The following is a 57671-nucleotide window of genomic DNA, read 5'->3' on the forward strand; positions in this document are numbered from 1 at the left end:
GGGGGAGAGAAGGGGCATGGGGGGGGTGGCGGCCCGGATTGATTCGATCAGGGATTCGGTCCCGGTCCCGAGGCCAGTGCCGATCCGGGCCAGGTCGAGCACGACGAGCTTGCGGATTCCCAGCCCGACGGCGCGGCGAGCCAGCTCCAGCGGGTCATCGGTGCCCCAGGAATCGGTCGGGTCGACCAGGGGGCGGCCTTCCCTCAGGTCGAGGCCGAAGCAGACGCGGTCGGGGCCGGCTTCCTCGACGATGGCGGCCAGGACCTCGGGGCCGGCGACCGTCTCCAGCCCCACGATCACGGTGTCGACCCCGGCGGCCAGCAGGGGGGGGGCGTCGTCGGGGGTGCGGACCCCGGCGTCGACCCAGGGGGAGACGCCCTGCGCGGCCAGCTCGGAGAGCAATTCCAGGTGGGGGGGATGGCCCTCGATGGCGTCCAGGTCGGCGACGTACAATGCGGGAGGTGCCGGGAACCCGGCCGAGGCCAGCAGGTCGCGGAACCGGCGGGCCCAGGCCAGGGGATTGCAGCCTTCCGGGGTGCCCCGGAGCAGCCCGTAGCGGTCGCGTTCGCCGGCAATCCCGGCGACGGCCAGGCCGGACTTGAGGTCGAGGACAGGGATGACCCGCATGGGATCGGGGGGCTCCGACGGGGGATCGGGTCGGGGGCGGTCGGTCCTGATCCACGAGTTCGTCACCGGCGGCGGCCTGGCGGGGCGGGATCTGCCCGAGACGCTGGCCGCCGAGGGCCGAGCCATGCGAGACGCCCTGGCGGGCGACTTCGCCGCCGTCCCGGGCGTCCGCGTGACGATGACGATCGACGACCGGCTGCCGGCCAGACCGGGCTCCTGGGAGGTCGTCCGGGTTGGGCCCGGTCAGGAACCAGACGAGTTCGCCCGGTTGGCGGCCGAGGCCGATTATACCCTCGTCGTCGCGCCCGAGTCCGGGGGAATCCTCTTCGATCGGGCGAGAATCCTGGAACGTCTCGGCGCCCGATCGCTCGGCTCGAGATCCGGGGCGATCGCCGGGGCGGGCAACAAGCTAATGGCCTTTGATCGGTTTCGGAGGGGGGGCGTCCGGACTCCCTGGACCCGGGCCGTCGTCCCGGAGGACGGCTGGCCGAGGAGGATCACCTTTCCGGTGGCGGAGCTGTCTCGCGTTTGCCGGTTCGTCGAGGGCCCCGGGCCGATGGCGGGGCTCTCCCCGGTCCAGGGAGTCGGGCTGGAGCTCGAGCACCCGGCCGTGATCAAGCCGGTCGACGGCGCCGGCTCGGCCCATACGCACCTGCTGACGGGCCTGGCGGACTGGCCCGACCCCGGCTGGCGGCCCGAGGTCGCGATCCTTCAGCCGTGGGTCGAGGGGGTCCCCAAGAGCCTCTCGATGATCGTCTCGCCCGGGGGGAGGCCGCATGTGATCGGGGTTTCGAGCCAGCGGGCGGCGGTCGATCGCGGCCGGATCTCCTACCGGGGGGGGGCTGCCCCCCTCCCCTTCGGCGAGGGGGAGTTGCGCATGGCGTCCCGGGTCGTCCGAGCGATTCCAGGCCTGATGGGGTGGGTCGGTATCGATTTCGTCGACGACGGCCGGTCGGAACCGATCGTGCTGGAGGTGAACCCGAGGCCGACCACCTCGCTGGTCGCCTTCGTCTCCCTGCTGGGCCCGGGGACCCTGGCTGGGGCCTGGCTCAGTCTGCTCGACGGCAGCCGGCGGTCGCTGCCGGAGGGCTTCTTCGGGCCGATCCGAGCGCGGATCGGCCGGCCGATCGGCTTCGACGCCGATGGGACGCTCGACCCCGACCAGGAGGGAATCGGATCATGAGCCCTGGAGACGGCCTCCCCCTCTGGCTGGGACTGGACATCGGCGGCGCGAATATCAAGGCGGCGCACTCCAACGGTCGGGCGATCTCCATCCCCTTCGAGCTTTGGAAACGGCCTTCGGACCTGCGGGAGATGCTCTGCCGAGCGGCCGGGCTGTTGCCCGCGGCCGATCACCTGGCCGTGACGATGACGGCCGAGCTGTGCGACTGCTTCGCCACGAAGGCCGAGGGCGTCTCGGCGATCCTCGGGGCCGTCTCGGAGGCGTTCCCCGGCCGGCCGGTCGCCGTCTGGGGGACCGAGGGGAGGTTCCTGTCGGTCGAGGAGGCGATCCGGCGCCCCGAGCTGCCCGCGGCGGCCAACTGGCTGGCCCTGGCGACGCTCGCCGCTCGCCTCCTGCCCGAGGGGCCCGGAATCCTCATCGACATCGGCTCGACCACCACCGACCTGATCCCCCTGAAGGACGGCCTCCCCGCGGCGAGGGGCCGCACCGACACCCGGCGCCTCCAGACCGGCGAGCTGGTCTACGCGGGGGTCCGGCGCACCCCGCTGATGGCCCTGGCCGCCGAGCTCCCCCACCGAGGAGAGCCGACCGCCCTAACCGCCGAGTTGTTCGCCGCGACCCTGGACGTCTACCTGACGCTTGGAGACATCCCCCCCGACCCCACCAACGACTCGACCCCCGACGGCGGCCCGGCCACCGTCGAGGCGGCCCGAGACCGGCTGGCGCGGATGGTCGCGGCCGACCGAGACTCCTTCTCCGCCGAGGACGCGGTCGCGCTGGCCCGAGCCGCGGACGAGGCACTGATGGCCAGGTTGCTCGCCGCCGCGAATCGCGCCTGCCGGGCGGCCGTTGGCCCCCCGGCCGGGGCTGTGGTCAGCGGTTCCGGCTCCTTCCTCGCCCGCCGGCTCGCCTCCCGATTGCTGCCTCCCGGCTCCCCGGTCCGGTCGCTCGATGACGCCTGGGGCCCGCTGGCCTCGCAGGCCGGCTGCGCCTATGCGATCGTCGTTCTCGCTGCCGAGCAGGAACCCTCGCTGCCCTGACCCCCGAGGCAAACCGGGGGCCGTGCCCATCCTTCGAGCACTCCCCGGCGGAGACCGAACGAGCCTGGGGATGAGGCCCGGTCGGCTTGATGGGGCCCGGGGCGGCCGGCGCCGCTCCCCGGAGGACCTGATGGCACACACCGGATTGGCTCGGATCGCCGATAGTCTTGGTGAGGGATGTCACGCCCCCAGCCGCTCCGAGGCGGGAATCCGCGGCCTCCCGCGATTCCCAGCAGCGTTCGGGTTGGGGAAAACTCAAGAGGAGCGCAGGTCATGCGCGAGGCAAGTCAAACCGTTCTGGTTGGCATAATCCTGATCGGGGCGAGCCTGGCGATCGTCCCCGGGAAGGCCCGGGGCCAGTCGCTTGGCATGCGCCGATCCCTCGGCGGCTACGGGGCGGCCGCCTTGCCGTCGGCCTATGGCCAGCGAGGCGGTCCGATGATCCCCTACGCCGGCGGCCAGGGGGGCTTCATCCCGTACCAGAGCCTGGAGTCTCCCCTGGCCGGCTCGGGGATGGCGATGCGGCCCCAGCGGATCGAGGTGACAACGATCGGAGGGGCGGGCATGATGGGGCCTCCGATCGGAGGGGCCTCCCGGATGGTCGGCCCCATCCTCTCCGTCCCTTCCGGTGTCCGTCGCGTGATGGTCCCGCGGTCGAGGCCGGTGGGGCGGGGAGCGATTGGCCCGGGGCTCGGCTCGCCGTTCCGACGCCCTCCGATCCTGATGGGGGGCGGGATGTGAGCCGCGTCGGGGGGCCGGCGGACCGGCCCCCGTCGGCCCCCTCAACCGGCCTCGGGAGGGTCGGCTCGCCCGGTTCCGACCGGGGAGGGAACGATCCGCTCGTCGGGGTCGGGGCTACCCGGAAGGGCGGGGGGAGCCGGCACCTCATCGGTCGGGAGCGGAGTGGTCGAGTCGCCGAGGATGGGCGGGTGATCGTTGAGCCGCATGCCCACGGCCCGCTCCAGCGAGGCAAGGGTCTGCCCCAGGAGCGATTCGAACTGGGCCACCTGCAGCTCGATCTGCAGCACCTCGCGCCAGGCGGTGATGAGCGTCAGGAAGTCGATGCTGCCGGTCTGATAGTCGGCCGAGGCGACATCCAATGCCTGGCGGGCCCGGGGAAGGATGCTGTCGAGATACAGGTCGAGCGTCTCTCGTTGCGCGATCGCCTGGGCCAGCAGCTCCCTGACTTGCCGGTAGGTGCTGTCGCGCTCGGCCTCGTAGAGCTTCGCGTCGGCGGCGGCCCGGGCCTTCGCCTCGGCGACCGCCGCGTCGAGCTTGCCTCGGTAGACCGGCAAGTTGAAGCCGACGAACATGCCGATGTTGTCGTTCCCGGTGGCGACCCCTGAGAGGGCACCGTCGGTGGAGAGCAGGCCGTAGTTGACGCCAAGCGTGACGTTGGGATAGGAGCGCTTGCGGGCGAGCTCCACCGCCGTCTCGTCGCGGGCGACGGCCGCCAGCCGCCCCCGCAGCTCGGGCCGGGCGGCGACGGCCAGCTGATAGAGCCGGTCGATCTGGCCCGGGACGTCGTCGATCGGGGCCTCGGGCAGGGTGGCCAGCTCGGCCTCGGGGCTGAGGTGGAGCTGCTGGGCCAGGGCGGCCCGGGCGATGGCGATTCCCTGCCGGGTCGTCACCAGTTCGCGGTCCAGGTCGGTGAGCATCACCTCGGCCATCAGGACGTCTTGCTGGCTGGTCTGGCCGGTCTCGTACCGCGAGCGGGCGATTTCGAGGAAGTACTCAACCAGTTCCCGGTTCTCCGACAGGATGCGCTCGGACCGCTCGTTGAAGTGGAGGTCGTAGTAGCTGCGCTTGACGGCCTCGACGGTGTCGAGCTGAGCGGCCGCCAGCTCGGCCAGGGCGACCTGCACGTCCTGCTCGGCGGCCAGGCCGCGCAACGCCAGGGTCCCGAACCAGGGGAACTGCTGGGCGACCAGCAGGTTCCAGGGCATGAAGCCGGAGGCCGTCTGCAGGCCGTTCGACGAGCCGGGGTAGATCGTGTTCGAGACGACCGGGTCGTCCAGCGCCGTGACCTGAGGGATGCGGTGCCGCAGCGCCAGGACGTTGAGCCGGGCGGCCTGGACCATGCGATTCTCGGCCAGGGCGCGTCGGATGCAGGCCTCGAGCGGCTGCGGCCCTTCCAGCTCGGGAGGGGCGAAGACCGGATCGATCGCCGAGGCCAGCGGTCCGTCGGGTCGGAGCGGGGGCGACGGGGAGGGGGCGCTGTGCGTGCGGGCGAGGGCGGTGTGCGCGGACTGAGTGACCTCGGCCCCTTCGGGCCGAACCGCCGGCTGCGTGCAGCCAGCCCCCCCAAGCAGCAGGGCCAGCGTCGCGGAGGCGGGCCACGATTTCCTCTCCATCCTGTCCTCCCGGCTCGAATCGCCCTCGGTGCGCACGATCCACGCCCGAGGGGGATACCCCTCGCGATGAGCCCTCCCGTTAGATCGGCCTCACCCGTTCTGTCGCTTTTGCCGATTTTCCCGGGTCCGGCCGATCCCCTCGAACCCTTGGCCGTCCGCTCGGGAGGGATCCGAGCGGTCGGGAGACCGGCCGCGTCGACGGGTGCTCGAGCAGCCGTCCGGTGGTTCGAGCCGGCCTCGACCGCCGGTCGTCGCCCTGACGAGGGGGATCGCCCGGGCCGGCGTTGGGCGTGCCCGAACGCATCGCGATCGCCGATCGACCCTGGAGCGAGGTGTCACCAGACTCCATCACCAGTCGCGCGGCTTGATGCCCTCGGCCAGCCCCCGGGAGACCTCGGTGTCTCGCCAGTGCCAGAGGCGGGCGTGGTCGCGGTCGGCATTGGTCGGGGAGCGGAACCAGGAGGTCGGATAGGAGAGGAATCCAACCGTCTGCAAGGTGATCGACCAGGCCGCCGTCAGTGCGAAGGCGGCCAGCAGCGCCCGGCTCGACCGGAGGGCGCGTTCCAGCCCGAGGCCGAGGGCGACGGCGAAGATCGGCCCGGCGTCGATCCAGAACCGGGGGCCGAAGCAGTGGCCTCCCCACCAGCAGGAGTACTTGGCGAGCATCAGCAGGTTCGGCACCAGCGCCCAGAGCAGCCAGCGCTCGGGGGAGGTTCGCGGTAGCCGGCCGTGTCGGACGCTCGCGGGGAGCAAGGCGATTGCCAGAGCGATCCAGGGGGAGTAGACGAGCAGACCGTGGCTCGGGCTGAACAGCGTCCCGGCGAGACCCGGGCCGATCGAGCCGGTCCAGGTCCCCTCAGTGCCGTGGGCCCAGGGGTGGGTTTCCTCCAGGTCGGCGTAGCCGCCGTACGGGGTATCGAAGAACCAGACGTTGTACGAGAGCCAGGCGGCGGCGATTGTGACGGCCGGCAGGTGGAAAGCCCATCGGCCTCGGCGGTCGAGGTTCGCCAGCGCCCAGAGCGACAGCGCCACGGCGAACACCGCGTCGATCGGCCGGCAGACGACCATCATCGCGGTGGAGGCGCCGGCCATCGCCAGCCGGGACGGGGAGCCGGTGACGCCGGGGATGCCGTCGGGCCTGCGGAGGAGGACCAGGGCCCCCGCCAGGCAGAGGGCGGCCGAGCCATGCTGCCAGGGGGCCTGGCTGGCGACAGCCCAGTGGTCGGAACCCAGCGCCACGACAACCGCCGCCGGCACCGCCTCGCGGGCCAGGCCCATTCGGGTCAGCAGCATCGCCATGAGCACCGCCCCCAGCCCGGCGACCGCCGCCGAGGCGTTCTTGGCCATCCTCCTGCAACTGGCGAGGGCGCGGAGTCCGTCGGCCTCCCAGGAGGGATCGGCCAGGTCGAGCAGGGCCAGTTGCGGCAGGGTGAACGGAAGGGCGACGATCGGGGCGCCCAGGGGATACCGGGAGACGACGTGGCCGCGAGACTCGGTGGCGAAGCCGGGAATGCGGCCGTCGGGGTCGCGCAGGGCGTCGGCGAAACGGTCGAGCACCGGGCCGTCGCCTCGGAGCAGGGCGACGGGGAGAAGGATGGCCGGGACGACATCGCCGCCGCCAACGAGCCGGCCGTTGCCGATGAACAGCAGGAAGAGCGACAGCCAGAGCAGGAACGAGCGGCCGGGGCCGAGAGAGGACATGGGGCGGCCTCCATCGGGGACGGCCGGGATGCTATCGGGGAGGGCGGGGGGTGTCTAGCAGGGTTCTTCCCCGGAGCCAAGGAGGCCTGGAGACGAAGTGGAATCGGATTCGGAGATGTGTGCGTTTCTTGGTGATTCTGCCTCGTTTCCACGTCGCCTCGGCTCTGCGCGAGGCCCCCAGCTCCCCTCCCCTCCCTCGCGCGATCCGCCTTGGCAAATTCGCGAAGCCTGCTAGGATCGCCGGCAGCCCCATCGCCCGCGACCGCTTGCTTGGCAGGTCGGCCGCGATCCGTCAGGGAGGACGGCATGAAGGCCCTGGCCCTCGTCGACGGCCCCGACCACGTCTGTTGCCGCTACCGCATCCGGCCGTTTGGGCCCGCGCTGGCGAGGGCCGGCTGGGAACTGGCCATCGAAGGGATCGCCCGGGGGACGCTCGCCCGGCGGCGTCAGTTGGGCGGGGCGGGCCGGTACGACTCGGTGATTTTGCAGCGGAAGTTGCTCTCGGGCTGGGAATTCGACCGGCTGAGGGGGGCGGCTCGGCGGCTGGTCTTCGATTTCGACGACGCGGTCTTCTGGCGAGACTCGTTCCATCCGAAGGGCCAGCAGAGCCGATCGCGCTGGGAGCGGTTTGCCCGGACGGTACGGCAGGCCGACGCGGTGATGGCCGGCAATGACTTCCTCGCCGCCCGGGCGCTGCTGGCCGGCGCGAGCGTCGCGGCGGTCTGCCGGATCCCGACCTGCGTCGATCCGTCGGCCTACTCGATCCGGGAGCATGGCGAGGGCGATGCGATCCGGCTGGTGTGGATCGGGTCGTCGAGCACCCTGCGAGGGATGGAGGCCCGACGGTCGCTCTGGGACCGGATCGGCCGGGAGGTGCCGGGGGTGCGGCTGCGGGTCATCTGCGACCGGAAGCCGGAACTGGGAGCGATGCCGGTGGAGTTCGAGCCGTGGTCGGAGCGGACCGAGGCGGCGGCGCTGGCGGGGTGCGACGCGGGGATCGCCTGGATGCCGGACGACTTGTGGAGCCGGGGCAAGTGCGGACTGAAGGTGCTCCAGTACCTGGCGGCCGGGCTGCCGGTGGTGGCGAACCCGGTGGGGGTCCACGCGGAGATGGTGGAACCAGGAGTCTCGGGGTTCCTCCCGGGGTCGGACGAGGCGTGGCTCGACGCCGTCTCCCGGCTGGCGGCCGATGTTTCCTTGCGCCGGCGGATGGGCCGGGAGGCCCGGGCCCGGGTGGAGCGGGAATACGCGGTCGATCGCTGGGAGGAACGAGTGGTGGCGGCGGTCGCGGGCCCATCGGCCACGGCGGCGGCCCGGCCGCATCTCGGGTCGGTGGTCGACGCCGGCGCGATGCCCTCCGGTCGCACCGGGGGGGCGGCGCGATGAGGACAGTCGACCGCTCGGGGCGAGCCTCGCCCTCAAGCCGATTCCTGCCCCTCGAGCCCGAGGGGCCGCCGTTTCGCCCTCCCGGCTGGGAGTGGGTCCAGGACGGCCAGGTGGGCTGGTGGGTCCGGCCGCAGTGGCGGGAGGTCCTGCTGACACCGGGGGGGAGGCTTCGGCTCGACGAGTGGCGGGCGATGGGGATCGTCGAGACGGTGAAATCCGGCCCGCACCGGCAGGTGTACCGGGTCGCCCTGCCGGCCGGGGCGGTCTTCGTGAAGCACTTCCTTGTGCCGACGTGGCGCGAGGTGCTCCGCCAGTGGTTCCGGCGCGGCAAGGGAAGGAACGAGGGGAAGCGCGCCCGCCTGCTGGCGGGCGCGGGAGTGCCGACGATCCGGCCGCTGGCGCTGGGGGAGCGCCGGGTGCGGAAGTTCCTGTTCGACAATTACCTGATCTCGGCCGAGATCCCGAACGCGACGCCGCTCGATCGCTTCCTCCGGGAGGATCTGCCGGCGTTCCCGCCGAGGAGGGCGGCAGTCGTCCGGCACCGCCTGGCTGAGGCCCTGGGAACGCTGACCGGCCGTTTGCACGAGGCGGGCATCCGGCACGACGACTTCCACCCGGGCAATCTGTTGCTGCGGCTTGACGAGGGGGACCGCCCCTGGCTGGCGATGATCGACCTGGACGCCCTGCGGCTCGGCAAGCCGCTGCGGGGGTCGGCGGCGGCTGCGAACCTGGCCAGACTCAATCATGCGTCGCTGCTGCTGGCGACCCGGGCCGACCGGCAGCGCTTCCTGAGGGCGTATGCCAGGGCGAGGGGGGAGGCCATCGGCGACCTGCCTCGGTTCACCCGGCAAGTGGTGGCGCTGACCCGCCGCTGGGCGGAGCGGCTCTGGCGGCGCCGGGCCCGGCGGTGTGTGGGATCGAACCAGGAGTTCCAGGCGATCCGGGGCCGGCGCGGCTGGATCGTCGCGTCGCGGGAGGTCGACCGGCGGGAGGTCGAGGCGATGCTCCAGGCTCCGGACGCGCTGGTCGAGGGGCCGGAGGCGGCCTTGCTGAAACAGTCTCGAACGACCACCGTGGCCGAGCGGACGCTGACGGTGGGCGGCCGGCCGACCCGGGTGATCGCCAAGCGCTTCAATCGGAAGAAGCGGCTGGAGGCGCTGCTGTCGGCCGTGCGGCCGTCTCGGGCCTGGCGGGCCTGGCGGGCGAACCACCACCTGAGGAGCCGGGGGCTCCCGACGCCGGCCGACCTGGCCGTGATCGGCCGGGACGCTCGCTGGGGGCGGTTCCGCCTGCCGCTGGGGCCGACCGAGACGTTCCTGATCACCGAAAAGGCCGATCCGGCGGTCACGCTGGGCGACTATCTCCGCGAGGTGCTGCCGCATCGCCCCCCCGCCGAGCAACTGGCGGCGAGACGACGGCTGGCGGCGGCGCTGGGGGGCTTGGTGCGGGTGCTGCACGCGAGGAGCCTGTCGGACCGGGACCTGAAGGCCTCGAACATCCTGATCGAGGGGGACCCGGACGCGGCCCGACCGTCCCTGAGCCTGATCGACCTGGTCGGCGTCCGGCTGATCAGTCCCCTGCCCCGGAATCGCCGGGTGCAGAACCTGGCCCGGCTGCTGGCGAGCCTGGCGGAGCACCCAGGCTGGTCGCGGTCGGATTCGCTCCGGGTGCTGCGGGCCTACCTGCCGCAGCACGAGGCCGCCGCCGGGCGCTGGAAGGCGACCTGGCGTCGGATTGCGCGGCGGATCGACCGCAAGCGCGCCCGGAATCGTCGGCTCGGCCGACCGCTCTCCTGAATCGGATCCACCTCCCGATCGACCCCGGCGACGAGGGCCGCCCCGATGACGAGACGACCGACGATCGATCGACCGGCCGACCCGAGGACGGGGCGTCGGCCCCCTCGCGCCGGTTTCCTCGCGGTGACGGCGATGCTCGCCCTGTCGGCCGGCTGCGCGACCCTACCGCAGGTGACCACCACGACCGGGGGGGGCGGCCATCCGCTGATCCCGACGCGGTACCAGTCCCAGGTCGGGGCGTTCCGGGTCGCCTCGAACGTTCCGCTGGCGGAGGACGACCCGGCGCTGGCGGCGCTGGCGGGGCTGGAAGGAAGACTGGAGCGAATCCTCGGGATCGACGTGCCGGACGAGGGGACGCCGATCGACGTGTACATCCTGGACGATGAGCACGCCTTCACCACGTTTCTGACCTTCCACCACCCCGAGCTCCCCAGCCGTCGGGCATTCTTCCTGGCCGTTGGCGAGGAGGCGGCGGTCTACACGGCGAGGGGGGAGCACCTGGAGGAGGACCTCCGGCACGAGGCGACGCACGCCCTGCTGCACCGCGCCGGGGGCCGAGTGCCGCTCTGGCTCGACGAGGGCCTGGCCGAGTACTTCGAGGTTGAGCCGGCCGCTCTGCCGGGCGAGGCGGTCGACCGCTTCCGCCGGCTGGCCGCCGCATATCGCCAGGGGTGGCGGCCAGACCTGAGGAGGCTGGAGGCGATCGACGATGTGGCGGAGATGACGCCGACCGACTACCGAGAGTCGTGGGCCTGGGCGGTGCTGCTGCTGCACGGCCCGAGGAGGGAGGCGTTGGTGGACCACCTCAAGTCCCTGCGGGCCGACTCGGGCACGCCCCCCCTGATCTCCGAGACGCTCCGGGACGACCTGGATCGGCTCAACCGGCAGTTCCTCGCCCGGGTGGCCCCGGAGGCCCCGGGGGGAGGGTCGCCGAGCCTGACGAGGCTCCAGAGCCCCTCGGGAGCGGGGGCGCCAAAGTCAAGGCCCGTGGCGGTTCCGGTCGAACCGGGGCGGAGGGTGATCGTCCTGCCGGCGGCGGCTCCGTCCCCGGGGCCGATCGGGAGGCTGAGGGAGGGGATCCGGGGCCTGTTCGGGCGGATCATCCCCTGATCGCGATCGGGAGCCGGTTGATCTTCGCCGCGAGGATGAAGTCGTTTTCCGACAATCCGCCGATGGCGTGGGTGGTCAGCTCGATCGTCACGTGGCGGTAGCCGGAGAGGTGGAGGTCGGGGTGATGGCCGTCCTCCTCGGCCAGCTCGGCGACACGGTTGAGGAACTCCATCGCGGCCTTGAAGTGCTTCGCCGTCCACTCGCGGCGAATCCTCTTGCCGTCGTCGGAGATCACCCAGCCCTCGACCTGCGCGACCAGGTCCCTCGCCTCCTGCGCCGACAGCGGAGGGACGCCGCCCTCACACGGGGCGCACTTCTTCTGGGAGAGTTGCTCGGCGGTGGTGCTCATCGGGAGGTGCCTCCTACGTGAACGGAGCCGCACGATCCGGGGATTGCCCACGCTCGTATTGTATCCGTCGCTCCAAGACGCTCCCAGAAGGGTTCCCGGCGGCCGGGAGAGTCAGTCGGCCCCTTCCGGGTCGACGATCCAGCTCCGAAGGGCGGAGGCGGCGGCGGAGGGGGGCTTCTTGTCGGTGTCTCGGTCGACGAGGCCGTTGGCGGCGCGCATCCGATCGTTGCTGATCGAACCAACGAGGGGGGAAAGGGCGGAGATGACGTCCGATCGGCCGGAGACTCGGGGGGAGAGCAGCAGGAGGGCGTCGTACGGGGGGATGGCGCCGAGGGGGTCGTCGAGGAGGACGAGGTCGAAGGTGTCGATGCGGCCGTCGGTGGTGAAGGCGGAGATGACGTCGACCTGGCCGGAGGCGGCGGCTTGGTACATCAGGGTGGAGTCGAACGTGTCTTCCCGGGCGAAGTCGAGGCCGTAGGAACGTCGGATCGCCTCCCACTCGGGGCGCTCGAAGAACTCGTAGTCGCCGCCAATGGCGAGGTCTCGGGCGTGGGGGACAAGGTCGGCGATGGAGCGAATGCCGAGGGCCTCGGCCTGGTCTCGGCGCATGGCGAGGGCGTAGGCGTTCTCAAATCCGAGGCGGCCGAGCGATCGGATGCCCCGCTCGCTCGCCAGCCAGTCGGTGACTTCGGCAAGCACGGCATCACGGTCGGCAGGGCCGGATCGCCCCATCGCATTGGCCCAGATGGTGCCGGTGTAGTCGACGAAGATGTCGATCTCGCCGCTGGCCAGGGCGTCGAGCCCGAAGTTCGAGCCGAGATTCTCGACGCGGCGGGCGGGGATGCCGGCGTCGGCGAAGGTTTGCTGGAACAGCGAGGCGAGGATGTATTGCTCGGTAAAGGTCTTCGATCCGATCGCCACCGCGTCCTTGCCGGAGGTCCCCCGGGAGGCCGACACCAGCGACGGCGCCACCAGGCCGCCGCCGAAGAGCAGCGCCAGGCCGGCGATCGAGGCGATCGCCAGACGCCGCCGCCGCTCGGCGACGGCGCGCTGCAGACTGCCGATGAGCAGGTCGAGCGTCACGGCCAGGGAGGCGGCGGCCACACAGCCGAAGAGGACGGCAAGCCAGTTCCGCGTCTGCAGACCGCTGAAGATGTAATTGCCCAGCGATCGCTGGCCGACGGGGGTGGCCAGCGTGGCCGTGCCGACGACCCAGACCGTGGCCGTGCGCAGCCCGGCGACGATCACCGGGGCGGCCAGGGGCAGCTCGACGCGGAGGAGCGTCTGCCGGTCGGTCATCCCGAGGCCCCGGGCGGCCTCGGTGAGCGTCGGGTCGACGCCCAGGATGCCGGTGACGGCGTTGCGGACGATTGGCAGCAGGCTGTAGAGCGACAGGGCCAGCACGGCCGGGTACAGCCCGAAGGAGGAGAAGCCGGAGCCGATCAGCCGGGAGGACAGGTCGCTGACCACGGCCAGCAACGGGACCATCAACGCCAGCAGCGCGAGGCTGGGAATGGTCTGGATCACGCCGATGGTGGTCAGGACCGGGGAGCGCAGCGCCGGCTTGCGGGCGATGAGGATCGCCAGAGGGATGCCCGCGACGACACCGATGGCCAGGGCGATGACCGTCAGCTTCACGTGGTGCGAGAGGTTCAGCGGCAGGAGTTCCAGCTGTCGGGCGAGATTCGCGTTCATCGGGCCCCCTTGCCGGCGTCGAGCAGGTCTCCCAGGCGTTCGGCCTGGCGCCGGGGCGTTTCGAGAAGCTGGGCGACGTAGGGGTCGCCCGGCTCGGCGATCAGCTCGGCCGGCTCGCCGAGCCGCACGAGCCGGCCGCCGTTCATGACGGCGATCCGGTCGGCCAGCAGCAGCGACTCGGTGATGTCGTGCGTGACCATCACGGTCGTCAGGCCGAGATCCCGATGGATCTTCTGGTATTCGATCTGGAGGTGGTCCCGGGTGATCGGGTCGAGGGCGCCGAAGGGCTCGTCCATCAGGACGATTCTCGGCCGACCGGCCAGCGCCCGGGCGATGCCGACGCGCTGGCGCTGGCCGCCGGAGAGCTCGGAGGGGGCGCGGTCTCGGTAGACCTCCGGATCGAGGTGGACCAACCGGAGCAACTCGTCGACCCGCTGCTCTCGCTCCTCGGCGGGCCAACCGAGCAGGGTGGGTACGAGGGCGACGTTCTCGGCGACGGAAAGGTGCGGGAAGAGCCCGATCCCCTGGAAGACGTAGCCGATCCGCCGACGGAGCCGGACCTGATCGACCCGGGAGATGTCCTCGCCGTCGACGACGATCGCCCCCGAGCTTGGCGGGATCAGCCCGTTGAGCATCTTCAGGGTGGTCGTCTTCCCGCTGCCCGATTCGCCGAGCAGGACGAGGAACTCGCCGGGACGGACGTCGAGATCGAGGTCGAGCACCGATTGGGTCCGCCCGCCGTCGAAGGACTTCGAGACGGCTCGGGCCGAGATCATGGTCGAGGATTCAGTCACCGGTCTCCCCATGCGGGTCATCGTCGGAGTCGTGCCCCCTCTCGACGGCCCGGATCTGGTCGGCGTCCGCCGCGACGGGCAAGACGGAAAGGCCGCAATGGAAACGGAGATGATCGAGCATTGCGACGTCGAGCAGGTCTTCGACCGAGACGATCAACGCCCCTCCGGAGCTGGACGCCGGGACGACGTCCTCCTCCCGGGCCGGTCGGGCGGGCTGGGCCTCGATCTCCTGGCGGGAGATGACCGGGGCTGAGGGTCGATGACGTCGATGCCGGGCGACTCCGCCCTGCGCCTCGCCATCCCTCCGAAGGACCCTCGGCGAACGGTCGGGGAGTCGGGCGCCGGCGGAGGGCCGATCGACGGCTCTTCCCGGGGAGTGGTGGCACTCGATCCTCCCGACACCCGGACACGTCTCACAGGCCTCCCGGTTCCTCTTGATCGATCTCCGGTTGGATCGTATGGTCTCGGCCGACCTCAAACAAGCCGGGATCGGGCTGCGCGATCGAGCGAGGCAGCCCCGGAATACCCGTTCGGATCGGTGGTGATGCGGAAGATCGACGAGGGAAGGAGTCCTCGCCGGGGGTGGAGGGGGTGCGTTGTCGTGGCGCTGGTCGCCGCCTGTGCCCTGACCCTGGGGATCTCGGGCTGCGCCTCGCTCCGGCGGATGAACATCAACCGCGACCTCCGGCCGTGCGACGACGGCTTCGCGCGGACGGCCGACGGCTGGTGGCTGGGGATCCGGCACTACCGGCCGGTCGAGCCCGACCCAGACAAGCTGCCCGTCGTGCTCTGCCACGGCCTGGGGCTCAATGGCACGTTCTGGACGATTACCCACGACCACTTGCCGTCGCAGCTCGTCGCCCAGGGCTACGAGGTGTTCGTGGTCGACCTGCGCGGCTCGGGGGCCAGTTACCGGGACGGTGGGATCGGCTGGGTCAACGCGGCGCTGAGGCAGACGGTCATCCCGGAGATCGGCAACGACGAGTGGACGATGGACGACCAGGCGCTCTACGACGTGCCGGCGATCCTCGAATACGTCCGGGAGCAGACCGGGGAGGAGCGGGTCAACTGGATCGGCCACAGCCTGGGGGGGATGCTGATGTTCGCCTTCCTGGAGCGGTCGGATCAGGCGCACCGGATCGCCAACTTCGTGGCGATGGGCAGCCCGGCCTGCATTGCCGACTCTCCCGAGGCGGAGAAGATGCTCCGGGCCAACCGCGGGCTGAGGATGCTGATGAAGGCCATCAGCACCGGCCGAATCGCCCGTCCCATGGCGATTGTTCGTCCGCCGGGGCTGGAGAAAATCGATCGCTTTTACTATTCGGCCGACAATGTCGATCCGGAAACGGTGGCCCGCTTCTATGGCTCGACCCTCGAGGATCCAGGTCCCGGAGCCCTTCGGCAAATGGATCGCTACTTGGAGTCGGGGCGGTTAGTCTCGGAGGACGGTTCGATCGACTATTACGAGGGGCTCTCGGAGATCCACACCCCAACGCTGTTCGTGGCCGGCGACGGCGACATCCTGGCCGATCTGCATTCGAAGTGGAAGACCTACCAGGCCCTCGGCAGCGCCGACAAGACCTTCCTCCGCTTCGGCCGGTCCCAGGGGCACGTCGCCGACTACGGCCACTGCGACCTTGTCTGGAGCCGCCACGCCCCGAAGGAGATCTTCCCCGAGGTGATCGACTGGCTCGACCGGCGCCAGAAGGCACCGCTCCCGAGCCCGCAGCGCTAATCGCGATCGCCCCGGGGGGAGCGAGCGAGCGAAGGAGGCCGTCCCCATGTTCCTGGCCGCCGCCGTGCAGATGACCTCGACCTCCGATGCCGAGGCGAACTGGTGCCAGGCGAGGGACCTGATCTCCCGGGCCGCCAGCTACGGGGCCTCGCTGGTGGCGACGCCGGAGAATTCCAATTACCTCGGCCCGGCGGAGGAGAAGGTCCGCCTGGCTGAGCCCATCGGAGGCCCTACCTGCGGGCGATTCGCCGGGCTGGCCCGGGAGCTGGGCATCCATCTGCTGCTCGGCTCGTTCAACGAGCGCCGCGACGATGACCCGGCCCGCTGCCACAATACGAGCGTCCTGTTCGGCCCCGACGGCCAGGTCATCGCGAGTTATCGGAAGATTCACCTGTTCGACGTGGATGTCTCGGAGACGGTCCGCTATCGCGAGTCGGATCGGATCGCGGCCGGGTCGGTGCCGGTCGTGGCGGACTCGCCCGTGGGCCGGCTGGGACTGTCGATCTGCTACGACCTGCGGTTCGGCAACCTGTACCGGAGGCTGGTCCGAGACGGCGCCGAGATCCTGTGCGTGCCCGCCGCGTTCACCCTGACGACCGGCCGGGCGCACTGGGAGGTGCTGGTGCGGGCTCGGGCGATCGAGTGCCAGGCGTTCGTCATCGCTCCGGCCCAGTGCGGCCGGCACGACGACGAGGGCCTGCGCGAGACGTTCGGTCACGCGATGATCGTCGACCCCTGGGGCCAGGTCCTCGCCACTGCCGCCGAGGGGCCGGGCCTCGCCCTGGCGGAGATCGACCTCGATCGGGTGGCCCAGATCCGCCGGGCGATCCCGGTGGCTGAGCACTTCCGCCCGGGGCTCTGACCACTCAGGCGATCGTTCGCCGAACGAGCGGGCCGCCCGCCGAGCGATCGCCGAGGAGGACCTCGCCTCCCTCGAGCCCGTCTTGCTCTCCGGGGTTCCGGTCCTCGGCCGAGATTCTCCGGGGCGAGGCGGTCGGACCTCGCGTCGTCGGATCTCGGCTCCGAGGGGACGGTCTGGGCGAGGACTCGGGGCCGGATCGGCGTCTCGAAGCACCGAGCCCGGCATCCCGGGGGGGATCGGATCGCCCGAGGGAAGGGTGTCGGCCAGCGAGGGTCATCGGGGAGCGATCGGACCGGGAGGGTCGGGGCGATCGGGTCGGATCATCGGGACGTGCGGGCCGGGAGACGGGAGGCTTCAAACGGAGGTGGGCGGCCCCCGGAAGGTTGGCCGATCGGATCCGATGGGGCCGAGGAGGTCGGCCTCGGACGGGAGATGATCCGGGGGCGGGGCCATGCGAACGCCGGCGATCATCGGCCTGGGGGCCGCCTATCTGGTCACGCTGGTCGACCTGACGCTCGTGATCTTTCCGCAGCCGGAGCCCGCGCCGAACCTGGTGCCGATGCGGACGATCTCGGCGTGCTGGGAAGCCGGGGGGTGGTCGGGGGTGATGAACCTGGGGGGGAACCTCGCCCTGCTGGCGCCGATGGGGATGATTGTCGGGCTGATTCGTCCGGGGAGGGGAGGGCCGGCGATGGCCCTGGTCGCGGGGGCGGTGATGAGCCTGGCGATCGAGCTGGCTCAGTTTGCGGGCGGGCACCGGACGGCGGACGTGGACGACGTGCTGTTGAACACGATCGGGGCGATCCTGGGGGCGCTGGCGGTGTCGTCGGCGCGGTGGGCGACATCGGCGCCGGGGGGCTCGCGCCGGGTCTCGGCGTCGCCGTCTCGGTGAGGGCGGCCGGGAAGCGGTCGACGGCGGACAGGCCGAGCCGATAGGATCGGGGATTGCGGATGGCCGGCCCCCGTCTCGTCTCATCTCGTCCCGTCCCGTTCCGGGACGATTGGCCGGCCGAGATGCCTCGCACCCCAACCGGAGGAGGCCCCGGCGAGCCCCGTCGCGTGCCAGCCGAGCCAGACCGGCCCCTGCTGGGAGTGCTGCGCGACGAACTGGGCCTGACCGGCAGCAAGTATGGCTGCGGCGAGGGGCAGTGCGACGCCTGCTCGGTGATCGTCGACAGCATCGCGTGGAGGACGTCCTGGAGGCGGCCGTCGAGGGGTTTGGCTGGGAGGGGGCGACCTCCTCTGAGTCGGGCCGGGGGGTTGGCCTGGCGTGCGGGAGGGAGAAGGGCGGGTTCGTCGCCTCGGTCGCCGAGGTGGCGGTCGACCCGGCGTCGGGCGATGTCGCGGTCGTCCGGGCCGTGACCGCGTTCGAGTGCGGGGCGATCGTCAACCCGATGCACCTGCGCAACCAGGTGGAGGGGGCGGTCGTGCAGGGGATGGGCGGGGCGCTGTTCGAGCGGATCCGGTTCGAGGACGGCCGCATCCTCAGCAACCGCTTCTCCCGATACCGGGTGCCTCGGACGATGGACCTTCCCAAGTTGAAGATCGTGCTGCTCGACCGCCCGGATCTGCCGCCGAGCGGGGCGGGAGAGACGCCAATCGTGGCGATCGCCCCGGCGATCGGCAACGCGATCTTCGCGGCGACGGGGGTCCGCCTCCGGTCGATGCCGATGGTCCCCGACGGTTTGAAGGCGGGCGGGTGAGCGACGGGAGCGGAGCAGGCCTCCACCCCCTCCCCGTTCCCGGGAACGGGGAGGGGGTGGGGGTGGATCGATCACTCCTTGCCGAAGCGGGCGTATTCGAGCATCTGGGCTTCCAGATCCATCGGGTAGGAGATGGCGACATCGACGATCTCGCCGTCGTCGTCGTACTTCGGCTCGAGGCGAGGCATGACGAAGCCGGTGTAGGAGGGGAGGTCGAGCGCCTCGACGCGGCGGACGACTTGGTCTCGGAGGGCGGGGTCGAAGCGAATGCCGAAGGCGTCGAAGAGGGCCTTGGCGGCGTCGTAGTCCCCCTCGGACTTGATCCGCTGGACTTCGGCGAGCAGCTCGGCGACGCCGGCTCGGAAGGCGTCGGGGTCGGTCATGACGTAGTAGGTCTTGCCGTCTCGCTCGCGGATCTCGATGGCGTCGGTGTTGGCGATGAGCCAGTGGACGACCATCTGGCGGTTCCGCATGTGGTCCTCCTCGATTTGGTCCCCCTCGGGGACGCGGCGGAGCTGGACCAGGGCGTTGCGGGTATAGTCCTCGTAGGCGGCCCGGGCCATCTCGGCCTGGTCCTCGGCGGAGACGAGGCCCAGCTCGGCGAGCTTCGGGTCGGGCATGAAGTACAGAGCGATCAGGTCGGCCCGCCCCTCCTCGAGGGCGGAGTAGTACTCCTTGATGGAGTCCTGCGGCTGGCCGTCGAGATCGTCGGAGACGCGGCCGGAGGCGTGTCCGATGACCTCGTGCATGTTCACGAGCAGCTCCTTGGCCAGGCCTCCCCAGCGCTCGGCTCGTTCGACCTCCCCTTCGTCCCAGGCGAACTCGGACCGGAAGGCAGTGGGGGTGGAGCGGTCGTACGCCTCGATGACGTTCGAGAGGGAGACGGACTTGCTGCCGAATCGCTCTCGGACCTCCTGGTCGTTTGGCAGGTTGATGCCGATGGGGGTGACGGGGCCGCAGTCGCCGGTCTCGATGACCACCTCGATGGCGTTGGCGGTGATGCCAGTCACATCCGGCTTGCGGTAGGCCGGATCCCAGGGCATGTGGTCCTCGAACCACTGGGCCTCGGCGGCGAGCGTCTTGATGTCGGCCGTCTTCTCCTCGTTGACGTAGAAGACGGCGGCCTCCCACGAGCCCTTCACGCCTCGGGCGTCCATGTAGACCTCGGTGAAGCCGTTGATGGTGTCGACCTGGGCGTCGGTGTCGCGCACCCAGGCGATGTCGTAGGCCTTGCGATCCTCGACGGTGCCGGACTGGTAGTACGTGATCAGCGCCTGGAGGGCCTCGGCGGTTGGATCGGGGGCGAAGGCGGCGGCGTCCTCCAGGTGCTCGATGATGCGGCGGATCTCCTCCGAGTAGCGGCCTCCGATGCGGTAGGGCTCCTCAACGAGCGTGCCGTCGGGACGCTTCACCAGGCGGGAGTTGAGCGGGTAGACCTCCTGGAAGCCGACGAGGTCGGCCATGGAGACGTTGACATACAGGTTGTTGGCGCTGTCGAGCAGGATGTCGCCGCCGGGGGGAGGGGTCTTGTTGGTCACGATCGGCTTGAAGTCGCGGTCGAAGAACATCGGCTCCAAGCGGCCGACAAGCGCCGCGACCGACTCGCCCCCCTCGGTGGGGAAGTCGGCCCCGTTGAGGTCGGCGGTGAGGGCGGCCTCGAGCAGGGCCTCAGGGGAGCACTCGAGGAGGAACTTGCGGGCGGTCAGGTTGTTATAGGGGCCGGAGTTGATCCAGAAAAGCTTGGCGTAGCGCCGGATTTCGGCCAGGGTGTCGGCGTCGATCCCCTCGGGGTGGGAGAGGATCCCTTCCAGGATTCCTCGCATGCGAAGCCCGTAGGGGGAGCGCTGGTCGTAGTAGATATCCCGCCCGGCGATCGCGGCCTGGTAGAGGTGCCAGATGAGAATCTTCTGCTGAAGGGGGAGGCCCTCGAAGCCATCGGCGTACAGTTGCACGACGGCGGCGTCGCCGATGCGTTCGAGCAAGTAGTTCCGGTCGACGGCGGCCTCGGGCTCGTCGGCCGGGGCGGGGGGCGTCGGGACGATCGCACCCCAGAGGAGGGCGGGGAGGATCAGCGGGAGCGGTCGCATCGTGTGGGCTCCTCGGTTCGGTCGATCGGGAGGGCGGGCGGCATGGCCCGTCGCCGCCGCGGGCGAGGACAGGCGGACGGGCTCCCATGATAGCCGGGAGGCGGGGGGCGGCCCAGCCGGCGAGCGGAGCGCCTGCGGGCCCGATCCCCGGGCATCCCGGACGCCAGGCGCCGGAGGGGGCCTCGGCCGATCCGAGGGGCCGGGGGTGCCTCCTCGCATCGGCTGCCGGCTTGCTCTAAAGTAGAGCGATCGTCGGCGGGGCCGCGTCGAGGTCCGAAGTCGCCGGCGCGTCTCGGGGTCGGCTGGGGGTCGATTGATGGATCGGAACGTGCGCGAGGCGTTCGCGCTGGCCCGGGAGCGGTACGCCGAACTCGGCGTCGACGTCGACCGGGCGATCGACCGCCTGGGCCGGCTGTCAGTCTCGCTGCATTGCTGGCAGGGGGACGACGTGGTCGGGTTCGAGGGGAGTAGCGGCGAGATTGGCGGCGGCCTCGCCGTCACCGGCCGCTACCCGGGCCGGGCGAGGGACGGCGACGAACTCAGGGCGGACCTCGACCGGGCACTGAGCCTGATCCCCGGCTCGCACCGCCTGAACCTCCACGCCAGCTACGCCGAGGCTCCCGGCCGGCCGGTCGACCGCGACGCCCTCGGCCCCGAGCACTTCTCCCGGTGGATCGACTGGGCGAAACGCCGGGGCGTCGGCCTCGACTTCAATCCCACCTTCTTCGCCCACCCGCTCGCCGCCGACGGCCTGACCCTCTCCCACCCCGACCCGGCCATCCGACGGTTCTGGGTCGACCACGGCATCATCTGTCGTCGCATCGGCGCGGCGTTCGGCGAAGCGACCGGCACGCCTTGCGTCACGAACCTCTGGATCCCCGACGGCTCGAAGGATCTGCCGGTCGACCGCAAGGGGCCTCGCGAGCGGCTGCTCTCCTCGCTCGATGCGATCTTCGCCGAGCCGATCGACTCGGCCCGGAACAAGGACGCGGTCGAGGGGAAGCTGTTCGGCATCGGGGCCGAGGCGTACACGGTGGGATCGCACGAGTTCTACCTGGCCTATGCGGTCTCCCGCGGCAAGCTGCTCTGCCTCGACGCCGGGCACTACCATCCGACGGAGGTGCTCTCCGACAAGCTCTCGGCCGTGCTGGCCTTCCTCGACGAGGCCCTGCTGCACGTCAGCCGGGGAGTGCGGTGGGACAGCGACCACGTCGTCACCCTTACGGACGAACTCGACGCGATCGCTCAGGAGCTGGTCCGAGGCGACTACCTCGGCCGGGTTCACCTCGGCCTGGACTTCTTCGACGCGAGCATCAACCGCGTGGCCGCCTGGGTCATCGGCGCCCGGAACCTCCTGAAGGCCCTGCTGCGGGCGCTGCTGGAGCCGATCGACCGGCTCCGGGCATTGGAGGCCGAGGGGGACCTGACGGGCCGTCTCGCCCTGCTGGAGGAAGCGAAGCTGCTCCCCTCGGGGGCGGTCTGGGACTACTACTGCCAGGAGCGGGGCGTGCCGGGGGGCATCGAATGGCTCGACGCGATCCGATCGTATGAGCGCGACGTGCTGGCGAAGCGCGTCGAGGCGGGGGCGTGATCGTGGAGACGCTGCTCCGGCTGACCGGCATCGGCAAGGCGTTCTCGGGCGTGCAGGCCCTCCAGGGTGTCTCGTTCGACCTGAGAGCGGGCGAGGTGCATGCCCTGGTGGGCGAGAACGGTGCGGGGAAGTCGACGCTCATCAAGGTGATCACCGGCGCCCATCAGCCCGACGAGGGGACGATGGAGGTCCTCGGCCTCCCGGTCGAGGAGAACGACCCGGTGCGTTCCCGAGCGCTGGGAATCGCGGCGATCTACCAGCAGCCCGCCCTGTTCCCCGACCTGACGGTGGCCGAGAACATCGCGCTGGGGCTGGAGCCCGGCGGGCCGTTGCATCTGGTGCGCTGGCACGATCGAAGGCGGCGGGCCAAGGCGCTGCTCGACCGGATCGGCGCGACGATCGACCCGGAGGTCGAGGTCCGCCGCCTGACGATGCCCGAGCAGCAGCTTGTCGAGATCGCCCGGGCGTTGGGGGCCGACGCCCGGATCCTGATCATGGACGAGCCGACCGCCTCGCTGGGCGATCAGGAGGTGGAGCACCTGTTCGCCGTCGTCCGCGAGCTGAAGGCCCAGGGCGTGGGAATCATCTACATCTCGCATCGCCTGGAGGAGCTTCCCCAGGTGGCCGACCGCGTGACCGCCCTCCGGGACGGCCGACTGGTGGGTACCCGGGCGATGGCGGAGGTCGACCGGGCGGAGCTGATCCGCATGATGGTCGGCCGAGAGCTGTCCGCGGTCTTCCCGAAGGTTGAGGTCGAGCCGGGAGCGGTCGTGCTGGAGGTGCAGGGGCTGGGATGCCGGGCCTCGGGGGTGCGAGACGTGAGTTTCTTCGTGCGATCGGGGGAGATCCTCGGCCTGGCCGGGCTGGTGGGGGCCGGCCGGACGGAGACGGCCCGGGTGCTCTTCGGCCTGACCCCGGCCGACTCGGGGACGATCCGGCTGGACGGTCAGCCGGTGCGGATCGAGTCTCCCGACGACGCGGTGGCGCTGGGAATCGCTTACGTGCCGGAGGACCGCCGACGGCACGGGATCATCCCGCCGATGTCGGTCGCCTCGAACGCGACGCTGGCGACGCTAGGGGCCATCTCGACGTTCGGCCTGCTCGATTTCCGCAAGGAGCGCACCCTAGCCGCGACGATGGTCGATCGGCTGGGGGTGAAGACCCCCTCGATCGACTCCCCTGCCGGTGTCCTCTCCGGCGGCAATCAGCAGAAGGTGGCCCTGGCCCGATGGCTGGCGAGCGGGCCTCGCGTGCTGATCCTGGACGAGCCGACCCAGGGGATCGACGTGGGCGCCAAGGCGGAGATCCACCGCCTGATGGGGGAACTGGCGAAGCAGGGAATGGCGATCGTCATGATCTCGTCCGAGTTGCCTGAGATCCTGGGCATGAGCGACCGGATCGCCGTGATGTACGGGGGGACGATCGTGGGGACGGTGGACCGATCGGCGGCGTCGCAGGAGGAAATCCTCCACCTGGCGCTCGGGCACGAGGCGAGGGAGGCGGCGGGACGATGAGGCTCGGTCGCTACCGGAGGGAGCTGTCGGTGCTGGTGGCGTTCGCCGCCCTGATGGCGGTGCTGGCCGTCGTCGCGCCGCGGTTCTTCCGGGCGGGGCAGTTGATGGCGGTGGCGGTGCGGAACGCCCCGGTGGTGGTGGCGGCCGTGGGCATGACAATGGTGATCGTGTGCCGGCACATCGACATCTCCATCGGCTCGCAGTTCGCCGTTTGCGGCGTTGCCGCCGGCCTGATGGCGAAGGCGGGGCTGCCGATCCCGATGGTGGCCGCGGGCACGCTGGCGGTCGGCGCGGCCCTGGGGGCGGCCAACGGCTGGCTGGTGGCGGTGGTGGGCCTGCCGTCGATCGTCGTCACGCTGGCGACGATGGTCATCTGGCGAGAAGCCCTCCGCTACGGCCGGCAGGGGGCGTTCGTGAGCGACCTTCCCGAGGGGTTCCAGTGGTTCGGCGCCGGGCAGTCGGCCGGCCAGTGGCTCATCCTGGCGTCGGCGATGCTCCTCTTCGGGGCGTTCTCCTGGGGCCTGCGAAACCTTTCGGCCGGCCGGGCGATCTACGCCACCGGGTCGGATCCCGAGGCCGCCCGCCTGGCCGGCGTGCGCCCGGCCCGAGTGGTCTTCGGCGTCTTCGTGGCGATGGGGATGCTGACCGGGATGGCCGCTCTGCTCAGCGCCGTGCGGTTCGTGGACGTGGACCCAAACGCGGGGACCGGGCTGGAACTGCAAGTGATCGCGGCGGTGGTCGTGGGAGGAGTGGCGATCTCGGGGGGGCGAGGGTCGCCGGTCGGCAGCCTGATCGGCGTGGCGCTGCTCGGGTCGATCGGCCCGGCCCTGGTGTTCCTGGGGACCGAGCCGCAGTGGGAGAAGGCGGTGCAGGGGCTGATCATCCTGCTCGCGGTGGCGACCGACGCGCTGGACCGGGGGGACCGCTGACATGGCGACGACCACCGGGACGACCATCGGCCAATCAACCCCGCCGAGGCCGGGCCGGGTCGAGCCCGCGCAGGCGGCACTGGGAGCGTTGCTGGCGCTAGAGATCGTGATCTTCGGGGCCATCGGCACGAACTTCCTCACCGTGACCAACGGCTTCGAGGTGCTTCGGCTGAGCGTCGAGATCGGCCTGCTCGCCGTGGCGCTCACGCCGGTGATCGTCGGCGGCGGGATCGACCTGTCGGTCGGCTCGCTGATGGGCCTGGCGGCGGTCGTCTTCGGCTCGCTCTGGCGAGACGCGGAGCTGCCGATCCCGATGGCGGCGGCGCTGGCGATCGGGCTGGGGGCGCTGGCCGGCTTGCTTAACGGACTGGTGATCACGCGATTGCGCATCCCTCCGCTGATCGTCACCCTCGGCACCTTCTCCCTGTTCCGGGGGCTGGCCGAGGGGATGACGGGGGGCGTGGACAATTTCACCGACTTCCCGTCGGGGTTCCTCTTCCTGGGCCAGGGCTACCTTGGCGGCGTGGTGCCGGCGCAGGTGCCAATCTTCGCCGCGGTGTCCCTCGGCTTCTGGGTGCTGCTGCACCGCAGCACGGTCGGCCGCGGCCTGGTGGCCGTGGGGTACTCGCCCGAGGGGGCGAGGCACGCGGGCCTTCGGGTCGATCGGCTGGTGACGCTGGCCTACGTCCTCTCCGGGACGGCGAGCGGGCTGGCGGCGGTGATCTACGTCGCCCACCTCGGCCAGGCGAAGGCCGACGCGGGCCTGGGATACGAGCTGCTGGCGATCACGGCGGTGGTGCTCGGCGGCACCTCCATCTTCGGCGGTCGGGGGAGCGTGGTCGGCACGCTGCTCGGCCTGTTCACGATCGCCGTCTTGCAGAACGGGATGCGGCTGGCGGACCTGCCGGCCGAGCTGTCGGGCGTGCTCACCGGCGCCTTGCTGCTGCTGGCCATCGGCCTGGATCGCCGGACGGGGAGGGCCTCGCCGACGACCTCCAGAGGGCATGCGCATGTCGATTCCGACGAGGAGTGGACCGTGAAGAACTCGCAGGTGGCCGTGATCTGCGCCGTGATCCTCGCGGCCGGCGCGATCGTCGCGGCCAGCAACGTGTACGTGGTGCGATCGCTCACCGATCGGCTTGTCGGTGCCGGCGGCCCGACCGCCCCGTCCTCGGCGACGGCCGATGCGTCCGCCCCCGGCCGCCGGCCGATCACCGTGGCGATGATGCCCAAGAGCAAGGGGAACGCCTACTTCATCGCCTGCCGCAAGGGAGCCGAGGAAGCCGCCGAGGAGCTGGGGGTCAACCTCATCTGGGACGGCCCCACCGACCCCGACCCCGCCCGCCAGAACCAGATCATCGACACCTGGATCACCCGGGGCGTCGACGTGATCGCCGTCGCCGTCGAGAACCGCGATGGCATCGCCTCCGTCTTGAAGAAGGCGATGGATCGCGGCATCACCGTCATCACCTGGGACGCCGACGCCGCGACCGACGCCCGCACCTTCTTCGTCAACCAGGCCACCCCCGAGGGGATCGGCCGCACCCTGATGGACACCGCCGCCGAGATCATGGGAGGCGACGGAAAGTTCGCCATCATCACCGCGTCCCTCACCGCGGCGAACATGATCTCCTGGCAAGAGCAGATCGAGCTCCGGCGGGCGGAGAAGTACCCCGAGATCGAAATGGCCGTGCTCCGTCCCTGCGACGACCTCCAGCAGAAGGCCTACGACGAGGCGATCAACATCATGAACGCCTATCCCGACGTCGAACTGATTATGGCCATCTGCACCCCCGCCGTCCCCGGCGCCGCCGAGGCGGTCAAGCAGTCCGGCCGAGACGACGTGAAGGTGATCGGCCTCGGCCTGCCGAACGACAACAAACGATACGTGCACGAGGGGATCACCAAGGCGGTGATCCTCTGGAACTCGATGGACCTGGGCTACCTGACCGTCCACGCCGCCAAGGCCCTGGAGGACGGCACCCTGAAGCCCGGCGACGATCGGTTCGAGGCCGGCCGCCTCGGTTCGGTCGACATCCGGGGGGACAACATCCTGCTCGGCGAGCCCTTCACGTTCACCGAGGCGAACATCGACCAATTCGATTTCTGATCACGATCGGAGCCCTCGTCATGTTCGACCGGATTCGCGTGCTCACCCCCCTGCTCTGCCTCGCCCTCGCCGCGCCGGCCCTGGCCGGCGGCTCGCCGGCCGAGCAGGAGTGGATCCCGCTCTTCAACGGCAAGGACCTGACCGGCTGGACCCCGAAGATCACCGGGTTCGAGGCCGGCGAGAATTTCTCGGACACGTTCCGCGTCGAGGACGGCGTGCTGAAGGTGTCCTTCGACGGTTACGACGGGTTCGGCGATCGGTTCGGCCACCTCGTCTCGGATCGCTCGTTCTCCGAGTATCGCCTTCGGATCGAGTACCGATTCGTGGGAGAGCAGTGCCCCGGTGGGCCGTCCTGGGCCCGTCGGAACAGCGGCGTGATGATCCACAGCCAATCGGCCGAGAGCATGGCGAAGGACCAGAACTTCCCCGTCTCGATCGAGGTCCAGTTCCTCGGCGGCCTCGGCGAGGGGGAACGGCCGACGGCCAACCTCTGCACTCCCGGCACCAACGTGGTGATGAACGGTAGGCTGCACACTCAGCACTGCACCAACTCGACGTCAAAGACGTACGACGGCGACCAGTGGGTCACGGTCGAGGTTGAGGTGAAGGACGGGACGATCAAGCACCTCGTCGACGGGGAGGTCGTCATCGAGTACGAGCAGCCCCAGTACGACCCCACCGATGCGGACGCGAAGCGGCTGATCAAGGGGGATGACCTCCGGCTGACCGAGGGGCATCTCGCCTTGCAGTCGGAGAGCCATCCGATCGAGTTCCGGAAGGTGGAGATCCTGCCGCTCGACTGACGGATTGTGGCGGCTCGATCGGGGAGAGGCCGGGGGAAGGATCCGCTTCCCCCGGCCTCGGCCCCTGCCGTCGGCGAGCCGATCAGGCCAGCAATTCCGGCACGACCCTCCCGTGGACGTCGGTCAGGCGGAAGTCTCGGCCCTGGAAGCGGAAGGTCAGCCGCTCGTGGTCGAAGCCGAGCAGGTGGAGGATCGTCGCCTGGAGGTCGTGGACGTGCACCGGGTTCTCGACCACGGAGAAGCCCAGCTCGTCCGTCTCGCCGTGGCAGTAGCCGGCCCGGGCGCCGCCGCCGGCCAGGAAGACGGCGAAGCAATCCGGGTAGTGGTCGCGGCCGAGGATGCTGCCGGCGGCGGTGCGGCCCTCGCGGAAGGGAGTCCTCCCGAATTCTCCTCCCCAGACGACGAGCGTCTCGTCGAGCAGGCCGCGGGCCTTCAGGTCCTTGATGAGGGCGGCGACGGGGCGGTCCATCGTGGCGCACTTCTGGGTGAGGCCGTCGCGGAGGTCCTCGCGGGGGTTGGTGCCGTGGAAGTCCCAGCCCCAGTCGAACAATTGCACGTAGCGGACCCCCTGCTCCACCAGCCGACGGGCCAGCAGGCAGTTGTTGGCGAAGCTGGCGGCCCCGGGACGAGCGCCGTAGGCCTCGATGGTTTCGGGAGACTCTCGAGAGATGTCCATGACCTCGGGAACCGACATCTGCATGCGGAAGGCCAGCTCGTACTGGGCGATCCGGGTTGCCGTCTCGGGATGGCCCAGCTCCTGGGCCTGCATCGCGTTCAGCTCGTGCAGGGCGTCGAGGCTCCTTCGGCGGAGGTCGCGGTCCATGCCGGGCGGGTCGGAGACGTACAGCACCGGATCTCCCTCGGAGCGGCACTGGACCCCCTGGAAGACGGAGGGCAGGAACCCGCTGCCCCAGGCCCCCTGCCCCGCGCTCGGCTGGACGCCGCTGGAGATGAGCACGACGAATCCGGGCAGGTCCCGGCTCTCCGAGCCCAGTCCGTACGTCACCCAGGAGCCGAACGACGGCCGACCCTGCCGGGGAGAGCCGGTGAAGAGCAGCAATTCGGCCGGGGCGTGGTTGAACTGGTCGGTGTACATCGACTTGACGAGGCAGATCTCGTCGGCCACCTCGTGCAGGCGGGGGACGGCGTCGGACATCCAGATGCCGGCCTCGCCGCGGGGGGCATAGGTCCGGGGGGTGCCCAGAAGCTTCGGCGTCCCGGTGGTGAAGGCGAACCGGCGGCCCTCGAGGAACTCAGCGGGGCAGTCCTCGCCGCTGTGCTTGACCAGTTCGGGCTTGTAGTCGAACAGGTCCAGATGAGGCGGGGCACCAGACATGTGCAAGTAAATGACGTTCTTCGCCTTCGGGGCGAAGTGCGGCGGCCGGGGAGTCATTGGGTCGGTCGCCGGCCGGGCCTGATCGGCGGCCCGGGCGCCATCGTCGAGCAGCGAGGCCAGGGCGACCGCGCCGAGCCCGACCGGCATCCCCTGGAGGAAGTGGCGGCGGGTGACGTGCTGCAGGCGTTCGGTGCGGGGATCCATGGTCGTCTCACCTCGCGTTCGGCTTCGGGGCGATCCGGGGGCACCGCTCATCGCTTCAGGAACATCTCGTCCAGATTCAATAACACGTTTCCGACGACCGTCCAGGCCGCCAGCTCGGCCGCGTCCATTCCCTCGGGGAGCGGGCCGAGGGGGTCGGTGGCCATGCGGGTCGCGGCGTCGGAGGCGTCGGCAAAGTCGGAGCGGGCGTCCTGGAAGAGGGAGACCAGGGCGGCCACCTCCTTCTCGGAGGGCTCCCGACCCAGGCAGAGGCGGACGCCTCGCCGGGCGCGGCCCTCGGTCGAGTCGCCCCCCTCGCGGACCATCCGTCGGGCGAGGGCCTGAGAGGCCTCGACGAACACCGGGTCGTTGAGTGTTACAAGGGCCTGGAGCGGCGTGTTCGTGCGGTCGCGGCGGACGGTGCAGACCTCGCGGTTGGGAGCGTCGAAGGTGGTCATCGACGGGTAGGGGTTGGTGCGGCGCCACTCGGTGTAGAGGGCGCGCCGGTAGCGGTCCTGCCCCGTGCTGGTCGGCTTGTCGATGGCGCTGCCGAAGGCGGCGTTCAGGCCCGTCTGGGGCCGGGGAGGGTTGACCGGCGGGCCGTGCATCCTCGGGCTGAGCAGGCCGGAGACGAACAGCGCCTGGTCCCGGATCATCTCGGCCGACAGGCGGAACCGAGGCCCTCGGGCCAGCAGCCGGTTGTCCGGGTCGCGCTCGAGCAGCTCCGGAGTCACCCGGGACGATTGTCGATACGTGCTCGACGTGACCAGCAGCCGGAAGAACGCCTTCAGGTCCCAGCCCGATCGGACCAGTTCGGTCGCCAGCCAGTCAAGCAGCTCCGGGTGCGTGGGCAGCTCGCCCTGGGAGCCAAACTCCTCGCTCGTGGAGACGAGTCCTCGGCCGAAGATTTGCTCCCAGCAGCGGTTGGCCACCACTCGGCTCGTGAGCGGGTTTTCCTCGCAGACCAGCCATCGGGCCAGGCCGAGGCGGTCGGGTTGGGCCCCGTCGGGGAGGTTGTGGAACGCGGCGGGGACTCCGGGGGGCACCTCCTCGCCCAGATCCCGGAAGTTTCCCCGGCGCTGGATACGGGTGGTGCGGCGATCGCGCTCGGGCTGCTCCTGCATGATGGGAACGGTGGTGTAGGGCGTCAGCTTCCGCTCCAGCTCGGCCAGGCGCTCGCGTTCGGCTTTCAAGAGTGGAGTGATGCTCAGGTAATACTCCGTCAGCTTGCTGGCCTGATCCTTGTCCCGGTCCTCGGGGGCGATCTTCAGGATCTCCCGGATCGCCTCGGGAGCCTTCGCCGCCTCCGAGTCCGGCTCGGGCTCGGCCGGGAACGAACGCTCCCACTCGGCCTGGGCCTCGAGGAGTTCGGGGGTCGGGGTCGAGAGGGTCGCGCGCAGCTCGGCGGCCTCGCGCTCCCAGTCGGCCTTGTGGGCCTTCTGCTCGTCGGTGTAGAGGGGGAGCGTGGGGGCCTCGTCGCGGCGGTCGGCGTCGGCGGTGGTGTTCAGGATGGCGAAGAGGCGGAAGTAGTCGGTCTGAGGGATCGGGTCATACTTGTGCGAGTGGCACTGGGCGCAGGCGATCGAGGTGCCCATCCAGACCGTCATCGTGGTGTTCACGCGATCGACGATGGCGGCGTTGCGGAACTCCTCGTCGTCGGTGCCCCCCTCGCTGTTGGTCATCGTGTTGCGGTGGAAGGCGGTGGCGACGAGCTGCGACTCGGTCGGCTCGGGGAGCAGGTCGCCGGCCAGTTGCTCGATCGTGAACTGATCGAAGGGCATATTCGCGTTGAAGGCGTCGATCACCCAGTCGCGATATGCCCAGATCGTCCGAGCCGGGTCGTCGGCGTATCCGGCCGAGTCGGCGTAGCGGGCCAGGTCGAGCCAGAGCCGGGCCATGTGCTCGCCGTAGGACCGCGAGGCGAGCAGGCGGTCCACCAGTGACTCATAAGCATCAGCCGATTGATCGGCGAGGAAGGCGTCGACCTCCTCGGGGGTCGGCGGCAGGCCGGTCAGGTCGAGGGAGACACGGCGGATGAGGGCGGCGCGGTCGGCCTCGGGAGCGGGAGAAAGCCCCTCGGATTCCAGGCGGACGAGGATGAAGCGGTCGATCGGGTTGGTCGGCCAGGACGGGTCGCTCACTTCGGGGGGGGTGGGGCGAGCGGGGGGAACGTAGGCCCAGTGTTCGGCGTATTCGGCCCCCTGCTCGATCCACCTCCGCAGCAGCGCGGCTTCCTCGGGGGTGACGGTCTTGCCGAACGAGGAGGGGGGCATGACCTCGAGCTCCTCCTCCGACTCAACGCGGTAGATCAGCTCGCTGGCGTCCGGGTCGCCGGGGACGACCGCCGCGTAGCCGCCGCGGTCGGCGGTGGCGTCTCTGGCGCGGTCGAGGCGGAGGTCGGCCTGGCGTTCGGCCTCGTCGGGGCCGTGGCAGGCCAAGCACTTGTTGGAAAGGATCGGCCGGATGTCCCGGTTGAAGTCGACCCGCCCGCCGTCTTCGGCCGCGGCGGCGAGCGCGGCGGCCGACGCGGAGACGATCGCGCCGAGGAGAATTCGAACGATCATGCGAGCAGCTCCTGGACGATGCGCCCGTGGACGTCGGTCAGCCGGAAGTCGCGGCCCTGGGAGCGGAAGGTCAGCCGCTCGTGGTCGAGCCCGAGCAGGTGGAGGATCGTCGCCTGGAGATCGTGCACGTGCACGGGACGCTCCGCCACGTGGAAGCCGAGGTCGTCGGTCGCTCCCAGCGTCTGCCCGGCCTTGATGCCGCCGCCGGCCAGCCACATGGTGAACGCCTGCGGGTGGTGGTCGCGGCCGAGCTTGCGGCCGAGCGTGGCGTTCGACTCGACCATCGGCGTGCGGCCGAACTCTCCTCCCCAGACGACGAGCGTGTCGTCGAGCAGCCCCCGACGCTTCAGGTCCATCACCAGCGCGGCGGCGGCTCGGTCGGTCTGGCCGCACTGGTTGCGGAGGCCCCCTTCCACGTCGGAGTGGTGGTCCCACCCCTCATGGTAAAGCTGAACGAAGCGGACCCCGCGCTCGACCATCCGCCGGGCGAGCAGGCAGTTGTTTGCGAACGACACCCGGCCGGGCGTCGCACCGTACAGCTCCAACGTCTCGCGAGACTCGCCGGCCAGGTCCATCAGCTCCGGGGCGCTGGACTGCATCCGGTAGGCCATCTCGTACGAGGCGATCCGAGCGGCGATCTCCGGGTCGCCGACCCGGCCGAGATGCCGTTCGTTGAGCGATCGCACGAGGTCCAGCGAATCGCGCTGGAGTTCGTCGTCGTATCCCGGAGGGCTGGAGACGTTCAGGATCGGATCCCCCTCCGACCGGAAGACGACCCCCTCGAACGCCGTCGGCAAAAAGCCGCTGGACCAGTTGGCCGCTCCTCCGCTGATGCCGCTGCCGGAGGAGAGCACGACGAAGCCGGGGAGGTTGTCCGCCTCGCTGCCGATCCCATAGGTGACCCACGACCCCATGCTCGGCCTCCCCGGCAGCGGAGAGCCGGTGTTCAGGAAGATCTGGGCCGGGGCGTGGTTGAACTGATCGGTGTGCATCGACCGGACAATGGCGAGTTCGTCGACCACCTTCGCCAGATGCGGAAGCACTTCCGAGAGCTCGGCGCCGGACTGGCCGTGCCGGGAGAACCGGAAGCGGGGGGCAAGCAGGCTGGCGTCGCGTCGGATGAAGGCGTACCGCTGATCCTTCACCACGTCGGCCGGCACGGGCTGGCCGTCGTACGTCGAGAGGGTGGGCTTCGGGTCGAACAGGTCGAGCTGGCTGGGGGCGCCGGCCATGAACAGGTAGATGACGTGCCTCGCCTTCGGGGCGTAGTGGGGGGGCTTGGGCGCCAGCGGGTTCGCCAGTTCGCCGCGGGTCGCGTCTGAGGCGGGCGCCGGTTGTCCGCCGAGCAGCAACGACGCCAGGGCCATCTTGCCCACGCCGACGCCGCAATCGCGGAAGAAGTGCCGACGGGTGGCGGCCTGGAGGCGCTCCCGGGCGGCGATCGCGAGCAGGGTTCGGCTCGGGGGGGGCATGGTCGGCCTCATTCCGGGGTGATCGTCTCGTCCAGGTTCAGCAGCGCCCGGGCCACGACGGTCCACGCGGCCAGTTCGACGGCGTCCTCGTTGTCGGTGCCGGCGATCGCTCGGGCGTCCAGCTCTCCGGCCTCAAGGCGGGCACGCTGGACGGCGAGGAAGTCGAGGATCGCGGCGATCTCGGTTGCGTCGGGCCTCCTCGCCAGACAGAGGCGGAAGGCCCGGACGGCCCTCTGCTCGTCGTCATCCTGGGGGACCTCGCGGGCGACCCGTCGGGCGAGTGCCTGCGCGGCCTCGACGAACACCGGGTCGTTCAAGAGTGTGAGCGCCTGCAACGGGGTGTTCGACCGTTCCCGCCTCGGGCAAGTAACCTCGGACGTGGGGGCGTCGAAGGTGATGAACGCCGCGAAGGGGGCGGTTCGCTTGGTGAACGTGTAGAGGCCTCGGCGGTATCGGTCGGGGCCGGTGCTGGTCGGCCAGGCCGGGCCGCCGTAGGCCAGGGCCGTCACCCCGTCGGGCTGGGGCGGGTAGACGCTCGGCCCCCCGACCGTCTCGACCAGCAGGCCGCTGGCCGACAGGGCGAGGTCCCGCACCAGCTCCGCGTCCAGCCGGACCCGGGGCCCTCGGGCGAGCAGGACGTTCTCCGGATCGCGCTCGAGCAGTGTCGGCGAAACGTCGGAGGCCTGCCGGTAGGTCGCGCTGGTCACGATCAGCCGGTGCATCTCCTTGAGGCTCCAGCCCCGCTCCATGAAGGTGACGGCCAGCCAGTCGAGCAGCCCCGGGTGCGACGGCGGTTCTCCCCTCGTGCCGAAGTCATCCACGGTGGCGACGATCCCCCGGCCGAAGTGCCCTTCCCAGAGGCGATTGACCGTGACCCGGGCGACCATCGGGTTCTCCTCGCTGGCGATCCAGCGGGCGAAGGTGAGCCGGTCGCGCGGCTCCCCCTCGGGGAGCGGGTGCAACACCGCAGGCACGCCCGGCTCCACCGCTTCTTCCGGTGAGAGGAACTCGCCTCGCCGGTGGAGGTGTGTGGTGCGGGCGTGCTCGGGGCGGCGCTCTTGCATGACCATCGTGGTCGGGAAGTCGGGCAGCGCTTCCCTGAGCCGGGCGATCTCCTCATGCTGTTCGGCCAGCTCGGGGGCAATCGACAGGTAATATCGTGTAATCCGCTCCCGTTCCTTTTCGGATCGCTCAGGGGCCGGGACGCGGGCGATCGCCTCCACGTCGGCGGGAAGGCCGGAGGCGACGATGGGGGCCGGGTCCGTCGTGATCGAGACGCGGAAGCGGCCGATAGTCATCTGATGGATATATTCCTGCCGCATCGTCAGCACGAGCGTCGTCCGGCTGCCGTCGCCGACGGGTTCGGCGAATCCGAAGACCGCCGCATGGGGACGGCCGATCGCTCCCTTGACGTTCCATCCGGTGTCGGGGACCTCATCGACCGCCTTCGCCGCCGGGTGCCCCTGCTCCGAGTAATCCTCCGAGGCGTTCGCGATCGCGACTCGAGCGGTCTCGCCCTCTTCGGGGACGGCGTCCACCTCGAATTCGGTGAGCAGGAAATCGCCCACGGAGAACAGAGGGGCCCTCCCCGGCCCGCCGTCCGGCAGGCTCTCGTGGGGAAGGACTTCCAGCCGGAGGCCGGTGATGCCGGTGAGATCCGTCTCCAGTTCGACCGTGTACACGTCCTGATTCGGCTTGTCGCCGCTGACGAGCACCGAGGAGTCCTCCAGCACCTCCATCGTCGCGCCGTTCTTCGAGGAGAGCCGGGTTGGGGAGATCGGGGTCCAGTCGTGGGTCCGTAGCGAAGCCTCCCACCGGGCCATCGCCTCGGCGAGGTGCTGGCGGCGGGCCTCGTCATCCGTCAGGCCGGGGGCTCGCCGATCGGGGAGGGGGAATCGGTCGGCCAGGCCGGCGACGATCGTGTCGATCTCCGCCTGGATCTCCGCCCGGCGGCGGGCGATCTCGGGGTCGGGAACGGGCAGCTCCGGCTCGTCGGCGTTGTTCAGGAAGGCGAAGAGCTGGTAGTACTCGCGCTGGGTGATCGGGTCGTATTTGTGCGAATGACACTGGGCGCAACCAACGGTGAGCCCGAGCCAGGTCGACCCGGTCGTGGCCACTCGGTCGACGATCGAGGCGAAGCGGAACTCCTCGACGTCGATGCCCCCTTCCTCGTTGATCATCGTGTTCCGGTGGAAGCCGGTGGCGATGCGCTGTGCGGTTGTCGCGCCGGGGAGCAGGTCGCCGGCCAGTTGCTCGATCGAGAACTGATCGAAGGGCATGTCGGCGTTCAGGGCGTCGATCACCCAGTTCCGGTAGGGCCAGATCGATCGCTCGCGGTCCTTCTCGTACCCGTTGGTGTCGGCGTATCGGGCGAGGTCCAGCCAGCGGCGTCCCCAGCGCTCGCCGTAGTGGGGAGAGGCGAGCAGGCGGTCGACCAGCGACTCGAAGGCGGTCGGCGACTCGTCCTCGAGGAAGGCGTCGACCTGCTCGGGGGTCGGCGGCAGGCCGATCAGGTCAAGCGAGAGGCGTCGGATGAGGGTCGAGCGGTCGGCCTCGGGAGCGGGAGAAAGGCCCTCCGACTCCAGCCGGGCGAGGATGAACCGATCGATCGGGTTGCGGGGCCAGCCGAAATCCCGCACCTCGGGGGGCTCGGGTAAAACCGGGGCCCGGAAGGCCCAGTGGTCGCTGCGGGGGGCCTCGGCGGGGGTGTCGTCCTCGGACCACTCGGCCCCCTGGTCGATCCAGGACCGGATCAGGGCGACCTGATCCCGGGTGAGCGGATCGCCCGAGGGGGGCATGACCGAGAGGGGGTCGAGGCCGGCGACCTTCTCGACCAGGAGGCTCTTGGCGCCGTCTCCCGGTTCGATGACCGGCCCGGAGTCTCCCCCGGCCAGGGCGTCGGCCCGGTTGTCGAGCCGAAGGCCTCCCTTGCGGCGGTCGGGGCCGTGGCAGGAGAGGCAACGCTCGGCGAGGATTGGCCGGATCTGCTCCTCGAACGCCACCGGGTGCTCCACCGGAGGGGGCAGCCCGGCCTCATCCTGCCCCCAGGCCAGGGGGAGGGACGACGTCGGAATCAGGATCGCGAGGCCGGCGAGGAGCCAGTCGATGCGGACACGGGCCATCGGATCACCATCCGGGGCTCGGGGAGGGGGCGAGGCGGGGTGTCGATTCAGCGGGGCGGCGCGAGTGCCGGTCGGGGGTGGGGGAGGGGATCGTGAAGACCCCACCGAATCTATTGTGAGAGAACCATTCGGAGGATGCAATTGGGTTCGACGCGAATCGATCCGATCCTGACCCGGCGCTGAGGAGGACGACGATCCTTCGGAATCGGAGAGCGAACCCGATCCGGGCTCAGACGTCGCAGAGGGCCACCGCCTCGGACAGGCTGGTGAGGGGGTCCCGTGTGGGGATGAATTCCTGGGCGAGGACGCCGTCGAAGCCGGTGTCGACGATCGCCCGGCAGATGGCGGGATAGTACAGCTCTTGCGAGTCGTCCAGCTCGTGGCGGCCGGGGTTGCCGCCGGTGTGGTAGTGGCCGAACGCGGTGTGGTGCCGCTCGATCGTGCGGATGATGTCCCCTTCCATGATCTGCATGTGGTAGATGTCGTAGAGCAACCGGAAGTGGTCGGACCCGACGCGGTTGACCAGCTCGACGCCCCAGTCGGAACGGTCGCACATGTAGTCCGGGTGGTCGACCTTGCTGTTGAGCAGCTCCATGTGGATCACCACGCCGGCCTTCTCGGCCTCGGGGACGATCTCCCGGAGCGCCTTGGCGCAGTGCTCCAGACCGGTGCGATCGTCCATCCCGTTGCGGTTGCCCGAAAAGGTGATGACGTTCCGCCAGCCCTCCTTCGCGGTGGCCTCGATCCCCTCGAGGATCGCCCCGAGGCACTCGTCGTGGTTGGCCGGGTCGTTCAGGCCCTTGGTCAGGCTGTGGGTCGAGGTCATCGTGCAGACCAGGCCGTGGCGCTTGACCGCCTCGAACTCCTCGCCGGGCCGGAGCAGGTCGATGCCGACCAGGCCCATCCGCTTCGCGGCGGCGGCAAGATCGTCGATCGGGATCCGGCCGTAGCACCAGCGGCAGGCCGACTGCCGGAGCCGGCCGTTCGTCACGGCGGTTCCCTTCGGCCCCTGCGCCGCCCGGGCGGGGCTGATGACGCCGGCCGCGGCGGCGGCGGCGGTCGATCGGAGCAGGTTCCTCCGGGTCATCGACCCGGGCATGTCCTCGGCGGGACGGCGCATGGCGGGCTCTCCCCTGGCGGTGGATCCGATGATCGCGACGGGACTGGATCGCCCCAGTATGGGGGGCGTCCTTCCCCTCCGCAACGGATTCCGGCCGAGGGGCCGGGGGCCATCCGCTCCCCGGCGACGCGATCACCGTCGTCGATGCGACCGGAGCAGGCCGGGAGATGTCGGCGGGCATCCCGGCCTGCTCGATCGGCTTTGACGGCGGGAGGGGATGCTCCCCGGCTCACCCCAGGGGCCGGGGGCCGGCCCACTCGTCGGCGGGAGGGGTCGTCAGCACGTCGAGGATCGTCGGCCGGCCGTTGCGGTTGGCGAAGGTGCCGTGGCACTCAACCACCTGGCGAGCATAGTCGGGATGCTCCCGCATCAGAAGCTGGTGCAGCCGGGGGAGCTGATGGTGCGGGATCGCCGGGAAGAGGTGGTGCGGCACGTGCATCCCCTGCCCGTAGACGAACACGGCCCAACGCGAGAACGGGTCGCAGAAGAACACGCGGGAGTTGGTGAGCGGGCCGGCGTCGGCGTTCGAGTGCTGATAGACATCACGCAAATACATGAAGTACATGAACGACGTCCCCATCGGCACGAACCACAGGAGCATCCCGTATCCCGCCGCCTTCCCTCCCGTCTCCGCGGTCAGCAGGCCGAGGGCGACGATCGCCGCGGTGAGGTACGCCAGCCGGGCGGCGGCGGCGGCCCTCGTCCCGTAGGGCTGCCGTAGCGGGGAGCGGTACAGCGCCCGGGCCGGCAGCATCGCCAGCACGGCCAGCGCCGCCCCCAGGCCGATCGCCCCGGCCGCCGGCAGCCACGCCGTCCGGCCGACGGCATGCAGGACCCAAAGCGCCGCCACCAGCCCGATCACGTAGGAGAGGCCGAGGGCCGTCCCCCGTCGAAGCGGAGCGCGGCCTTCCCCGCCTCCGGCGCGATCGACGTAGACGTTCTTGCCGATCCCCAGGATGGTCACGGCGACGTAGGCCCACTGGTATCGCAGGAACGCCAGCGGAGCCGACAGCGGCGCCAGGTAGATCGTCACCAGCAGCCGAGCCCGGGGCATCGGGAACTCCTCCGATCGCTTGCCGGGCCCGAGGTTCTGCAGGTCGGGATCCCGATCGGGGTCGTTGGTGTACTGGTGGTGCGCCAGGTGGAAGACCCGGTAGAAGTGGATGGTCGACAGCAGCGGGAAGAGGCAGAAGAGGTCGGCCGCCAGGTCGTTGACGCGCTTCTCTCGCAGCAGGGCGAAGTGCGACGCCTCGTGGGCGATCCCCGCCAGGCGGTGCTGCAGGGCGCCCACCAGCACGATCGCCGCGGCGATCACCGGCACGTTCCACCACCGGGACAGCCCCCACGCCTCCCGGGACTCGACGAACAACACGGCCCCGCCGATCACCGCCGCCAGGCAGGCGTACTCGCGGGCCAGGCAGGCCAGGCTTCTCGCGTTGTCGACCTGGCGCAACGCCTTGACCCGATCCCGCAGCCCCGGGGCGTTGAAGGTCGGTCGTCGGGACATCGAGGCCATCACCATCCATCCTCCAGGAGGGTTCGAGTCGACCGCGAGGCCGACCGCCCCGGCCGGCCTCCTCGGGCGATCCGTTCCAGTCTACCCCGCGGTTGCCTCGGCTGGGCCGTGGGCCGCGACCGGACTCCGGCCTGGGGGCTGCTTCGCCCCGATCGGGAACGCGACGGGCGGAATCGCCGCGATCGGCAGCGAATCCGGTGCCGATGGCCCGTCACCGGCCCTCCTCTTCCCGGATCTCCGGGGGAAGCGGCATTGACCTCCCCCGGTTCCTGGGGCATAAGGACGAGTCACGCCGCGCGAGGGATCGCGCCGAGGAGGCCGCACGCGCCGCCGAGCCGGGAGGCAAGGATGCTGACCCTGTCCCGCCCGCACCGTCAGGTGCTTGTTACCCTGGGGATCGTCGTCGCGACCATGGCGCCGACGGCGATGGTCGCCTTCACCGCCTGGCAGGTCAACCGGCCGGGCCACCGGCACGACGTCGAAGCCCAGCTCGGCCGCCAGCTCGGGTTGAAGGTCACGATCGACGGGGTCCGCTACCCCCGCCCCGGCGAGGTCGTCTACACCGGCGCCGCTCTCTGGCAGCGTGAGCCGCGCCGGGAGACGCACTATGTCGAGATCGGCCGGGCCGACTCGCTTCGGCTCTCCCGAGAGGGCCGCCGCCTTGTCCTCCGGGCCGAGGGGCTCGCCCTTGCCGCCGAGGGCCCAAGGCAGGCCATGGACCAGGTCGGCGAGCTGCTCAGCCGGGCCGCCTCGGACGCCGGCTGGGACCGAGTCGCCCTCTCGGCCGAGGGCTGCACCATCGCCCTCGGCGACGGCCTCTCCTATTCGTTGCGCGACCTGGCCTGCTCGCTCCGATTCGAGGCCGGCGCCCCGACCGTCGAGGCCAGCTACCGGCTCGAATCCGAGGGAGGTCCCCCCCCCCGCTGCGAGCTCGTCCTCGTCCGAGACCGCCGCGGCGACGAGCCGACCACAACCCTCACGCTCCGCACCGCCGGCGACGGCCTGCCGCTGCCGGCCCGAGTGCTCGACCCCTTCTTCTCCTCGGAGGAGTGGCTCGGCCCCGATGCCCGGGTCCTGGGGGCGCTGGTCCTGACCCGGGCCGGTGCCGGCGACTGGCGGGCGAGCTTCTCCGGGGAGCTGATCGACGTTGACCTCGGCACCCTCGTCAGCCGGCGCGTGTCCGGCCACCGGCTCGAGGGGAGGGCCCGCCTGGCGATCGAGTCGGCCGAGTGGGGCCCCCAGCCGGTCGGTCCGGGATCAGGCTGGCTGTCGGCCTCGGGGGAGCTGCGGGCCGGGCCGGGGGCCGTCAGCCCTGGCTTGCTCCGCGCCTTGCACTCGGAGATGCGTTTTCTCCTAGCCGAGCGGTTCCAGGTCCGAGCCGCCTCCGCCGGGGGCGAGGAAGACGCCGTTCCCTTCAAGGACCTCGGCTTCCGCTTCGCCATCGAGCCCGACGGCTCGGTTCTGCTGGCCGGCGCGCTCGGCGACGCCTACCAGCCCGGCACCGTCATGACCGAGCCCGACGGCCTGGAACCGATCGCCTATGCGCCGATCGACCAGGAGGCCGACCTGATCGGCCTGCGTCGCACCCTCGCCCCCTCCGACCCGGTGCTCGTGCCTGCCGACCCCTCGCTCAAGTTCCTCGACTACCTTCCCCAGGGCGGCGTTCCCCGCTCCGACCACCTCCGGGCCAACTGATGCCGGATCAGCCGGGGGAGATCCCCGAGGGATGGCCCCGGCTCCCCGCCTCCCCGCGGTCTCTGGCCGCGGGACGTCTCCCGCCTCCCGCGACCGGCCTCCGTCTTCCTCGCTCCGCCCCCGCTCCTTCGCTTCCAGGGCTTGGGACCCGATCCTCCCGGTTCAGCCGGACCGGATGTGCTCCCGGCCGATCGGATCGGAGACGACGATGGACCATCTCTCCAAGACGGACGGCGGCCTCTCCCCCGTTCCTCCGACCGCTCCGAATCGGAGGGTGGCCAGGGCGGTCGCGATCGCCGGGCTGGCGGCGGTGCTGGTTGTGGCGGCCTGGTTCCGGCTCAGCAGCCTGGGGGCGACGCCTCCCCCCGGCGCGGACGAGGCCTTCTACGGGCTTCAGGCCTGGCGGCTGGCCTTCGGCGGCTCCCCCCGGATGCACACCGTGACGGGGAACCTCATCGACCCGTTCCTCGTCCTGCCGCAAGCGCCGCTGTACTGGTTCGTCGAGCCGTCGGCCTGGGTGCCGAGGCTCCCGGTGGCGATCTCGGGCATCCTGGCCTCGGGGCTGGCCCTCCCGCTCCTGCGCCGGGTCCTCGACGGCCCGACCGCCCTGACCGCGGCGGTCCTGATCGCGACGATGCCGGTGGCGATCGTCTTCTCCCGGTTCGGCTGCGAATTCGGCCAGACGCCGCTGGCGGGAGTGATCGCCGCCTGCTGCGCGCTGCGAGGGCAAATCGGCTGGCTGGTCGTCAGCGTCGCCCTGGCGCTGCTCGTCCATCCGACGAACGTCTTCCTCGTGCCGATCCTCGGCCCGGTGGCGATCGTCCGGCTGGTCGATCGGGCCAGGAGCGACCCGGCGAAGGCCCGGCGGGCCTGGTGGTCGCTGGGGGCGATGGCCTCGGCGTCGGCAGCGGCGGCCGTCTGGCTGCTGACTCGAAGCGAGGTGCGGGTCATCCTCGAAGACCGATTCACCAGGATTGGGGAGATGGACTGGGGCCGGTTCCTCGACGGCTATCGCACCACGACGGCCCAGGGGCCGTGGCTGCCCATCGACCCGGGGGTCGAGTCCGCGGTCGTCGGGACGGCGGCGCTGGCGCTGCTGGTCGTCGGAACGTTCCGCCAGGCTCGGCGTCGGCAATGGGATCGGATCGCCCTGGCCTTGGGGCTGGGCCTGGGGATGACCGGCCTGCACCTGCTCGGCGGCCCGCAGGTGCTCCACACCGACTCCCGCTATGGCGCGGTCTTGATCTCCCCCTCGGCGATCGTCCTGGCCTGCTGGCTTCAGGCCCTCTTCCCCCGGGTCGCCCCCGGCGACCCCCGCCCGGGAGGGGCCTCTCGGATTGCTCTGACCGCCGCTCTCGGCGCGATGCTGCTGGTCGTGGTCGAACGGAACAGGTTCGAGCACTTCCGGCAGGTCGCCGGCGAGTCGATCTGGACCTTCCGGGCCGAGTCCGAGGACCCCTACCGCATGGTGCTCGACCGCATCCGGGCCGATCTGGCCCGGGAACTCGCCCAGGGGCTCCGCTCCCCCGGCGCCCCCCCTCGGCTGATCCTCGCCCAGGACTATTTCATCTCCGTGCCGCTGGAGTTCCTGCTCCAGGACGACCCCGCCCTGGAGGTCGTGGAACTCGTCTCGATCCCCCAACTCGGCGAATTCGTCGGCGGAGGAGACCCCATGTCCTCCCGGCTCCCCCGGATCGCCGAACGGCTGGCCGCTGGCGACTACGCGGTTCGGGGCGGTTCGGCCGCCGTGAAGGCCTCCCAGTTCCTCGAAGAGCTGATCGCAACCTCCTTCCCCCCCGATCGTGTCCGCCGCTGGGACATCCCCAATCACCCCGAACTGCGCATCTATCGCATCCGCCCGGAACCCAACTCGGCCCTCGCCCTCGGGGAGCCCGGGTCGGAGACGGTCGGACGCTGAAGACCCCTCTTCTGGCCCGCTGTGGACCAGATCGAGCCCTGGATGACCGTCCGGAAGAGGCGTTTCCCGAATCTTCCGCGCGGCGCAACTGAGATTCTCGAAACGTGTTCGGGGAATCCTGGCGCATCCGGGGCTCCCCGGGCCGGATTTTCCTGTCCCATCCCGGCCGGCTTCGGGCTTCCTGGGGTGGGGACCGCGGTAGTGCGACGGTCCCTTAGCATGATCGGTCGTGGGGCCTGTTGAGTGGGGGGCCCACAACCGGACGGCGAACCACCGACCTCGCCCGTGCCCGCTTCGGGCCGGGCGAGGTCGGGGAGGTTTCCTGATCGCTGGCGGTCTGATTGCCGCGGCGAGGAGGCCGACCGCGTGCGAGCTCGAAGGCTTCCGGCTTCCCCACTCACCGGCGCTGGCGACCCCGGCTCCCCCGAATCACTGGGAGGCCGGCCTTCGCATCCCGGCCAGGCTGTCCTGAGCCTCGACGAGGGGGGATCTCCAGAAGCGAACCGCCCCGTCGTGGCTGCACGAGACCAGGATGCGGCCGTCGGGGGAGAAGGCCAGGTCGTTGACCTGGCTCCCAAGCTCGTCGAGGCTCAGGACCTCCAGGCAGGCGACCGGGTCCCAGACGCGAACGGCCCGGGACTCGCCGGCGATGGCCAGGGCCCGGCTGTCGGGGCTGAAGGCGAGTGAGAGAATCCTGCCGTCGTCCACCCGGAGCGTGGACAGGATGGTCAGGGTTGTTCCATCCAGCAGAGTGACCGATCCCCCCTCGTCGGCCACCGCCAGCAGGAGGCCGTCGGGGCTGAAGGCGAGGCTGGTGTACGTATCTGATCGGGAGAGCACCACCCGGCCGACGCGAGTCGCCAGGTCCCACATCCAGACCTCGCCGCCGTTGTCGCAGCAGGCCAGCGACCGGCCGTCGGGGCTGAAGGCGACCTGCCTGACGGTCTCCGTCGGGCCGGAGAGCACATCCAGGGGGGAGCCGTCGGCGCCGTCCCAGAGCCGCACTGTCCGGTCGGAGCCGCTCGAGGCGAGCAGCCGGCCGTCGGGGCTGAAGGCGACGGTGCGGACGCGGTCGGTGTGCCCGATCAGTTCGGCGATCAGCGTGCCGGTCTCCGGCTCCCAGAGCCGCAGGTGCTCTCTCGCCTCCAGGCCAGCCGAGGCCAGCGCTCCGCCGTCGGGCCGGAAGGCCAGGGCCGAAACGGTGGCGGGGTGGGCCTTCCAGCCCAGGACGAGCCGGCCGGTCTGGACCTCCCAGAGCTTCAAGGTCTGCGGCTCGTCGGTGTCGTCCGACCCGGTGGCGAGGTAGCGGCCGTTGGGGCTGAAGGCGGCGGACCAGGCCTCATCGAGATGCCCGGCCGGCTCGGGGGGATCCTCCGGGGGATCCAGCCGCCAGCAATAGAGGGTCGGGCCGCCGGCGAGCACCACGTGGCGCCCGTCCGGAGCGAAGGCCAGGCTGCTCAGCGGCTGCGGCCGGCCGAGGTAGGTCGCCAGGATCTCGCCATCTCCGATCCGGCGGACGGTCGTCGCCTCCTGGTCTCCGGCCTTGCTCCAGACGTTCAGGGCGATCCGGTCCTCCTCGGGCGAGAAGGCCATCCGGGCCTTCCTCGTGTCGTCGGTCGCCGCCGAGAAGGTGTGCGGGCCCTCGCCGTCCCGGCCCAGCAGGGCGACCGTGCCGGCCCGGTCGATCAGGCCGGCCCACTTCCCCCTGGGGGAGAAACACGGGGGAGACAGCGGGTCGGCGATCGAGGTCCGGCCGAGCACGGCGCCCGACTCCGAGTCCCTCAGCTCGAAGAGGCCCCCCTCGTGGCAGACGGCGATCGAGCGGCCGTCCGGCGAGAGGGCCAGGCCAATCGGGACCGCCGGCGCGTCGGGCAGTTCCCGGACGACCTCGCCGGATCGGGGATCCACCAGCACGAGCCGGCCGGGGGAGGCGATCGCCAGCCAACGACCCCCGCAGGCCACCTGGCCTCCCGCCGGGATCCGGATCGTCGCCATCGGCGACGACCTCGGGGCCGAGGCCGGGGCCGCCAGGGACCAGACGAGCACGGTCGCCTCGCCCGCCTCGCCCACCCAGCTTCCCGCCAGGAGCCGATCGCCCGGGAAGCCGAACCAACGGGGAACGCCCTCGGCTTCCTCCGGCCGGAACTGGACGATCGTGCGACCGCTTCGAGCGTCCCAGACCGTCAGGCCGAGGCGGTGGTCGTCCCCCGAGCCGTCGGTCTCGAAGGCGGCCAGGAAGCGGCTGTCCGGGGAGAACTCGGGATAGGTCGCCCCCTCGACGACGCCGGTCAGGGTGAGGGGGGCCGCCGTGTTCCCCGCCGGGTGGAGCAGCAGCCGCTCGTCGAGGTCGACCGAGGCGATCGCCCCCGATCCCGGTGCCACGGCCAGTTGGATGACGCTCCGATGGTGCCCTCGGAGCGGGACCATTTCGGCCGCGGCCCGGCTCCTCAGGAAGCCTCTGGTGAAGTCGGGGCCGCTGGGAAGCGGCTTGAGGTCGTCGAGAATGTCCAGGGCCCGCTCGATCTCGCCGAGGCTCAGCGCCTGGTCGGCCTGCTTCAGCCGGGAGGCGTCGAGCCGGCGCTCGGCCAGCTCCGCCTGGCGCTCGGCCTCGGCCCGCTGCTCCCGCTCCCGGGAGGCGATGGCCTCCAGCTCCTCCCGGTGGGAGGCGAGCCAGGAATCCCGGGCCAGCAGGTAGCCGGCGGAGATCGCCCCAAGGATTCCCAGCAGGAGGATGACGCCGACTCGGGCCGGCCGACGCCGGGCCCATCGGCCCAGGCGCTCGCCGATCGGGATGGGCTGGGCCTGGATCGGGTCGCCGGCCAGCCATCGCCTCAGGTCGGCGGCCAGCGCCTCGGCCGAGGGGTAGCGACGGGAGGGATCCTTGTGCAGGCAGGTCAGGCAGATCGTCTCCAGTTCCCGGGGGATGCCCGGTCGCAGGGCCCGGGGCGGGACCGGCTGCTCGGAGAGGACCAGGGCGATCGTCTCCATCGGCGACTCCCCCCGCAGCGGGGGCCGCCCGGTGAGGATCTCGTAGAAGATCGCCCCCAGACCGTAGACGTCGGCCAGCGGGCCGATCTCCCGGCGACGGCCGGCGGCCTGCTCCGGGCTCATGTACGACGGGGAGCCCATCGGCACGCCGCTGCGCGACTCCTCGCCGGCATCCTCCAGCAGCTTCGCCAGGCCGAAGTCGGTCAGCCGGGGGACCGGTCGCGCCGGGCGGAGGTCGTCGCCGGGGGCGACCCCCTGCAACAGCACGTTGGAGGGCTTCAGGTCGCGGTGCAGCACCCCCCGGGTGTGGGCGTGGTGCACCGCGTCGGACATGATCGCCACCAGCGCCGCGGCGTCGGCCGGCGGGACCAGGGAGATCCGGGTGTGCAGCCAGGAGGAGAGGGTCGGGCCGTCGACGAAGGCCGCCGCCAGGTAGCAGAGCGGCCCGTCCTCCCCGGCCTCGAAGACGGGCACGATATTCGGATGCTCCAGCGCCCCGGCGGCCCGGGCCTCCCGGAGGAACCGCCGGCGCAGCTCAGGAAGGGCCAGCCCCTCGATGCGGGGCACCTTCAGCGCGACGAAGCGTCTCAGGACCGGGTCGAAGGCCCGGTAGACGATGCCGAAGCCGCCCCGGCCGCGCTCCTCCAGCACCTCGAACCGGCCGATCCGCCTCGGGCCGTCGCCAGGGCGGGGCCAGCTCCCCAAGGCCAGGCGAAGGCACTCCCGCAGCTCGAACAGGAACTCGGTCGAGTCTCCCTTGGGCCGGCTGGAACGCTCGGGGGCCTCGTTGCTGGAGAACGTCCGGGACTCGAAGGCGGCCAGCATCACCGCCAGCCGGTCCAGGTCCAGCGGCGGGGTGTCGTCCGGGATCGGAGCCGTCGGGATCGTCGAATCGGATCGCTGACGGGAATTCGCATCAGAGGGCGGGTCGAGATCAGTGTCGTCTCGGGTCATCGATCGGCCCCGTCGAGGGATCGCCGGCCGGGGTCGCTTGGCCCTCGGGATCGGCGGGGGGACCGCGGCTGGGCGCCACTTCCCTGCGGGGAGTCTGGCCGGGGTCGGAGAGAACGATCAAAAGGTTCCCGAATTGATCGTGCGGCGATTCAATCGTCCTCCAGGGGAATCAGGTCGTCGTCGGCGGGAGGGGAGAAGGGGGCGGGACCCGCGCCCGGGGAGGGGACGGCCTCGGGTCCTTCGAGCCGGAAGACAAGGGGGCCGATGGCGACCTCGTCGCCAGGCTCCAGCGCGGCTTCGTCGATAGTGAGGCCGTTGATCCGCACTCCCGTCCGGCTGCCGAGATCGCGGATCACCAGCCGGCCGGCGACCTGGGCGATACAGCAGTGGCGCCGGGAGACGCGCGGGTGGGGGAGATGAGCGTCACACTCCAGGTGGCGCCCAATCAGCAGAACGGGCCGCTCCAGCGGAATTGGCCGGATCACCCCCGGGATGAGGGGGACGAGTCGGACGGACATGGCTCATCGGACTCCGGGGTCTGCGCCTCGGCGTCCGGCTCTTCGGGGGCCGAGTCGCCGTCGTCTTGGGGCATCTGGACGATGACCTGGATGCGACAGCGTTCGGCCATCGCGGCCGGCAGCAACTCCCGGACGGCGGCCGCCAGCGGGTTCTCGGAAGAGGCGGCCGTGCTGGAGGTGGGGACCCGAGGGGGGGCGGCCACCCCGGGGTGGCTGGCCAGCGAGGCGTGGTCGGCCGGCATCGTCTCGGCCAGGGTCAGCTCCTCGGCGTGGCCCGCCTCGAGCCGAAACCGGATGTGGGCGATCGACAACTCGTCGCCGGCCCGGAGCTTGCCCATCTCGACCCGCTGCCCGTTGATCCGGATCCCATTGGTGCTGCCAAGGTCCCGGACGATGATGTCGCCGTTCTCCTTGTCCTGCATCATGCAACAATGGCGGCGGGAGACGCGGATCGAGTCGAGCCGCGCGTCACATTGAGGATGGCGCCCGACGATGATCATAGCCCGATCAATCGTGATGTCGGGCCCTTCATCGAGGGCTACGAGGCGAATGGGCATGGGACTTCGCCCCCGGCCGCCTAGATGGTCACAGACAAGGCCGGCGGCCCGGCAGGACTGGCCGCCTTCGCTCAGAGGCCGATTGATTGGCATTCTAGCCGTGCCCCCCAGCCGGATCCACCGAGAAAATCCAATTTCCCAAGTGGACGGCCTGCGGTGTCGAAGGGCCGGTGCCGGCGGCCGAGACGCATCGGGTCGCCATTTTATTCTGCATCGCCGGGACCGGACGTCAAGCGGGTGCTGGTGAATTCCCGGGCAACTCGCGTGCCGGATTCCGAGACGCCCCGGCACTCGGCCCCCCCCTCTGCTCGAGCCATCGCACCGCTTCGGCGAGCGATCCCCGCACCGGGCGCGGCGCGAGCCCCAGTTCACGCAGGCTCCTCGACGCATCGAAATGCATGGATCTGCGTGTCAGCCGCACCCCCGTGACCGTCGCCTGCGGGGCTCGGCCGCTGATGTGGTCCGACCAGAATTCGCTGAGATAGGCGGCCGCCAGGGCCACCCCGTACGGGACGCGCAGCCGGGGAGGGCGGCGGTCGCAGATCTCCCCCAGGATCTCCAGGATTCCCAGCAGCGAGAGGTTCTCCCCCCCCAGCAGGTATCGCCTCCCCGGCTGGCCGAGGCGCATCGTTCGGAGCAGGCCCTCGGCCGCGTCCCTCACGTCGATCAGGTTGAGCGTGCAGTCCATGACCGCCGGCAGCCGGCCGGCGCAGAAGTCCCAGATCAGCCGGGTCGGCGGCGAGCACCCCCGGTCCCCCGGCCCGACCGGCATCGTCGGGTTGGCGACCACCACCGGCGCCCCGGCCCGGGCCCGCTCCAGGGCCGCTCGCTCGGCCCGCAGCTTCGACAGGCAGTAGGGGCCGACCGCGTCCCGATCGGTCACCTCCACGTCCTCGGCGATCGGCCCAGCGGCCCGGGCCCGGGTCAGGATGCTCTCGGTGCTGCAGTGCAGGACCCGCTCGGCCCCGGCCTCCAGGGCGGCGTCGATCACGAGGACCGCCCCCCGATGGTTGACCGCGTCGAACTCCGAGCGGTCGAGCACCCAGAGGTTGGGGTTCGCCGCCAGGTGGTAGACCCTCCTCCCGCCGGCCACCGCTCGGCGGACGGCCTCGGGATCCCGGATGTCGGCGAAGACGACCTCCACCGAGCCCGGCAGGTGGGAGACGTCGGCCCCGGGCCGCTCGACGACCCGAACCCGCTCCCCCTCGGCGTCCAGCCGTTCGACCAGGTGGCTGCCGATGAACCCGGCTCCTCCGGTGACGATGGTCAGGTCTTCCATGATTCGGGGCTCCGGGCTGCTGGTCATCCTGGGAACTCGCCCACCCGGCGGCAGACGCCGGGCAGGACGTCGAGCCGGTCGATCCGGCCCCCCTCGCCGAGGTTCTTGGCCTCGATTCCGTCGGCGGTGATGCGGGGAGGCGAGGCGATTGAGGGCATCGGGGCTGCTCCAGGAGGCGATCGGCGGAGCCCGGCGGGGGGCGGAGACGATCCCGAGGGAGAGGAGGACGACCCTGGCATATCATCTCCTCGCCAAACGGGACAAGAGCGACTCGATGGCGTCGCTGGCGGCGGCGGGGCCGTCCTCGTCCCGGACGGCGGCTCCGACCTCGGCGGCTCGGGAGGAGATCTCGGGGTCGCCCAGCAGCCGGCGGAGGGCCTCGGCGGCCCGGCCCGCAGTGTATCGCGACCGGGAGAGCGTCTGGCCGATCCCGAGCCGTCGGACGCGGTCGGCGTTGTCGAACTGGTCGAAACCGAAGGGAACGACCAGCATCGGGCGGCCCGACCGCATCGCCTGGGCGGTCGTCCCGACTCCCCCCTGGTGGACGACGGCGGCGCAGCGGGGGAAGAGGCTCGAATACGGGGCGTAGCCAAACGCGGCGACCCCCTCGGGCAGCCGACTCGGCAGGGCGTTGGCCCCCCGGGGGCCCATCAGCAGGATCGCCCGGCAGCCAACGCGTCGGATCGCCTCCAGGCTCTCGTCGTAGAACCGGCCGGGGGACCAGACCGCCGACGAGCCCAGCGTGAAGGCCACCGGCGGCGGGCCGGCGTCGAGGAACCTCCCGATCTCCTCGGGCGTCACGTCCTCGGCCGAGTCCCGGTCGTGGAAGGCGAACCCGGTGACGGCGACGTTCGCCGGCCAGTCCGGCTGCGGCGGCCCGAGCAGCCGGGAGTACATCGCCAGCACGAGGTCGGGCGCGTGCTGCCCCTCGAGGACGGGGTTCTCGGCCGTCCTCGGCAGGCCCAGCTCCGCCCTCAGCCGATGCCAGGGACGCCCCCAGGGCTCAACCGCCCGTCGGGCGAGCCGGAACAGCAGCCGGTGGAACCTCGGCCCGAGCCGACGGAGCCTCGCCAGGGCCGGCAGGGCCGGCATCGTCGGCGGGTCGTGCGCCGACAGGAAGGAGAGCGGCGCCAGCACCGAAGACGCCCAGGGAATCCCCTCCCGCTCCGCCACCAGCCTCACAGTGAAGGTCAGCGGGTGCGAGACGAGCAGGTCCGCCCCCTCGGCCGCCGCCCGGGTGTCGGCGAACGACGCGCGGAGGGCGGGCATCATCAGCTCGGCGATCACGACCTTCGGGCCCCGCTTCGGGTCGAAGAGGCGGGCGATGAAGGCGTGCATCGTGCTCGGATCCGGAGCGTCGGGGCGGACGGCGGCGAAGTCGATCCCCTCCGATTCGACCTTCTCCCGCCAGTAGCCGCTGGTGGCGATCACCGGCCGGTGCCCGCGCCGCTTCAGCTCCCGGGCGACGGCGAGATACGGGTGGACGTCCCCCAGCGAGCCGAAGGTGGCCAGGAGAATGCGCTTCCCCGAGGGTCGGGGGGCGCCCTGGTCGGCGTCCTGGAGGCGATCGAGCTGGGGGCCGGTTCCGATGTTCATGGGGAGCGCTCGTCCTCCGGGGCCGTCGGCCAGAGCACGCGGTAGAGCTGGTGATCGGGGCCGATCGCCGTCGGCGGCGCCAGCACCCCGGCCGTCACGAGGCGGTCGAACAGGGCTCTCGTCACGACCGGCGAGAACCCGTACCCCCCCGGCTTGTTGTGCCGGGCGATCTCGACCCAGTCCACGTAGATGTGAGAAACCCCCAGCCGGTTCAGCTCGGCGGCGATCTCCGACGGGGATCTCCCGGAGACGACCTGCTCCAGCAGCTCCCGGTCGAAGACCGTGCTGTATCGGATCGGCCGGTTCATCGGGAAGACGGCCGCCTGGCCGACGATCAGGGGGACCGCCTCCGGAGGCAGGGCCTCGTCAAGCCGGGCCAGGGGAGGGTTGGCCGCCTCGGCAACCTCTCGGCGGAGCCGGGGCAGGTCGGCGAGCCAGTCGGTCGGCATGCAGAGGGGGGTGGTGAGGAACAGCAGGTTCGCGAGCGTCCCCGACGCCAGGACCGTCCCCAGCCAGACCGGCCAGGGAGGGCGCCGGGTCCAATCCGCCCCGATCCCCGCCAGCACTGCCGCCGCCGGCAGCAGGGGGAGCCAGAAGCGGTCGAGCCGGTGAGTCATCAGGAACCAGGTCGCGAACAGGTAGGCAACATAGGCCAGCAGCACCCCCGAGAACCGTCGAGAGCCCGGCCGAAGCAGCGCCAGCGGTACGAGCAGGGCGTAGAGCGGCGACTGCCAGTCCGACCTCCCGGCCACGTCGATCGCCGCCGAGGCCAGGGCCGCCGGGGAGGTCGGCCTCGGCCCGTGGGCGGCCCACCACTTGGCGTCGAGGTCGGCGTCCCAGTCGTTCCCGCCGAAGATCCCGAAGGCGAGCGGGTAGACCGGGTTCCCCGTGTCGACCACATTCCGGACCAGCCAGGGGCCGACCGCCACCGAGACTCCCGCCGCGAAGGCGAACGGGATCCGCCACGACCTCTCCCGGATCGCCGACGCCGCCGCCACCAGGCCGAACGGGACGACGGCCGACACCAACCCCGGGTACTTGCTGGCCATCGCTCCTCCCGCCAGCAGGCCGGCGAGGACCCAGAGGGCCAACCGCTTCCGGTCCTCTTCCGGGCCCGACCACGCCAGTCCCGAGACGACCACCAGCCCCGCATGGAAGGCGCAGAGCGGGCCCTCGACGAACGGGAAGGTCGCCAGGCGGGCGACCCAGGGCGTCGTCAGGTAGACCAGCCCCGCCACCCAGGCCGCTCGGCCCGATCCCCATCGCCAGGCCGCCGAGGCCACCAGCGCCGCCGAAACCGGAGCGAACGCGGCGATCAGGAGCTGTCCGACCAGGGCGCCGAGCCACCAGTCATCGAGCACGGTCATCCCCAGCAGGTGGAGCATCTCCACCGCCGAGGGCATGCTTGTGTACACATTGTGCGGCAGGAAGGCGATCCGGCCGAGCTGGTGGTACTCCTTCGGCCCCTGGAGGTGGTACTCGAGGGCGTCGAACTCGATCGTCGGCTGCATGGCCCCCAGGGCCATCAGCAGGAGGACCGGGGAGAGGATCAGGCCGAGGCCAAGGATCGGCCAGGGGGAACGCTTCTGGGAGTCCGGCCGTCGGGCCGCTGCCGATCTCCCGGCCCCGCTCCGCTGGGGAGCGGGACCGGCAGGATGGGAGCGGACGAGGTCTCGGGCTCGGGCAGCGGCGCCGGCGAGCAGGAGGGCGCCGAGCCAGAGTCTCGTGGGCCAGGGGGAGAGCAGACCGCACTTGCCGAGGCCGAGGGTCAGCGCGGCCAGCAGGGTGGATCCGGAGGCGAAGGCGATCGGCCACCGAGCGAGCGGCGGGAATCGGCCAGAGAGGCCAAGCGCCCGCAGGGTGAGGTCGCCCAGGGAGAGGGCGGCCCCTCCGATGAGGAGGGCGGCCAGGACGATCGGCAGCCGCTGGGCCAGGTGATCGACGTCGGAGAGGCTGGCGAGGACCCGGGCGAAGTGGTCGTCGGCCGTCAGCAGGAAGTCGGCGCGGCGGAGCCGGGGCAAGTCGGCCGCGTCCCCCCCGGAGGCGACGGCGTCCGCTCGCTGGGCCTCGATGCTCGGCAGCGGCTCGGCCAGCAGCCAGGCAAGGGCGAGAGCCTGGAGCGCGGCCACGAGCAGGATGGCCCCGGCCCCCGGCCCCCGGGAGGCCCCCCCCTGCCCCGCCTCCTGGCCCCTCCCGGTCAGAGCGTCGGCCCGATCGACCACGGGGCGAACTCCTCCTCGCCGACGCCGGCCTCCTCGCTCCGAGTGGGAGAGCCGCCGGCGACGGCCACGATCAGGTCGAACAGGCGGCGGCCGACCGACTCGACCGGCTCGCCGGCCAGGATCGTCCCGGCGTCGAGGTCCATGTCGTCCCGCATCCGATCATACATTGGCGTGTTCGTGGCGACCTTCACCGTCGGCGTCGGCTTCAGGCCGGAGACGCTCCCTCGGCCGGTGGTGAAGACCAGCACGTTGCAGCCGCCGGCGGCCAGGCCGGTCAGGCTCACCGGGTCGTAGCCGGGGGTGTCCATGAACAGGAAGCCGGGTTTGGTGATCGGCTCGGCGTACTGGAGCACGTCGACCAGGGCGGTCGAGCCTCCCTTGGCCACGGCGCCGAGGGACTTCTCGTAGATGGTCGTCAGCCCCCCCTCCTTGTTGCCGGGGGAGGGGTTGTTGTTGATCTCGGCGCCGAAGACGCCGGTGTACCATTCCCACCACTTGATTCGATCGACGAGCTTCCGGCCGACCTCCTCGCTGACGGCCCTCCGGGTGAGCAGGTGCTCGGCGCCGTAGATTTCCGGCGTCTCGGCGAGCACGGCGGAGCCGCCCTGGGCGACGATCAGGTCGGCGGCGACGCCGAGGGCCGGGTTGGCGGTCACGCCGGAGTTGCCGTCGGAGCCGCCGCACTCCAGGCCGACGACGAGCTTCGAGGCCGGCTGCTCGGTGCGCCTCCAGGAGTCGGCGGCGGGCAACAGGCGGTGGACGGCCTCGACGGCGGCCTCGACCGTGCGGGCGATCCCCCCTTCCTCCTGGATGTTCAGGACCCGGGGGCGGGAGGGCTCGTCGCGACGGCCGCTCTCCTTGACCCCCGCCAGGGTGACAAGCTGGCGGGACTCGACCAGGTGGCTGGCGAAGCCGACCTCGCAGCCGAGGCCAATGAGGACGTACCCGGCCACGTTCGGATGGTTGGCGAAGCCGGCCAGCACGCGCTGGAGCTGCTGGTGGTCGGGCCCCTCGAACTGGAGGCCGCAGCCCCCCTTGTGGGTGATGGCGAAGACGCCGTCGACGTTCGGATAGTCGCGTCGCCAGGAGCCGTCCCGGAAGCGATCGGCGACGTACTTGGAGACGCTGGCCGAGCAGTTGACCGTGCTGATGACGGCCAGGTAGTTCCGGGTCCCCACCCTGCCATCCGGGCGGAGGAAGCCGGGGAAGGTGCGGGGGCGGTCGATCGGAGGGGGAACCGGGCGCTCGGTGGCGAAGGCGTAGTCGCGCTCGAACAGGTCGGCCCGGACGTTGTGCACGTGCACCCAGGAGCCGGCGGGGATGTCCACCGAGGCGAAGCCGATGATCTGCCCGTACTTGAGGACCGGTCGGCCGGCGGGGATGTCGACCGCGGCGACCTTGTGCCCGGGCCGGATCGGATCGATCGCCGAGACGGTCAGGCCGCCGAGGTCCAGGGCCGTCCCCGGGGCGATCCCCCGGCTCGCGACGGCCACGTTGTCGTCCTTCCGCAACCGGATCGCCGCCGGTGCCCGATCGCCGATCGCCGTCGCCATGCCGAAGCCTCGCTTCCCGCCGGAAGCCTCCCCGGGTCCCGCCGGATCGGCCCTCGATCCGGGCTCCAGTTTATCGCCCTCCCCCCGGCTCCGCGAGGGAGGGGAGGAGCCGAGCGGCTCGGAGAGCCTCCCGGACGGGAGGGCCGCCGGCCGGGCCCTCGCCTCGCGGCCGCCGAGACCTTCCGGACGCCGGAGGGGCCTCTCGATCGGGGCCGAGGCCGTCTGGAACGCGGCCGGTGCGCTGGGGATGATCGGCGCAAGGAGTTTTGGCATCAAGAATTCCGGCGTGCGATTGGCTTCGTTCCGCGCCGGTTGCCGGCCGTACCGCCGGGCCGATCTCGGGCTCGGCCGGCCCCCCATCGCGGTCGAGGCGGGGGTCCAGGGCCGGGGCCGGCCGGCTCTCCCGACCCGGAGGCGGATCGGGGCCGGATCGCCGCCGGCGCGTCTCGGATGATCGTCGGATCCTTTTGCAGTCAAACCCCTTCGGGATCGAATTGGCTTCGTTCCGCGCAATGGGGGGCGACGCTCCCGGACGACCGATCGGGGACCGACCGGGTCCGGTGGCACCGGGGCCGGCCTGGCGTCGAGCACCGGCCCGGATGGGGAGGGAACGGTGATCGGTGCGCGATCGGTGCGCTGAGGTGGTTCGACGGAACTGGTTTCTCTTCCAGTGATTTCGGCGAGACAATGGCTTCGTTCCGCGCCGAGTGCGCTCGAGGAGCGTCCGTCCGGGGGGATGCCGAGGAGCGACCGGACGACTGGCCGAGCCGGCCGGAGGGGAGAGCGCTCGGGGGAGATCGGCGGTCGGTTCGGGAAAGATCGCACCGGTCGGGCTCCGAGTCGGGAGGGACGGAGGGGCTGGACGATGGGCCCCGACTGCTGGGAATCATCGGGATCGGGACCGGGACGACCCACACCGACTGGGAGGGGAGGACGGTGTCTCCAGGGAGCGGCCCCGCGATGCCAGGACGGGCGGGGTTGCTCGGGCGGGGAGGTCGGGGTCCGGGCGCGTGGATTGACGGGGGGCGAGGAGTGTCTTGGATCCGGGGTCGCGAACGGAACCATTGGGGGGGACGTCGGAGGGGATTGGGAGGCCGGCTGCGCGCCGGATCGGGCCGGCAGAGCGGTTCGGACGGGACAGGCAGGCCGCCGGAATCGCGGACGAATCACTCCGGCTTGATGGGATCGGACGCTTGACAGGGCGTCCGGGGTCGACTATCCTCCGCATGAGTAAGCCACTCATGACGAGGTGGCGACTGATCGGCTGAGAGAGCCCCGCCATGCGATCTCGTATCGCATGATGGGGCTTTTTTTGTTGTCCGCCGATGCGTACAACCGAGGGCGAACCCGGTTGGCACGCCGTCCTCCCGAGCGGGACACATCGACGGCGGGGCTCTCCCCCCCGTCCCGGCCGATCGGCGGATTGGATCGGCCCGTTCTGGGCCGATGCGATGCGCACGGGGCCGATCCGAACGGAACTGATCTGATCCGAGCCCAGCGACCGCGCTTGACCCTGAGAGCCGGAGAGTCCACGGCGATGGCGGCTGCATTCGCGTTCCCGGAACTGACCGCCGAGGAGGCGGCCGAACTGATCCCCCACGGGGGGATGCTCGCCGTCGGCGGCTTCACGCCGGCGGGGGCTCCCAAGGCGGTGCCCCGGGCGCTGGCCCGTCGGGCTCGCCGGCTGCACGAGGCGGGCTCGCCGTTCCAGGTGCGGCTGATCAGCGGCGCGTCGACCGGGGAGGCGTGCGACGACGAGCTGGGCGAGGCCGAGGCGGTGAGCTGGCGGGCGCCGTACCTGACCTCGTCGCCGATGCGGAGGCTGGCGAACGCGGGGAAGCTCGACTTCGTCGACATGCACCTGTCGCACGTCGCGCAGATGGTGCTCGAAGGGTTCCTCGGGCCGGTGGACGTGGCGGTGGTGGAGGCGACGGAGGTCACTCCCGACGGCAAGGTGTACCTGACGACGGGGATCGGCAACGCGCCGACGTTCCTGCGGTGCGCCGAGAAGGTGGTCATCGAGCTGAACGCCCGGCACGACCCCCGGCTCCGGGAGATGGCCGACATCCTGGTGCTGCCGCCGCCGCCGAACCGCAAGCCAATTCCGATCAACGACCCGCTGGACAAGGTGGGCACGCCTCACGCGCTGGTCGACCCGAAGAAGGTGGTCGGCGTGGTCCGCACCGACGAGCCGGACGGCGGCCGGGGGTTCGCGCCTCCGGACGAGACGAGCCGTCGGATCGCTCGGCATGTCGCGCGGTTTCTGCTCGACGAGATGGCGGCGGGGAGGATCCCCAGCGGGTTCCTGCCGTTGCAGAGCGGGGTGGGGAACGTCTGCAACGCGGTGATCGCCGGCCTGGCGGAGAGCCCCGACTTCCCGAAGTTCAAGGTGTACACGGAAGTCTTGCAGGACGCGATGCTCGATCTGATCGCCGCCGGGGGGGTGACGGGGGCGAGCACCTGCTCCCTGACGCTGTCGGACGAGAAGCTCTCGTGGCTGTACGAGCACTTCGACGCGTTCGCCGATCGGATCGTGCTGCGGCCTCAGGAGATCTCAAACAACCCGGGGATCGCCCGTCGGCTGGGGGTGATCGCCACGAACACGGCGATCGAGGTGGACATCTACGGCCACGCCAACTCCACCCACTTCTTCGGCACCCAGGTGATGAACGGCCTGGGAGGCAGCGGCGACTTCGAGCGGAACGCCTACCTGTCGATCTTCATGTGCCCGTCGGTCGCCAAGGGGGGCCGGATCTCGACCGTGGTGCCGATGTGCTCTCATGTTGACCACAGCGAGCACTCGGTGCAGGTGATCGTCACCGAGCAGGGGCTGGCCGACCTGAGGGGGCTGGCCCCGGTGCCGAGGGCGAAAACGATCATCGAGAGGTGTGCGCACCCGGCGTACCGGGACTACCTGATGCATTACCTCGAGTCGAGCCCGCCAGGGCACCTCCGCCACGACCTGAGGCGCTGTTTCGAGCTGCACTCGAACTTCCTCGAGGGGGGAGCGATGCTACCCGACCTCGACCTTTCCCAGTTCGGCTCGCGTTGACCGGTTCCCGAGCAGGGCCCGAAGGGGATCGTTCCCGATGATCGCCAAGGATCTGGACATCGCCGCCGACTTCCCGCCCGCGACCTTCGAGCAATGGCGGAAGAACGCCGAGGCGGAGCTGAAGGGGGCGCCGTTCGAGAAGAAGCTCGTCGGCCACACCTTCGAGGGAATCGACATCCAGCCGCTCTACACGAGCGACCACTGGCCCTCGGCCGGGGATCCCTCGGGGTTCCCCGGTTTCTCCCCGCGGACCCGGGGGGATCGCGTGCTGGGGAACGTCTGCTCCGGCTGGGACATCCGCCAGGAGCACCTGCACCCGGACCCGATCGAGGCCAATCACGCCATCCTGGAGGATCTGGAGCACGGCGTGACCTCGATCCAGCTCCGCCTGGATGCCGCCGCCTGCGCCGGCCTGGACGCCGACGACCGCTCGGCGGTCGGCCTGGCGGGCCAGGACGGGGTGATGGCGTACTCGCTGGGGGACCTGGACCGGGTGCTCGACCGGGTTCGGCTGGAGATCGCGCCGGTGTCGATCGACGGCGGCGGCTCGTTCCTGCCGACGGCGGCGCTGCTGGCCGGGCTGCTGGAGGCCAGGGGAATCGAGCCGTCGCTCGTCCGCTGCGCCTTCAACGCCGACCC

At 71.0% G+C, this 57671-nt stretch carries 41 protein-coding genes and 1 pseudogene (1 of these 42 running past the window's edge); 20 read left to right on the top strand and 22 right to left on the bottom strand.

Annotated features, from left to right (window positions below; genetic code table 11):
* Positions 1–627, bottom strand: a 627-nt coding sequence (locus TsocGM_RS12820; RefSeq protein WP_158633527.1) for a HisA/HisF-related TIM barrel protein, incomplete at its 3' end; no start/stop codon positions are given.
* On the opposite strand from TsocGM_RS12820, the gene TsocGM_RS12825 reads away from it, so the two are divergent.
* The 3 genes from TsocGM_RS12825 to TsocGM_RS12835 all read left to right on the top strand — a co-directional run bounded on the left by TsocGM_RS12825 (position 617) and on the right by TsocGM_RS12835 (position 3591).
* A complete protein-coding gene (locus tag TsocGM_RS12825; protein ID WP_126725776.1) occupies positions 617–1810 on the top strand; it encodes an ATP-grasp domain-containing protein in 1194 nt (397 codons plus the stop codon). The two genes, TsocGM_RS12820 and TsocGM_RS12825, sit on opposite strands and share 11 nt — an antisense overlap.
* Complete coding sequence (locus TsocGM_RS12830) at positions 1807–2850, top strand: hydantoinase/oxoprolinase family protein (protein WP_126725777.1); 1044 nt, start codon at positions 1807–1809, stop codon at positions 2848–2850. The genes TsocGM_RS12825 and TsocGM_RS12830 overlap by 4 nt, the downstream gene beginning before the upstream one ends.
* Positions 2851–3123: 273 nt before the next feature.
* A complete protein-coding gene (locus TsocGM_RS12835; protein WP_126725778.1) occupies positions 3124–3591 on the top strand; it encodes a hypothetical protein in 468 nt (155 codons plus the stop codon).
* 41 nt (positions 3592–3632) lie between these two features.
* On the opposite strand, the gene TsocGM_RS12840 is transcribed toward TsocGM_RS12835, so the two are convergent.
* A complete protein-coding gene (locus TsocGM_RS12840; RefSeq protein ID WP_126725779.1) occupies positions 3633–5204 on the bottom strand; it encodes a TolC family protein in 1572 nt (523 codons plus the stop codon).
* 348 nt (positions 5205–5552) lie between these two features.
* Positions 5553–6905, bottom strand: a complete 1353-nt coding sequence (locus TsocGM_RS12845) for a hypothetical protein (RefSeq protein WP_126725780.1) — start codon at positions 6903–6905, stop codon at positions 5553–5555.
* A 306-nt stretch (positions 6906–7211) separates the two neighbouring features.
* Between TsocGM_RS12845 and TsocGM_RS12850 the strand changes: the two genes are divergently transcribed.
* The 3 genes from TsocGM_RS12850 to TsocGM_RS12860 are packed head-to-tail and all read left to right on the top strand — an operon-like array spanning position 7212 to position 11197.
* On the top strand, positions 7212–8291 hold the full coding sequence (locus TsocGM_RS12850; protein ID WP_126725781.1) for a glycosyltransferase family 4 protein: 1080 nt from the start codon (positions 7212–7214) through the stop codon (positions 8289–8291).
* Positions 8288–10087: a lipopolysaccharide kinase InaA family protein gene (locus TsocGM_RS12855; RefSeq protein ID WP_126725782.1), complete on the top strand. Its 1800-nt coding sequence runs from the start codon at positions 8288–8290 to the stop codon at positions 10085–10087. Before TsocGM_RS12850 ends, TsocGM_RS12855 begins: the two co-directional genes overlap by 4 nt.
* 45 nt (positions 10088–10132) lie before the next feature.
* The gene (locus tag TsocGM_RS12860) at positions 10133–11197 is read left to right on the top strand and encodes a hypothetical protein (protein WP_126725783.1); all 1065 of its coding nucleotides are present in this window, start codon (positions 10133–10135) and stop codon (positions 11195–11197) included.
* On the opposite strand, the gene TsocGM_RS12865 is transcribed toward TsocGM_RS12860, so the two are convergent.
* From TsocGM_RS12865 to TsocGM_RS12880, 4 genes are all read right to left on the bottom strand, one after another.
* Complete coding sequence (locus TsocGM_RS12865) at positions 11187–11546, bottom strand: 4a-hydroxytetrahydrobiopterin dehydratase (protein WP_126725784.1); 360 nt, start codon at positions 11544–11546, stop codon at positions 11187–11189. The two genes, TsocGM_RS12860 and TsocGM_RS12865, sit on opposite strands and share 11 nt — an antisense overlap.
* A 111-nt stretch (positions 11547–11657) precedes the next feature.
* On the bottom strand, positions 11658–13241 hold the full coding sequence (locus TsocGM_RS12870; protein WP_126725785.1) for a glycine betaine ABC transporter substrate-binding protein: 1584 nt from the start codon (positions 13239–13241) through the stop codon (positions 11658–11660).
* Positions 13238–14035, bottom strand: a complete 798-nt coding sequence (locus TsocGM_RS12875) for an ATP-binding cassette domain-containing protein (RefSeq protein WP_199756774.1) — start codon at positions 14033–14035, stop codon at positions 13238–13240. Before TsocGM_RS12875 ends, TsocGM_RS12870 begins: the two co-directional genes overlap by 4 nt.
* Entirely contained in the window at positions 14028–14513 is a 486-nt protein-coding gene (locus tag TsocGM_RS12880) for a GspE/PulE/PilB domain-containing protein (RefSeq protein ID WP_158633528.1), read from the bottom strand. The genes TsocGM_RS12875 and TsocGM_RS12880 overlap by 8 nt, the downstream gene beginning before the upstream one ends.
* Before the next feature lie 123 nt (positions 14514–14636).
* Here TsocGM_RS12880 and TsocGM_RS12885 point away from each other — a divergent pair, with 123 nt between their 5' ends.
* The 5 genes and pseudogenes from TsocGM_RS12885 (at position 14637) to TsocGM_RS12905 (ending at position 18335) form a co-directional block, all read left to right on the top strand.
* Positions 14637–15770: an alpha/beta fold hydrolase gene (locus TsocGM_RS12885; RefSeq protein ID WP_233578814.1), complete on the top strand. Its 1134-nt coding sequence runs from the start codon at positions 14637–14639 to the stop codon at positions 15768–15770.
* A 46-nt stretch (positions 15771–15816) separates the two neighbouring features.
* Positions 15817–16632, top strand: a complete 816-nt coding sequence (locus tag TsocGM_RS12890; protein WP_126725787.1) for a carbon-nitrogen hydrolase family protein — start codon at positions 15817–15819, stop codon at positions 16630–16632.
* A 451-nt stretch (positions 16633–17083) separates the two neighbouring features.
* Positions 17084–17524 carry a VanZ family protein gene (locus tag TsocGM_RS12895; RefSeq protein ID WP_126725788.1) on the top strand — a complete coding sequence of 147 codons (441 nt, stop codon included), beginning with the start codon at positions 17084–17086 and terminating at the stop codon, positions 17522–17524.
* Between the two features lie 122 nt (positions 17525–17646).
* Positions 17647–17760, top strand: a pseudogene (locus TsocGM_RS27930) (hypothetical protein); the annotation flags it as partial.
* A 20-nt stretch (positions 17761–17780) separates the two neighbouring features.
* Positions 17781–18335 carry a molybdopterin cofactor-binding domain-containing protein gene (locus TsocGM_RS12905; RefSeq protein ID WP_233578817.1) on the top strand — a complete coding sequence of 185 codons (555 nt, stop codon included), beginning with the start codon at positions 17781–17783 and terminating at the stop codon, positions 18333–18335.
* A gap of 71 nt (positions 18336–18406) precedes the next feature.
* Here TsocGM_RS12905 and TsocGM_RS12910 read toward each other — a convergent pair whose 3' ends face one another.
* Positions 18407–20422: a dipeptidyl-peptidase 3 family protein gene (locus TsocGM_RS12910; protein ID WP_126725791.1), complete on the bottom strand. Its 2016-nt coding sequence runs from the start codon at positions 20420–20422 to the stop codon at positions 18407–18409.
* 316 nt (positions 20423–20738) lie between these two features.
* Between TsocGM_RS12910 and TsocGM_RS12915 the strand changes: the two genes are divergently transcribed.
* Genes TsocGM_RS12915 through TsocGM_RS12935 form a run of 5 tightly spaced genes read left to right on the top strand, consistent with a single transcriptional unit; the run spans position 20739 to position 27369 of the window.
* Complete coding sequence (locus TsocGM_RS12915; RefSeq protein WP_126725792.1) at positions 20739–22013, top strand: L-rhamnose isomerase; 1275 nt, start codon at positions 20739–20741, stop codon at positions 22011–22013.
* Positions 22014–22015: 2 nt separating this feature from the next.
* Positions 22016–23527, top strand: coding sequence for a sugar ABC transporter ATP-binding protein (locus TsocGM_RS12920; RefSeq protein WP_126725862.1), 1512 nt, complete (start codon positions 22016–22018; stop codon positions 23525–23527).
* The gene (locus TsocGM_RS12925; protein ID WP_126725793.1) at positions 23524–24456 is read left to right on the top strand and encodes an ABC transporter permease; all 933 of its coding nucleotides are present in this window, start codon (positions 23524–23526) and stop codon (positions 24454–24456) included. The genes TsocGM_RS12920 and TsocGM_RS12925 overlap by 4 nt, the downstream gene beginning before the upstream one ends.
* 1 nt (position 24457) lies before the next feature.
* Positions 24458–26566 carry a substrate-binding domain-containing protein gene (locus tag TsocGM_RS12930; protein ID WP_126725794.1) on the top strand — a complete coding sequence of 703 codons (2109 nt, stop codon included), beginning with the start codon at positions 24458–24460 and terminating at the stop codon, positions 26564–26566.
* A 20-nt stretch (positions 26567–26586) separates the two neighbouring features.
* Positions 26587–27369 (top strand): 3-keto-disaccharide hydrolase, encoded by a 783-nt coding sequence (locus tag TsocGM_RS12935; RefSeq protein ID WP_126725795.1) that lies wholly within the window; start codon positions 26587–26589, stop codon positions 27367–27369.
* 82 nt (positions 27370–27451) lie between these two features.
* On the opposite strand, the gene TsocGM_RS12940 is transcribed toward TsocGM_RS12935, so the two are convergent.
* From TsocGM_RS12940 to TsocGM_RS12970, 6 genes are all read right to left on the bottom strand, one after another.
* Positions 27452–28909, bottom strand: a complete 1458-nt coding sequence (locus tag TsocGM_RS12940) for a DUF1501 domain-containing protein (RefSeq protein ID WP_126725796.1) — start codon at positions 28907–28909, stop codon at positions 27452–27454.
* 47 nt (positions 28910–28956) lie between these two features.
* The gene (locus TsocGM_RS26500) at positions 28957–31470 is read right to left on the bottom strand and encodes a PSD1 and planctomycete cytochrome C domain-containing protein (RefSeq protein ID WP_199756776.1); all 2514 of its coding nucleotides are present in this window, start codon (positions 31468–31470) and stop codon (positions 28957–28959) included.
* Positions 31467–32954 (bottom strand): DUF1501 domain-containing protein, encoded by a 1488-nt coding sequence (locus tag TsocGM_RS12955; RefSeq protein ID WP_391732384.1) that lies wholly within the window; start codon positions 32952–32954, stop codon positions 31467–31469. The genes TsocGM_RS26500 and TsocGM_RS12955 overlap by 4 nt, the downstream gene beginning before the upstream one ends.
* Positions 32951–36064 carry a DUF1553 domain-containing protein gene (locus tag TsocGM_RS12960; protein ID WP_126725797.1) on the bottom strand — a complete coding sequence of 1038 codons (3114 nt, stop codon included), beginning with the start codon at positions 36062–36064 and terminating at the stop codon, positions 32951–32953. Before TsocGM_RS12960 ends, TsocGM_RS12955 begins: the two co-directional genes overlap by 4 nt.
* Positions 36065–36293: 229 nt before the next feature.
* Positions 36294–37184: a hydroxypyruvate isomerase family protein gene (locus tag TsocGM_RS12965; RefSeq protein ID WP_126725798.1), complete on the bottom strand. Its 891-nt coding sequence runs from the start codon at positions 37182–37184 to the stop codon at positions 36294–36296.
* A 229-nt stretch (positions 37185–37413) separates the two neighbouring features.
* On the bottom strand, positions 37414–38691 hold the full coding sequence (locus TsocGM_RS12970) for a fatty acid desaturase family protein (RefSeq protein WP_158633530.1): 1278 nt from the start codon (positions 38689–38691) through the stop codon (positions 37414–37416).
* Between the two features lie 357 nt (positions 38692–39048).
* Between TsocGM_RS12970 and TsocGM_RS12975 the strand changes: the two genes are divergently transcribed.
* Together TsocGM_RS12975 and TsocGM_RS12980 are read left to right on the top strand one after the other, a co-directional pair.
* The gene (locus TsocGM_RS12975; RefSeq protein ID WP_126725800.1) at positions 39049–40395 is read left to right on the top strand and encodes a hypothetical protein; all 1347 of its coding nucleotides are present in this window, start codon (positions 39049–39051) and stop codon (positions 40393–40395) included.
* A 208-nt stretch (positions 40396–40603) separates the two neighbouring features.
* Positions 40604–42313: a hypothetical protein gene (locus TsocGM_RS12980; RefSeq protein ID WP_126725801.1), complete on the top strand. Its 1710-nt coding sequence runs from the start codon at positions 40604–40606 to the stop codon at positions 42311–42313.
* A 429-nt stretch (positions 42314–42742) separates the two neighbouring features.
* On the opposite strand, the gene TsocGM_RS12985 is transcribed toward TsocGM_RS12980, so the two are convergent.
* The 8 genes from TsocGM_RS12985 to TsocGM_RS13015 form a co-directional block, all read right to left on the bottom strand.
* Positions 42743–46255 (bottom strand): serine/threonine-protein kinase, encoded by a 3513-nt coding sequence (locus TsocGM_RS12985; RefSeq protein ID WP_126725802.1) that lies wholly within the window; start codon positions 46253–46255, stop codon positions 42743–42745.
* A 149-nt stretch (positions 46256–46404) separates the two neighbouring features.
* Complete coding sequence (locus tag TsocGM_RS12990; RefSeq protein ID WP_126725803.1) at positions 46405–46773, bottom strand: FHA domain-containing protein; 369 nt, start codon at positions 46771–46773, stop codon at positions 46405–46407.
* Positions 46737–47330, bottom strand: a complete 594-nt coding sequence (locus tag TsocGM_RS12995; RefSeq protein ID WP_126725804.1) for an FHA domain-containing protein — start codon at positions 47328–47330, stop codon at positions 46737–46739. Before TsocGM_RS12995 ends, TsocGM_RS12990 begins: the two co-directional genes overlap by 37 nt.
* A gap of 229 nt (positions 47331–47559) precedes the next feature.
* Positions 47560–48609 (bottom strand): NAD-dependent epimerase/dehydratase family protein, encoded by a 1050-nt coding sequence (locus TsocGM_RS13000; protein WP_126725868.1) that lies wholly within the window; start codon positions 48607–48609, stop codon positions 47560–47562.
* Positions 48610–48632: 23 nt separating this feature from the next.
* Positions 48633–48767, bottom strand: coding sequence for a hypothetical protein (locus TsocGM_RS27645; RefSeq protein ID WP_261341643.1), 135 nt, complete (start codon positions 48765–48767; stop codon positions 48633–48635).
* Between the two features lie 82 nt (positions 48768–48849).
* On the bottom strand, positions 48850–50205 hold the full coding sequence (locus TsocGM_RS13005; protein ID WP_126725805.1) for a glycosyltransferase: 1356 nt from the start codon (positions 50203–50205) through the stop codon (positions 48850–48852).
* The gene (locus tag TsocGM_RS13010) at positions 50202–52427 is read right to left on the bottom strand and encodes a hypothetical protein (protein ID WP_233578823.1); all 2226 of its coding nucleotides are present in this window, start codon (positions 52425–52427) and stop codon (positions 50202–50204) included. The genes TsocGM_RS13005 and TsocGM_RS13010 overlap by 4 nt, the downstream gene beginning before the upstream one ends.
* Complete coding sequence (locus tag TsocGM_RS13015) at positions 52403–53980, bottom strand: UxaA family hydrolase (RefSeq protein ID WP_126725806.1); 1578 nt, start codon at positions 53978–53980, stop codon at positions 52403–52405. Before TsocGM_RS13015 ends, TsocGM_RS13010 begins: the two co-directional genes overlap by 25 nt.
* A 1537-nt stretch (positions 53981–55517) precedes the next feature.
* Between TsocGM_RS13015 and TsocGM_RS13020 the strand changes: the two genes are divergently transcribed.
* Positions 55518–57032, top strand: a complete 1515-nt coding sequence (locus tag TsocGM_RS13020) for a succinate CoA transferase (RefSeq protein ID WP_126725807.1) — start codon at positions 55518–55520, stop codon at positions 57030–57032.
* A gap of 37 nt (positions 57033–57069) precedes the next feature.
* On the top strand, positions 57070–57671 hold the beginning of the coding sequence (locus TsocGM_RS13025; RefSeq protein ID WP_126725808.1) for a methylmalonyl-CoA mutase family protein. The gene runs 1549 nt beyond the window's last position; the window shows 602 of its 2151 coding nt (coding positions 1–602); it begins with the start codon at positions 57070–57072; its stop codon lies beyond the right edge, outside the window.

Origin of the sequence: Tautonia sociabilis, assembly GCF_003977685.1 — a bacterium.
Classification (GTDB): Bacteria; Planctomycetota; Planctomycetia; order Isosphaerales; family Isosphaeraceae; genus Tautonia; species Tautonia sociabilis.

What these genes read in the sequence shown, in the direction of transcription:
- TsocGM_RS12825 (WP_126725776.1), top strand. Translation starts at nt 617, where the DNA reads ATGACCCGCATGGGATCGGGGGGCTCCGACGGGGGATCGGGTCGGGGG.
- TsocGM_RS12830 (WP_126725777.1), top strand. Translation starts at nt 1,807, where the DNA reads ATGAGCCCTGGAGACGGCCTCCCCCTCTGGCTGGGACTGGACATCGGC.
- TsocGM_RS12835 (WP_126725778.1), top strand. Translation starts at nt 3,124, where the DNA reads ATGCGCGAGGCAAGTCAAACCGTTCTGGTTGGCATAATCCTGATCGGG.
- TsocGM_RS12840 (WP_126725779.1), bottom strand. Translation starts at nt 5,204, where the DNA reads ATGGAGAGGAAATCGTGGCCCGCCTCCGCGACGCTGGCCCTGCTGCTT.
- TsocGM_RS12845 (WP_126725780.1), bottom strand. Translation starts at nt 6,905, where the DNA reads ATGTCCTCTCTCGGCCCCGGCCGCTCGTTCCTGCTCTGGCTGTCGCTC.
- TsocGM_RS12850 (WP_126725781.1), top strand. Translation starts at nt 7,212, where the DNA reads ATGAAGGCCCTGGCCCTCGTCGACGGCCCCGACCACGTCTGTTGCCGC.
- TsocGM_RS12855 (WP_126725782.1), top strand. Translation starts at nt 8,288, where the DNA reads ATGAGGACAGTCGACCGCTCGGGGCGAGCCTCGCCCTCAAGCCGATTC.
- TsocGM_RS12860 (WP_126725783.1), top strand. Translation starts at nt 10,133, where the DNA reads ATGACGAGACGACCGACGATCGATCGACCGGCCGACCCGAGGACGGGG.
- TsocGM_RS12865 (WP_126725784.1), bottom strand. Translation starts at nt 11,546, where the DNA reads ATGAGCACCACCGCCGAGCAACTCTCCCAGAAGAAGTGCGCCCCGTGT.
- TsocGM_RS12870 (WP_126725785.1), bottom strand. Translation starts at nt 13,241, where the DNA reads ATGAACGCGAATCTCGCCCGACAGCTGGAACTCCTGCCGCTGAACCTC.
- TsocGM_RS12890 (WP_126725787.1), top strand. Translation starts at nt 15,817, where the DNA reads ATGTTCCTGGCCGCCGCCGTGCAGATGACCTCGACCTCCGATGCCGAG.
- TsocGM_RS12895 (WP_126725788.1), top strand. Translation starts at nt 17,084, where the DNA reads ATGCGAACGCCGGCGATCATCGGCCTGGGGGCCGCCTATCTGGTCACG.
- TsocGM_RS12910 (WP_126725791.1), bottom strand. Translation starts at nt 20,422, where the DNA reads ATGCGACCGCTCCCGCTGATCCTCCCCGCCCTCCTCTGGGGTGCGATC.
- TsocGM_RS12915 (WP_126725792.1), top strand. Translation starts at nt 20,739, where the DNA reads ATGGATCGGAACGTGCGCGAGGCGTTCGCGCTGGCCCGGGAGCGGTAC.
- TsocGM_RS12925 (WP_126725793.1), top strand. Translation starts at nt 23,524, where the DNA reads ATGAGGCTCGGTCGCTACCGGAGGGAGCTGTCGGTGCTGGTGGCGTTC.
- TsocGM_RS12930 (WP_126725794.1), top strand. Translation starts at nt 24,458, where the DNA reads ATGGCGACGACCACCGGGACGACCATCGGCCAATCAACCCCGCCGAGG.
- TsocGM_RS12935 (WP_126725795.1), top strand. Translation starts at nt 26,587, where the DNA reads ATGTTCGACCGGATTCGCGTGCTCACCCCCCTGCTCTGCCTCGCCCTC.
- TsocGM_RS12940 (WP_126725796.1), bottom strand. Translation starts at nt 28,909, where the DNA reads ATGGATCCCCGCACCGAACGCCTGCAGCACGTCACCCGCCGCCACTTC.
- TsocGM_RS26500 (WP_199756776.1), bottom strand. Translation starts at nt 31,470, where the DNA reads ATGATCGTTCGAATTCTCCTCGGCGCGATCGTCTCCGCGTCGGCCGCC.
- TsocGM_RS12955 (WP_391732384.1), bottom strand. Translation starts at nt 32,954, where the DNA reads ATGAGGCCGACCATGCCCCCCCCGAGCCGAACCCTGCTCGCGATCGCC.
- TsocGM_RS12960 (WP_126725797.1), bottom strand. Translation starts at nt 36,064, where the DNA reads ATGGCCCGTGTCCGCATCGACTGGCTCCTCGCCGGCCTCGCGATCCTG.
- TsocGM_RS12965 (WP_126725798.1), bottom strand. Translation starts at nt 37,184, where the DNA reads ATGCGCCGTCCCGCCGAGGACATGCCCGGGTCGATGACCCGGAGGAAC.
- TsocGM_RS12970 (WP_158633530.1), bottom strand. Translation starts at nt 38,691, where the DNA reads ATGTCCCGACGACCGACCTTCAACGCCCCGGGGCTGCGGGATCGGGTC.
- TsocGM_RS12975 (WP_126725800.1), top strand. Translation starts at nt 39,049, where the DNA reads ATGCTGACCCTGTCCCGCCCGCACCGTCAGGTGCTTGTTACCCTGGGG.
- TsocGM_RS12980 (WP_126725801.1), top strand. Translation starts at nt 40,604, where the DNA reads ATGGACCATCTCTCCAAGACGGACGGCGGCCTCTCCCCCGTTCCTCCG.
- TsocGM_RS12985 (WP_126725802.1), bottom strand. Translation starts at nt 46,255, where the DNA reads ATGACCCGAGACGACACTGATCTCGACCCGCCCTCTGATGCGAATTCC.
- TsocGM_RS12990 (WP_126725803.1), bottom strand. Translation starts at nt 46,773, where the DNA reads ATGTCCGTCCGACTCGTCCCCCTCATCCCGGGGGTGATCCGGCCAATT.
- TsocGM_RS12995 (WP_126725804.1), bottom strand. Translation starts at nt 47,330, where the DNA reads ATGCCCATTCGCCTCGTAGCCCTCGATGAAGGGCCCGACATCACGATT.
- TsocGM_RS13000 (WP_126725868.1), bottom strand. Translation starts at nt 48,609, where the DNA reads ATGGAAGACCTGACCATCGTCACCGGAGGAGCCGGGTTCATCGGCAGC.
- TsocGM_RS27645 (WP_261341643.1), bottom strand. Translation starts at nt 48,767, where the DNA reads ATGCCCTCAATCGCCTCGCCTCCCCGCATCACCGCCGACGGAATCGAG.
- TsocGM_RS13005 (WP_126725805.1), bottom strand. Translation starts at nt 50,205, where the DNA reads ATGAACATCGGAACCGGCCCCCAGCTCGATCGCCTCCAGGACGCCGAC.
- TsocGM_RS13015 (WP_126725806.1), bottom strand. Translation starts at nt 53,980, where the DNA reads ATGGCGACGGCGATCGGCGATCGGGCACCGGCGGCGATCCGGTTGCGG.
- TsocGM_RS13020 (WP_126725807.1), top strand. Translation starts at nt 55,518, where the DNA reads ATGGCGGCTGCATTCGCGTTCCCGGAACTGACCGCCGAGGAGGCGGCC.